The sequence below is a fragment of the Nitrospirillum pindoramense genome, from assembly GCF_007827955.1.
Lineage (GTDB): Bacteria > Pseudomonadota > Alphaproteobacteria > Azospirillales > Azospirillaceae > Nitrospirillum > Nitrospirillum amazonense_B.
Window position 1 is genome coordinate 230,469 of sequence record NZ_VITR01000008.1, and the last position, 57,671, is coordinate 288,139.

The following is a 57,671-nucleotide window of genomic DNA, read 5'->3' on the forward strand; positions in this document are numbered from 1 at the left end:
CCCCGAAATGCTGTCGTCACCCTTGGCTTGACTGGCCTCCAGGGCTGTGAACATGCCGGGGGTGCAGAGGAAGACGCCGGTGTCGAAGGCATTGAAGTCACGGATGACCTTGCCGATGTTCTCGATGCGGCCGTCCACGCACTTCACGCGGGTGACATCCTCGGGATCGTTCAGCGGTCGGTCGATGTTGAAATCGACCGCCAAGGTCACGGTGTCCGTCCCCGCCGGGGCCGCCATCAGGGCCCGGAAAATTCCGGGATCCACCAGATGATCGCACATGGTCAGCAGGAACGGTTCCGTCAGCTGCGCCCGCGCCTTATGCACCGAGATGCCGTTGGCACGGTCCCATTCGTCATTGACGACGTGGGTAACGGTCACGCCCAGGGTGGGGGCGAGCGCATCCAGAGCCGCGCGCAGCTCCTGCCCGCGGTAGCCGCTGACGACCACGAATTCGTCGACGCCGGCGCTGTGGGCGCCCTGGATCACCCGCTCGATCAGCGGGCTGCCCTTGATCGGGATAAGGGGCTTGGACAGCCCCTTATCCCGCAGCCGGGTTCCCTGCCCGGCGGCGACGATCAGGCACTTCATTTGGCGACGGCGAGCTTCAGCGTGTTGCCGCGGATGAAGGTCTCGGTCATCTGGTAGGCATCGTCATCGGTGTACTGCACCGGCGGATGCTTGCAGAAGTAAGCGCTGGGGCCTTCGAGAACGCCGCCGATGCCATTGTCCAGGGCCAGCTTGCAGCAGCGGATCATGTCGATGACCACGCCGGCGGAGTTGGGGGAATCCTCGACCGACAGGCGCAGTTCGATGTCCATGGGGACGTCACCGAACAGATGGCCTTCCATGCGGATGAAGCACAGCTTGTTGTCGTTCTGCCAGGGAACATAATCGCTGGGGCCGACGTGGATGTTCTCATCCTCGATGCGCTTGTGGGCGACGGCCTGCACCGCCTCCGTCTTCGAGGTCTTCTTGGACACCAGGCGGGCCTGGTTCTTCATGTTCAGGAAGTCGGTGTTGCCGCCGGTGTTGAGCTGGTAGGTGCGTAGCAGCTTCACACCGCGCTTGGCGAACAGGTCGGTCAGCACGCGGTGGGTGATGGTGGCGCCCACCTGGGACTTGATGTCGTCGCCGACGATGGGCAGGTTGCGCGCCTTGAATCGGTCGGCGAACGCCTTATCGCTGGCGATGAACACCGGCATGTTGTTGACGAAGGCCAGGCCGGCCTCCAACGCGCACTCGGCGTAGAAGCGGGCGGCCTGTTCGGAACCCACCGGCATGTAGTTCAGCAGGACCTCGGCGCCAGTGCGCTTCAGTTCCGCGACGATCTCAGCCTTGGTCAGCTCGACCGCGTCGGAGCGGACGAAGGTCCGATCCTCGGAATAGTCGGCCATGTGCTCGGAAATGCCGTCCAGCACCTGGCCCATCTTCACGATGACGCCGCTGTCGGGAATGTCGGCCTGGAAAATCTTGGTGCAATTCGGCTTGGCGAAGATGGCGCGGTGCACATCCGTGCCGACCTTGCGGGCATCGACGTCGAAAGCGGCCACCACCTCGATGTCGCACGGCAGGTAACCGCCGATCTCGCGGTGCATGAGACCGACCACACCCTCCCGGCACCGTTCCGGCGTGTAGTAGTGGATGCCTTGGATGAGCGCGCTCGCGCAGTTTCCGATCCCCGCAATGGCGATACGGATTTTGCCCTTTTGCATGACGTAACCTGTGAGTTGCTAGGTTATCGGAACCACGTCTGCCGCATTTTGTTGCGGACAGCCTATCGTTGCAGCGGCGATACCCCGCGCACTTGCATGACGATAATGCGTGAAACAGCTTAGAAACAGCACTGACATATTTCTGCTAAGTCATATCCTGAACACCCGGTCGCTGCGAGAGGCGATGCCAGCACCTTTTCGGGAGGGAGCCTCCACCCGCGCGCATATTGCGTTTTAGCTACTAATTTGCATAGCTGTCAGCAGCCTTTCAGCTAGCCACGGTAGAGCTAGGTTAGAATTCCGACTATGACGTCAGCCACACCCTCCCATCGTCCTGGGCTTCCCGTGCGTTACGCGGATTTCGGCTCCATCGCCGAAGCGCTGGATTACGCGGCACAAGGCCCCACCGGCTTCAACTTTTACTCGGGCAAAGGTGTACTCAGCGAAGCGCTTACTTACGCCAGGCTGCGGGACGAGGCGATCACGCTCGCCCGGCGGCTGCTGGGCGCCGGCTTGCAGCCGGGTGAGCGCGTCGGCCTGATCGCCGAAAGCGACGGCGACTTCGTCCGCGCCTTCTTCGCCTGCCAATATGCCGGCCTGGTGCCAGCCCCCCTGCCCCTGCCCGCCGCCTTCGGTGGCAAGGATACCTACATCGCGCACATCCGGCGCATGCTGGAAAGCTGCGGGGCGACGGCGGCCTTCGGTCCCGCCATGCTGGGCGACTGGCTGGCCCCGGCGGTGGCGGGGCTTGGCCTCAGGATGTCCGGCACCCTGGACCAGCTGGCCACGGTGGCGCCGCATCAGGGGGACCTGCCGCCGCAGGACCCGGATGGCATCAGCTATCTGCAATTCTCATCCGGCAGCACCCGCTTCCCCATGGGGATCGCCGTCACCCACCGCGCCTTTCTCAGCAACGCCGCCCATGTGGGCCGCAGCGGGCTGATGATCGGCGACGGCGACCGGTGCGTGTCCTGGCTGCCGTTTTACCATGACATGGGCCTGGTCGGTTTCCTCCTGATCCCCATGGCCTGCCAGGTGTCGGTGGACACGCTGCCGACGCGGGAGTTCGCGCGCCGGCCGCTGATCTGGCTGGACCTGATCAGCCGCAACCGGGGGACCATCTCCTACAGCCCGTCCTTCGGCTATGAGTTGTGCGCCCGGCGTGCCGAGACTCTGCCGACCGACGGCATCGACCTGTCGAGCTGGCGCAGCGCCGGCATCGGCGGCGACATGATTCGGCCCAAGGTGCTGGCCAACTTCGCCAGCCGCTTCGCCGCCAACGGCTTCAGCGCGGGCGCCTTCGTGCCCAGCTACGGCATGGCGGAGGCCACCCTGGCCCTGAATTTCACACCGAGGGGCCAGGGCGCGCAGGTCGACGTGGTCGACAGCATCGTCCTGGAGAACGAGCACCGGGCCGTGGCACCGGCGAACGACGGGGACCGCAGCCGCACCTTCGTCCTGTGCGGGCGCATCCTGCCCGAGCATGAGATCGAGGTGCGCGACGCGGCCGGCTCACCGCAGCCGCAGCGCCGCATCGGCCGCATTTTCGTCCGCGGGCCCAGCCTGATGACCGGCTATTACGGTGCGCCCGAGGAAACCGCCCGAGTCCTGGATGCCGAGGGATGGCTGGACACCGGCGACCTGGGCTATCTGCTGGACGACCAGATCGTCATCACCGGCCGGGCCAAGGACCTGATCATCGTCAACGGCCGCAACCTGTGGCCTCAGGATCTGGAATGGACAGCCGAGGCGGAGGTCGCCTCCCTGCGCAGCGGCGACGTCGCGGTGTTCTCCGTCGATAACGGCCTGGAAGAGGAAGTGGTGACGCTGGTCCAATGCCGCAGCCCGGATCCTGCGGCACGGGACTCGCTGACCGACGCCATCGCCAATGTCTTCCGCAGTCGGCACGGCGTCCTGTCGCGCATTGTCCTGGTCCCGCCGCACAGCCTGCCCCAGACGACGTCGGGCAAGCTGAGTCGCAGCCGGGCGCGGGCGATGTACCTGGACGGCGCCTTCACCGCCGCCAACGCCGCCCCGGTGGCCAAGAGCGCATGACGGGCGCGCCCCTGGTCGCGGTCACGGGGGCGACGGGTTTTCTCGGCGGACATCTTGTCCAGGTCCTGGCCAAGGCGGGCGCGCGCGTGCGGATCCTGGCCCGCCGGCCTCCGGCCGCAGGGGTAGGTGACGATGTGGAGGTCGTGCCGGGTGATCTGGCCGACGACGGCGCCCTGCGGCGCCTGGCCAAGGACGCCCACGTCCTGATCCATGCCGCCGGGCTGATCAAAGCGCGGGACCGGGAAACCTTCCTGCGCGTCAACCGCGACGGCGCCGCCCAGGCGGCGCGGCTGCTGCGGGAGACGGCGCCCGGCGCGCGACTCGTCGCCATTTCCTCCCTCGCCGCGCGAGAGCCGCACCTGTCCCCCTACGCCGCCAGCAAGCGGGCGGGCGAGGACGCGCTGCGCCTGGTCTACGCCGACACGCCGCGTCACCTCACCATCCTGCGACCGCCCATGATCTATGGCCCCGGGGATCGCGAGACCCTGGCCATCTTCCAGGCGGCACGCTGGCCTTGGGCCGTGCTGGTCGGGACTGGGCGCATCGCGGCGGTCCATGTCACGGACGCCGCCGCCGCCATCGCGGCCGTGGCCATGGGGCCACACGCGGATCTGGCGGCCGGCGGCACCTGGGCCCTGGCCGATGACACCCCGGGCGGTTATCCCATGGCCGAGGTGATGCGCCAGGCCGCCCAGGCGATGGGGCGCTCCGCCCCACCCCGCCTGGTGGACATACCGGGACCGCTGCTGCTGGCGGCCGGACGGCTCTCGTCCCGATGGGGGGCGTTACGGGGCACGGCACCCATCTTCACCGAGGGCAAGGCGCGCGAAATCCTGCATCCGGACTGGACGGTGACGCCGCAAGAACTGCTGCCCGCCGCCCTGCACGCCCCCAGGATCGGCTTGGCCGAAGGTTTCCGCGACACCGTCGCCTGGTACAGGGCCGCCGGCTGGCTGAAATAAGCCAAGCGGCGGCTTGGGTCTCACAGGTCCTTGCCGTAGATGCGGTAGGTCTTGTACGCGACGCCGCCCAGGCTTTCGTTGATGCGGCGCATGGGCATGTTGTCCTCCAGAATCCAGGACAGTTCGATGTGCTGGAACCCCATGGCGGCGGCATCCTTGCGCACCGCGTCGATGAGCAGGAAGGGCAGCAGGCTGCCGATCACGCCTTGTGAAGCCGACTTGCGGATGCCCATCAGCGGCACACGGGCGGTCTTCAGGCCCGCGACCTTCATGCGCCACAACAGCTTGGCCCAACCGAAGGGCAGCAGACGGCCGTTCAGGTCGCGGATCGCCTCGTTCAGGTTCGGCAGGCAGACGATGAAGCCCACCGCCTGTCCGTCCACTTCCACGAAACGGACCAGACGGGGGTCCAGCAAGGGCCGCAACGACTTCGCCAGGTGATCGGTCTCGATCTCCGTCAGGGGCACGAATCCCCAGTTGTCCTGCCACGCATCGTTGAAGATGGAGGTGACGGCCCGGATCTCGTCATCGTACCGCTTGAAATCCATGCGGCGGACGGTCAGGCCCTTGGGCAAGGGCCGGTCGATCAGCCGGCGGGCGCCGGCGGGCAGTGGCTGGGTGATGTCGTAGAGATAGGCGTAGACATCCTTATTCTTGGCCAACCCCTGCTTTTCCAACCGCGGCCCCAGGTAGGGCTTGTCATGCCCCATCAGCAGCATGGGCGGGGTATCGAACCCATCCACCAGCAGGCCGATCTCCTCATTGATGTTGAGGTTGAAGGGCCCCTGCATGCGGGTCATGCCGCGTGAGCGCAGCCAGGCCGCCGCCGTATCCAGCAGCGCCTTCACCACCGCGGCGTCATCCACCGCGGCGATCATGCCGAACTGCCCGGCGGCGCCGGGGTCGCGGGCCCGGGCATGATGGTCGATCTGGGCGCTGATCCGGCCCACGTCGCGGCCGTCCCGCCGCGCCAGCCAGAACTGGACATCGGCATGGCCGAAGAAGGGGTTCTTGCTGGTCAGCGCCTCTTTACGTTCCAGATGCAGCGGCGCGATGTAGTGGGGATCGTCCTTGTGCAGCCCCTCGGGCAGCCGGATGAATCGGTCGAGCAGGGCGGCACCCGCGACCGGAATGATCTCAACCGAACTCACGAGGCGGCACCCCCTGTCTCAGAAGCGGCAAAGGCGGACGGTGGACGGTCCCGCGGCGGCGCGCCGGTCGCCCGCATCACCCAGGGATAGCGCTGCGCCTCGGCCACGTCATAACCTAGATTGAAGACGGTGGCGCTTTTGGGGCAGTCACGCGCGGAAGCGAAATAGGTGCCGAACAACCGGTCCGGCGTGAAGCTGACGATACCCAGGTTGGTATCCTCATTATGGAAATGGTGGATCAGATGATCCCGCTTCAGCTTCAGGATGAACGGGTTCGTGGGCTTGTAATTCAGATGCTGGATGCAGTGGATGAATTCATACACGCAGGTCAGGACCAGGCCCATGGACAGCGCGGCGGCGGCGGCAGGCCAGCCACCGATGGCATAACCGACAGGCACCGTCACGCAGGCGATGGTGGGCAGCGTGTTCAGCGGCGAACCGAACAGGACCTCCAGCAGGTGGGGATCCTGGTGATGGTCGAAATGGATGCGCTTCCAGAGGGTGGCGCTCCACTTCATCTTGTACAGCCAGCGGCCGTGCAGGATGTAGCGGTGGATGAGGTACCAGGCCATCGGGTACACCAGGAAGACGGCCACGACAGCGAGGGCCGGCGGAACGGCACTGTCCGCCGTCACGGCGGCGTAGCCAGCCGCAAGGACGGCCAGGACAGCGTAAACCTGGATCGCGGGATGGGTGAGGTATGCGCCCCACAGGTCCGCCAGGGTCATGCGGCCCAAATCATAACTGCGCCCGTGCCAAGCGCGGCCCCAGGCGAGCTTTTGTGCCATTTTTTCGTCCTCGGGTTTCGGGAAAAACCGCCCATGGGAGCGGTGAAACAAGGAAACGGGTTCCCGTTCTATCGCGGTTGCGCAAATTTGGTAAAGGGCCATTTCCGACCCCGCGCCCTTCACCGGCCGGAGTGCGGCCCCAGGGGCGACCGAACAGCGAGATAGACGGTACTCCACAATTGGGCGGCGTTGGCCTCATCGGCATCGCCGCCGCTGGCGCCAAAAGCGACGGGCTGGTAGCGCCCGTCCTGATAGGACCAGGACCAAAGCTCCGAATTGCGCAACGACCGCGTGGCGTCGATGGCTTGCCAAAGTGCCGCCTGGGCCTGGCGCAAACGCCGCCGGGTGCCGGCAGGCAAATCCGACCGCCGCGCCTGACGGTCCAGGCCAGCCGCCATCATGGCCTGCTGCCAGGACCAGACCACGCTGCCATGGTAGGCGCTGCGGGTGAAGCGGGCCTGCACGTCGGCCGGCGCGAAGGCCGGGTTGGCCACGACCATGCCGGCATCCGTCATCAGGCCCGCGGGAAAGGGACGCAGCAGGCTCGCCGCCACCTGATCCAGCGTGCGGGCATCGGGCCGGCCGAACAGCAGGCCGTAGCCCTCATCGGAATGCATGACCGGCACCGGGTCGCCCGTACGGGTCAGCGACAGCGCATGGAAGCGGACAGCGCCACGGCCCAGGGCGGCGGCCGTGTCCGGGACACCAAGGTCGCGGGCGTAGGCCCCAACCGCCGCCTTGGCACGCCGTTCCGGCACCGTGACGGTGAACAGCGGCGGCGCCTTGGCCCGCCACACCGCCGCCATGCCGGCGGCCCGCGACAGCAGCGGCCGGTCACCCGGGTCGAGGTAGGGGTCGAGCAGTCCGCTTTTCAGCAGGGCGGTACAGGCGTCCAAGGCCGCTGGAACCAGAATGGCGTTGACGTCGTAGGCATAGAGGCCGCCGCCCAGGCCGGCGGCGCTGTCACGCCATTGCCCCACAGGCAGGCCATGCTTCAGACGGATCATGTTGGAATAGCGCGGCTCACGGGCGAAGGCGGCGGCATGCAGCACCACATACCGCAGGTTCTGCACCAGATCGCGGCCCACGGGGCCCACCTGAGCGTCCCGGCCGTCACCGCTGGCGAGGAACGCGCCGGCGCGCGCCCGGCCGCGCGGATCGTCCAGCAGCCACGGCCGCGTCACCACCGACAGCATGAAGTCGCTGTCGATCATCTTGTAATCGTAGACCGGCTCATCAGAGGCGGTGGCCTCGCGCTTCAGATGGTCCAGGATGGCGAATTCGCCCACGTCCTCCTCATGCGCGACCTCCCCGATCAAGGACAGACGGGCGAAAACGGAGCGCAAGCCGGCCTCCACCGCCTCCGCCCGCAGCGCGGGCATCAACAGCATGACCGACATCATGGTGTCGCGACCGAAGTAGGTGTCGAAGCGCCAGGACCCGGCCAGGAGTTTCTCCTGATAGCTGAGGAAGGCCAGGGTATCGCGGGCGGCCGTGTCGGGGGCGGCACGGTCGTTCAACAGGGCCTCAGCCGGCAGGGGGGTCAGCGGCGTTTCCCCGGTCAGGGCGGTGATACGCAGGCCGATGCTGCCGTCGGGGGCGGCCAGCAGCGCCGTGTCCGTCGCCTGGCCGTGCACCACCTCGACGGACAGGCGGTAACCGGGCTTCCCGTCCAGACGGTCGCGGGCCCAGGAAAAGCGGCCACCGTCGCGCAGGAGGTCGGGGCTGATGCTGTCGGGCACGGTGTGCAAGGCATCATAGTCGCGCAGGACGCGGGTGCTGGATAGCACCGCCTGGCGGATGCCAACGCTGCCCGCCGCCAGGCGGGCCTCGAAGGTGATTCCCCGCAAGGGTCGGCCTTGCGCGTCATTTTCCGTCACGGGTGTGGGCGGCGCCGTCAGGGTCCAGTCACCCGACCCCTGGCCCTGCGGCACGTCCAGCCACAGGCCCACGCCGCTGTTGCCTGCTGGAAAGGCCACGATGACGCGGGGATCGGCACCGGCGCGCAGCACCAGATGGGCGGCCACGTCGCCGGCGCGCACGAACTGGTTGATGTTGCGTCCCTCCGCCACGCCGTAGGACAAGCCTGCCGTCTCGGCGGCGGACGCCACCTCCATCGGCGCCATCAGCAGCGACAGGGCGAAAGCGACGGGGGCGAATAGGTGGAGGAAACGCGGCATGGCGGCGGCACCTTCGTGCGGAACGACAGCGGACAAGAAACTAGTCCGCCGCCCGGTTCCGTCGAGCTGGCAAGCCGCCGCCAACGGGCACCAGGGAGAGATACCCCTAGAAGCGAAGGGGCCGCCGCCGTCGGATCAGCCCACCCCCCAGAAGTGGGCCGGGACCATGACCTTTCCCGCTTGATAGATGCCCCGGTCGGCACCGGGTTCCGCCAGGAAATAAGGCCCGTCCAAGTCAACGACATCGCACAGCTGGGCCAGCACGAATCCCGGCGCCGTGGAAAGCACCGAGCCCGCCATATTGCCGACCATGACGCCCAGGCCCAGGCGCCGGGCCTCCGCCACCATGGCCAGCCCCTCGGTCAGGCCGCCGCACTTGTCCAGCTTGATGTTGACGATGTCGAAGCGCCCCTGGTGCCGCCGCAGTTCCGCCAGGTCCAGGATGCTTTCATCCGCCGCGACCGGCAGCGGCGCGTCCCAGCCATCCAGCAGATGCTCGCTGCCCCGCCGGACCGGCTGCTCCAGAAGTGCCACGCCTTGGTCCACCAACAGGGCGGCCAGGGGCTCCAGGTCCGTCGCGCCGAAGCCCTGGTTGGCATCGACGGAAAGCCAGACGTCAGGCCGCCGGGCGCGTACGGCCCGCACCCGTTCTGTGTCCGCCGCCAAATCGCCCTCCAGCTTCAGCTTGATGGCGGTGGCGCCGGTGAAGCCCTCCAACCGGCGCAGGATCTCCGCCGGATCGTCGGCCGGCAGGGTGAAGGTGGTCACCTGGGGCCTGGGTTCCGGAACGCCGGCCAACCGCCAGACCGGTGTGCCGGTTTGGAGGGACTCCAACTCCCACAGGGCGCAATCCAGGGCGTTGCGGGCCCCCCCCGGCGGCAGCAGGGATTGCAGGCCCAGGCGGTCCACACCCGCCTCCAGCGCGGGGCGCACCCGCTCGATCTCCCGCTCCATATGGGGCGGGTCGTCGTTCAGGTAGTAGACGCCGGCGGCCTCGCCATGGCCGAAGTGGGTCCCGTCACCCAGGGTGACGATGACGGCGGGCATGGCGTTCAACAGATAACCGGAGATGCGGAACGGTTCACGCATGCGCATGGCGTCCCGGCGATAGGTAATGGAAAGGCTCACCGACTGACACTCCGAGCGGTTCGGGAGGCATGGAGGAAAAGCAGGGCGGCCGCCCCCGCCAGCGGGGCGATGACCAGCGTCAGCGATTGGCCAATGGCCAAGGGATCGGCGAAGACGTGGTCGGTGACATAGCCGGTGAGCGTGGCGCCGCCGCCCAGGCCCAGCAGGATGTTGCCGAAGGAAATAAAGGACACGGTCAGGCCCCGGGCCCGGTTGGGCACGATCTCCTGCACCGCCGTGATGCCGATGGTGCCGGCGGCGCTGGAAAACAGGGTCCACAGGGTGACCGCGGCCAGCACTTGCGACGGGGACGATGTCAGCGACACCAGAGCGAAAGGAAAGGCCAGGGCGGCGCAGACGGTGGCGACCCAGATGCGGCCGGGGGGACCGTACCGCTTGACCGCGACGTCGCTGATGACACCACCCGCGACCGTCGCCACCACGCCGGCGGCGACGACCAGAGAGCCCAGCGCCAGGCCCACCGCATCCGGCGTCATGGCGTAGCGGCGGCTGAGCAGCGCCGGGGCCCAGGCTATGAGGGCGAAGTCGCCGACGGACATGAAGGCGCAGCAGACGATGACCGGGATCAGCACCGCGCGCACGGCCGCCAGTTGGGCGACAATCTCGCGCAGCGCCGTCGCCTCCTGCCCGCCAGCCGCGCCCGCCGATACTTCACTGCGTCGCGCGGGTTCGCGGATGGGCAGCAGGGCCAGCAACAGCGGCAGGCCGGCGAGGCCCAACAGCACGAGCACCGCGCGCCAGGCCGCCAGCCCGTCCAGGAGGGGAATGCCCTGGAAGCCGCCGGATGCCGCCAATCCCAGCACGGCACCGCCGATGGCGATGGCGACGCCGCCGCCGATGGTCATGCCCATGACAAAGACGCCGGTGGCCAGGCCCCGGCGTTCGGCCGGGAACATGTCGGCGATCATGGACATGGCGGCAGGGGCCAAGGCCGCCTCCCCCACCCCCACGATCAGGCGGCCGGCGAACAGCACCCAGAACGAGGGGGCGTAGCCGCACAGCAGCGTGCCGATGCTCCACAATCCGACGCCAGCCCAGATGACGGCGCGGCGCGGCAGGATGTCGGCCAGGCGACCCAGCGGCAGCCCGGCGATGGAATAGATGAGCGCGAAAGCGACACCCTGCAGCACCCCGATCTGGGTGTCGCTGATGCCAAGGTCGTCCCGTATCGGGTCCACCAGCAGACTCAGGATCTGCCGGTCCGTGTAGGAAAGGATAGCCGCGACGCAGAAAAGGGTCACGACCGACCAGGCCACCACGGGCCGCGGCCATGCCTGGGTGTCCCTGGTGGTTATGCCACTGTTGAGGGGTGCGATCTGCATGATGGGGTCAGCATCACACAGCCCGCCCGCTGTTTCAATATCAGAAACAGCGGTTCAAACCGTTTCCTCATCCGTGGCCGGTGACAGCTTCCATGCCCTGGCCGCGGACTGGGCCAGGCGCTGGATTCCAGGCCCGGCGCAAACGGACAGCACGCGGCACGTCTCCTCGCTCACGCGCACGTAGACATGGCTCATGCCGCTGTCGAAATAGACGGAATCGCCGGCCTCAAGGCGCAAGGGGGCGTAAAGGTCGGTATGCAGTTCCATGGCGCCGGACAGGACGTAGAGGTACTCCTCCCCCGAATGGCGCACCATGCCCCCCATTTCCTCCACGCTGCGGGCCCTTACCTCAATGATGATCGGGACCATCAATTTGCCCAGCAAGTCCGCCGCCGGGTACTGATGGGCGTGCAGGTCGGAGGTGGCGCCGGGGGAACGGCCGGCGCGGGATACGCTGCGGCGGCCGCCCGCCGGCGGGGCCGGCGTCTCAGGACCGGCCCCGCTGACCAGGGTGCCGATGTCCACGCCCAACCCCTGCGCCAAGCGCAGCAGCTTGTCGTAGGTCATTTCCATCTTGCCGTTCTCCAGCTTGGACAGGGTGGAGAACGGCATGCCGATACGGGCCGCCAGCGCCCGTAACGTCAGCCCCTGCTTGACCCGCGCCGCCCGCAAGGCCAGCGCCGGATGGGCCCGGTCCGGGGCAGGTTTGGCCATACGTGCGTCTCCTTCATGCTCAAGCTTTCCAAGGCCCCCAAGTTGCATCAGGGCCTGACGGAAAACCAGCACCACGACGCCCAGCCATTCGCGTTACAGAAACACTGTTGCCAAATCTGAAACACCTGCCATCATACGCGCCAGATAACGATCAGGGAGATCGGGCAAATGCGGGGAACCAGGGCATTCCTCTGCGCTGGCGTGGCGGCGTTGGCCGCCAACACCGGCGCCTGGGCGCAACAGGCACCGGACGCGGCAGGACCGGCGGCCGCATCCGCCGCGTCAGACGTGCTGGACGAAATCATCGTCACGGCGCAGAAGCGGACCGAGCGGCTGATCGACGTTCCCCAGTCCGTTTCCGCCGTCTCGGCCGAAGCCTTGCAGCAGGCCCATGCCGAACGGCTGGACGATTATTTCACCCGCGTGCCCAGCGCCGCGTTGGTGGAGACGCAGGCGGGCCAGGCGCGCCTGATCTTGCGCGGGGTCAATACCGGCGGGGTGGGGGCGACGGTCGCCACCTATGTGGACGAAACGCCTTATGGATCGGCCACGTCGCTGGCCAACGGGGCCATCCTGACCCCCGACCTGGACCCCTCGGATTTGGAACGGGTGGAGGTGCTGCGCGGCCCCCAAGGCACGCTCTACGGCGCCAACTCCCTGGGCGGCCTCATCAAGTATGTGACCGTGGCGCCCAGCACGGACGGCGTTCACACGGCCGCCGAGGTCAGCACCGAGACCGTGGCCCACGGCGATACCGGCTGGTCCGGCCGCGCGTCGGTCAACGTCCCGCTGGCCGACAGCCTGGCCGTGCGGGCCAGCGGCTTCTACCGCCGGGACCCCGGGTTCATCGACGACCAGCGCGGCAAGGACATCAACGACGGCCGCACCTATGGCGGCCGCGTCTCCGCCCTGTTCCGTCCGACGGACGCTCTCACCCTTCGCGGGTCAGTGGTCGTGCAGAACCTGGACAGCAACGGCACCAACCAGGTCGACGTCGACCCCATGACCCTGCGTCCGGCTCTGGGCGATTACCGGCAGGCGCGCGTGGTCGCCCAGCCCAACGACATGCGGTATCGGGTCTACAACCTGACCGGCACCTATGATTTCGGCCCGGTGCAGCTGCTGTCCTCCACCAGCTACAGCACCCTGTTCCAGGATGCGCTGGTGGATGTGAGCGGCCTTTACGGTGATTTGCTGACGGGGGCCTTCGGTGTGCCCCTGGGCGCGTCGCAGGTGCAGCGGGTGCAGCAGCGCCGCTTCACAGAGGAAATGCGCCTGGCGTCCACCGACGGCGGGCGGCTGGACTGGACGGTGGGCGGCTTCTACACGCGGGAGCGGAACGCCATCATGCAGTTGATTAACGGCGTGGATAACCTCAGCGGGGCGCCCATCGCCGACTTCGCCAACCTGGCCGATGCGCGGCTCAACTCCCGCTATGAGGAATATGCCGGCTTCGCCAGCGGTACCCTGCACATCACCGACCAGATCGACCTGACGGTCGGCGGGCGCTACAGCCACAACGAACAGGATGCGGTGCAGTTGGGCAGCGGCCCTTTGGCTGGCGACGCGAACTACACCGCCAGTTCCTCGGACGGGGTCTTCACCTATTCCGTGGCGCCATCGTTCAAGCCGAACGAGGACACCACCCTGTATGTCCGCGTGGCGCGCGGCTACCGCCCCGGCGGCCCCAACGTGCTGCCGCCCACGGCACCAGGCGCCGTGCCCCGGCAATTCGGCGCCGACACCACCACCAACTATGAAATCGGCGTGAAGTCCGAGGCGTGGGGGCGCCGGCTGTCACTGGAACTGACGGGGTTCTACATCGACTGGAACAACATCCAGCTGTTCAGTTCGGTCGACGGCTACGGCGTCAACGTCAATGGCGGTTCCGCCCGCAGCCGGGGCATCGAAGCGTCGGTCACGGTCAAGCCGATGAGCGGCCTGACCGTGTCGCTGAACGGGGCCCTGGTCGATGCCACGCTCACCAGCGACGCGCCCCCGCTGGTCGGCGGCCTCAAGGGCGACCGCCTGCCCTATAGCGCCCGCTATTCCTCCACCCTGGCGGTGGAATATCAGCGGCCGCTGAGTGGAGCGGTCGACGGGTTCGCCGGCGTCAGCTGGCGCTACACCGGGGATCGCCTTTCGGCCTTCGACACCAGCTACGGTCAACACCACCTCAGCGCCTACAGCCAGGTGGACGCCCATGCCGGGATCACCATGGGGCCCTATCGGATCGAGGCATTCGTGCGCAACCTGACCGACAGCCGCGGCATCCTGGATGTCGGTACCGCCGGGTCGGCCCTCGATGGCAACGTCACCGCGGCCATCGTGCGCCCCCGCTCCTTCGGGGCCACGCTTGGCTTCCGCTACTAAAGGCAAGGACAGGACAAGATGTGGAAGGTTCGCCTCTTAGCGCTTCTCATGGCCGCGCTGGCCTCGGTCGCCGCGGCCCAGTCCCCCGCCGACCTTAAGCCCACGCCCCCGGTGCCAACGTCCGCCCCCGAAAGTCCACCGGCGCCCGCGTCCACGCTGACCAAGGCGGACGTGGACACCTGGTTGGACGGCTACATGCCCTACGCCCTGCAGACCGGCGACATCGCCGGCGCGGTGGTGGTGGTGGTGAAGGACGGCCAGGTGCTGACTCAGCGCGGCTTCGGCTATGCCGACGTCAAGGAAAAGAAGCCGGTGGACCCCGCCGGCACCCTGTTCCGTCCCGGCTCCATCTCCAAGCTGTTCACCTGGACGGCGGTGATGCAGCAGGTGCAGGCCGGCAAGCTGGACCTGGACCGGGACGTCAATGACTATCTGGACTACAAGATTCCCCCGGCCTTCGGCAAACCGATCACGCTGCGCCATATCATGACGCACACGCCTGGGTTCGAGGAGACGGCCAAGTACCTGCTGCTGACCGACCCCAAGCTGGCCAAGCCGCTGGGTGAGGCGATGAAGCGCTGGGTGCCGACGCGCATCTACGCCCCGGGACAAATCCCGGCCTATTCCAACTACGGCGCCTCGATGGCGGGCTATATCGTGGAGCGCGTGTCGGGCGAACCCTTCGCCCAATACATCCAGAACCATATCTTCACGCCCCTGGGCATGCAGCATTCCACCTTCGTCCAGCCGCTGCCGGCCAACCTGGCCGGTGGCATGTCCAAGGGTTATCAGCAGGCGTCCAAGGAACCGCAGCCGTTCGAGATCATCGATATGTCGCCGGCGGGCGCCCTGTCCGCCACCGGCGCCGACATGGCGCAGTTCATGATCGCCCACTTGGCGCATGGCGGGCCGCTGCTGGACAAGGCGACGGCGGAGCAGATGTACGCCAACGCCAACACCCCCTATCCCGGCCTGCCCGCCATGGGGCTGGGCTTCTACCATGAGGACCGCAACGGCCGCCGCATCGTGGGCCATGGCGGCGACACCGACGTCTTCCATTCCGACCTGCACCTGTTCATCGACGACGGCGTCGGCCTCTACATGTCCTTCAACAGCGCCGGGCGCGAGGCTGCTGCCCATGTGCTGCGGGAGCATATCTTCGTCGACTTCACGGACCGCTATTTCCCCCAGCCCAAGCCCGAGCTGCCCACGGCCCCCACCGCCAAGGAACACGCCCGGCTCATGGCCGGGCACTATATCAGCAGCCGCGGCTCCGAGACCAACTTCATGCGCCTGTTCAGCCTGCTGGGCGAGGCCCAGATCGTGGCGAACGATGACGACACCATCACCGTCTCCGCCCTGCGGAACGCCGCCCAGGTGCCGAAGCGCTGGCGCGAGGTCGGCCCCTGGCTGTGGCAGGACGCGGAAGGCAAGGAGCGTCTGGCGGCCGTGGTGAAGGACGGCAAGGTGGTCATGTTCTCTATCGGCGCCTACGCCCCCATCATCGAGTTCGTGCCGGCGCCGGGCTCGCTGAACGCCGGCTGGATCACGCCGGTGATGGCGATGGCCCTGGGCGTGCTGGCCCTGACCGCCCTATCCTGGCCCGTCGTCGCCCTGGTGCGCCGCCGCTACCGCTATACCCCCGGCATCACCGGGCGGGCGCTGGTCCTGCATCGCGCCACACGGGCCGCGGCCTGGCTGGTCCTGGTCTTCGTCCTGGGCTGGGGAATTATGCTGTCGGTCATCAACAACGGTGTGGATGCCCTGGATGGCCGGCTGGACATCTGGATGCGCCTGATGCAGCTGGTGTTGCTGGCCACCATTGCCGGCACCGTGGCCGCCATCTGGAACGCCTACGACATCGCTACCCGGGCCGGGCGGCGCCCCTGGAGCATTGTCTGGGCCGTGCTCGTGGCGCTGTCCCTGGTCTTCCTGGTGTGGCTGGCCATCGACGTCAAACTGCTGACACTGACGCTGGACTTTTGACGGAAGGCGGCGCCTTGACCGGGCGCGTCAGGGCGCCGTCCAGACGTCTCCCGGTTCCAGGGCCTTGAACCGGTCGGGGCCCAGACCCTCGCGCGCCAGGGCCTGGGCCAGCTCTTCCGGGGGGGCCAGGCGTTCCTCGTCCGACAGGGGAAAGGTGCCCCAATGCACGGCCAGGCCCTGGCGGGCGCCGCAGTCGGCCAGGATGCGCACGGCCTCCGCCGGGTCGCAGTGCTGCTGCTTCATGAACCAGCGCGGGGCATAAGCGCCGATGGGCAGGATGGCGACGGTGGGCGCGCCATGGTGCCGCCGGACATCGCGAAAGATGGCGCCGTCGCCATAGCCGGTGTCGCCCGCTATGTAGACCGGCCCATGGGGCGTGCGCAGCACGAAGCCGCACCACAGCGCCATGCGCCGGTCACCCAGGCGTCGCGCCGACCAGTGATAGGCCGGGTGGAAACAGGCGGTGATGGCGGGGCCGAGCGCGATCGTCTGGCCCCAATCTCCCGTTTCCACCGGCAGGGGCCCCACCTCGCGCGCCACAACGCGGTCATTGCCCAGAGGCGCCAGGATGCGGGGTCGGTGGGCGGCCCAGAGCCGCCGCAGCGTGCCCACATCCAGATGGTCGTAATGGTTGTGGGTCAGCAGCACCACGTCGATGGGCGGCAGGTCATCGAAGGCGACGCCCGGCCGGTTGACACGGCGCGGCCCGATCCACTGGAAGGGACTGGCCCGTTCCGACCACACCGGGTCCACCAGCAGGTTCAGGCCGGCCACCTGGATCAGCACGCTGGCGTGACCGATCATGGTGATGGCCAGGCCGTCCACCCGCTCCCGGGGACGGACCTGGCGCCCGGGAGCGGCCTCAGGCCAAATCGGCCGGGTTCCGCCCCAGCGCCAGCGCAATATTTCCGAGAGGCTTCGGTCTGTAGGGGCCTGCCCGGGGTTGAAAAAGCGGACGCCATCAAAATGATCCGTCACCGGACCATTGTAATACGGATTAGCAGGCATTCGGGGGCCGCACCATGCGTGGCTGAAACCGTTCCCTTTTATCGGGATGGGTGGGGGGCGTTTCAAGGGCAACGCCGCCGCATTATTGTGCCATGTCAACGACATTCCCGGCAGCGGCCGCCCACAGTCGACTGGTTTTCCACCCGCCGCCGCACAGCCTGTTTCGCGCAGCCTTGGGGCAGCCTTGGGGATGATCCCGTGAGCCTAGACCCAACCGACCCTCCCCCCCTGTCGCCCGTGCTGCTGGCCGGGCTGGCGGCGCGCCTGATGCCGCCCCTGCCGCTGCTGGGCCGGCCCCTGACGGGGCCCGTTGCCGCGCGCCTGGCACAGGCGGCGTTCGACCGCTTGCGCCGTCGGCACCAGGGGGTGTTCGACCGGCTGGCGGTGTTGGGGGAGCGGGCATTCCTGGTCGATCCCAGCGACCTGCCGGTGCGCTTCCTGCTGCGGCCGGCGGGGGCTCGGCCGGGCCTCTGGCCCATCGCCGAGGGTAACGCCGCCCCGGCAGCGGCAGCCACCTTGCGGGCGCCGCTGGGTGCGCTGCTGGCCCTGCTGGAAGGGCGGGTGGACGGGGACTCCCTGTTCTTCAGCCGGCAATTGATGATCGAGGGCGATATGGAGGCGGTGCTGATCCTGCGCAACGCCGTGGATGGCGCGGACGTCACGCTGGAGCGCGACCTGGCAGACCGGCTGCCCCCGCGCCTGCTGTCCCTGGGGCGGCGCTGGTATGGCGAGATCGACAGCCTGCTGCACCTGGCGGCACGCGCGGCGATACAGCCCGCCAGCCAGCCGGTAACGGAGATCCGGCCATGAGCGCGCCATCCCTGTCCCTGGTCTGCCCCGCCGGAACCCCGGCCGCCCTGGACGCGGCGCTGGAGGCCGGCGCCGATGCCGTCTATTGCGGCTTCGCCGACGCGACCAACGCGCGCAACTTCCCCGGCCTGAATTTCAGCCAGGCGGAGATGCGCGCCGCCGCGACCCGCACCCATAAGGCTGGACGGTCGCTCTACATCGCCATCAACACCTTCCCCAAGGCGGGGGATGAAGCCACCTGGCACCGCGCGGTGGACAATGCGGCCGAGGCCGGCGCGGACGCCGTCATCCTGGCCGACCTGGGCCTGCTGGCCTATGCCCAGGCCCATCACCCGGGCTTGCGCCTGCATCTGTCGGTCCAGGCCGCCGCCTCCACCCCCGAGGCCATCCGCTATCTGGCCCAGACCTTCGGCGTGCAGCGGGTGGTCCTGCCCCGCGTGCTGACCCTGGCGGAGGTGACGGACCTGACGGCGGCGGTGGCGCCGGTGGAAACGGAAGTCTTCGCCTTCGGCGGCATGTGCGTGATGGCGGAGGGGCGCTGTCAGCTGTCCAGCTATGTCACGGGCCAGTCGCCCAACACGCACGGCGTCTGCTCCCCCGCCGGGGCCGTCCAGTTCCGGCGCGAGGCCGGCGGCGATGTCACCTCCCGGCTGGGCGATGTCACCATCGACCGCCACCCGGCGGGCGCGCCGGCCGGCTATCCCACCCTGTGCAAGGGACGGTTCCAGGCCAACGGCACCACCGGATACCTGTTCGAGGAGCCGACCTCCCTGAACGCCGCCGACCACATCCCCGGCCTGATCAAGGCGGGGGTCCGTGCCCTGAAGATCGAGGGCCGCCAGCGGGGCCGCGCCTATGTCACCCGCGTGGTGGGGGAATTCCGCCGCGCCATCGACGCCGCCCTGTCGGGCGGCTTCACCGTGCCCGACCTGGCCCGGGGGCTGGCCAGCGAGATGGAAGGCGGCCGCGCCACCGCCGGCGCCTATGACCGGCGCTGGCGCTGAAAGGGAGGATGATCATGAGCCTCGACCGTCCCAAGCTGACCCTGGGCCCGCTGCACTTCCACTGGCCGGCGGCCCGGCGCCGCGACTTCTACGCCCGCATCGCGGATGAGGCGCCGGTCGACACCGTCGTGCTGGGAGAGGTGGTGTGTTCCAAGCGGGCACCCTTCTTCGACGGCGACATCCCCGAGGTGGCGGAACGGCTGCGCCGCGCCGGCAAGGAGGTGGTGCTGGGCAGCCTGGCCCTGGTCATGCAGGCGCGCGAACGCCAAGGCGTGATGGACCTGGCGGCCAGCGACGACTTCCTGGTGGAGGCCAACGACTTGACCGCGGTGGCCGCCTGCGCCGGCCGCCCGCACGCCATCGGCCCCCTGGTCGCCGTGTACAACCCCAGCACCCTGGAACTGATGGCGCGCCAGGGCGCCACGCGGGTGTGCCTGCCGGGCGAGTTGACAGCCGACGCCATTGCAGCGTTGGCGGGGGCCGCCTTGGCCACGGGCACGCAGCTTGAGGTGCAGGCCTTCGGCCGGCTGCCGCTGGCCATCTCCGCCCGCTGCTACCATGCCCGCGCACATGGCCTGCATAAGGACGGCTGTCGCTATGTCTGTGAAAAGCATCCCGACGGCATGGACCTGGACACCTTGGACGGCGCCCCCTTCCTGGCAGTGAACGGGGTACAAACCCTGTCGGGCAGCTACCTGGACCTGCTGTGCGACCTGGACCGCCTACGCTCGCTGGGGGTGGCCCGCTTCCGCCTGTCGCCGCAGGATTGCGACATGGTGGCGGTGACGGAAACCTTCCGCGCCGTGCTGGACGGCAGCGTGCCAGTAGCCCCGGCCCGCGACCGCCTGCGCGACCTGTGCCCCGGCCGGCGCTTCAGCAACGGCTTCCTGCACGGGGTGGAGGGCATGACCTACCGCGCGGCGGCGGGGAGCTTTTAGGGACGGGGTATCTGCACAAAAATTGCGCGAAAGATGCATCCACACCACGCCAGCGCCGAATTGCAAATGCCGGCGAGACCGCTATCCTCAAGCGTATTAATCTTTGGGGGTAGCCGATGCGGTATATGTGGGCGTGGATTGTATTGTCCTTTGCTTGGGGCATCCAGCCGGGCGAGGCCAAGGCCACCGACGCGCCTCTGCGGGGACCCGCCGCTGCTTGGGTAAAGCAACCCGCCCTCCCCTCGAAGATAGGCCCGAAGGGCGAGGCCGCCATTCAACTGTTGCTGCAAGATGAGCAACTGAATTTCACGCCGAACGGCACGGAATTCTTCCTTGAGACGGCGACCCGAATTCAGACACCGCAGGGCCTGGCCGCCGTCGGGACGTTGACCCTGCCGTGGAAGCCATCCACCGACACCCTGATCATACATAAACTCAACATCATCCGTGATGGTGAGGTCATCGATGTGCTGGCCAGGCAGTCCTTCACTGTCCTCCGCCGTGAACAAAACCTTGAGTATGCGGCGCTTGACGGCGTGCTGACCGCCGCGTTGCAACCCGAGGACCTGCGCGTGGGCGACATCTTGAACCTCGCCTACACCTTGAAACGCAACGACCCCGTGCTGAAAGGGGCGGCCGACTGGACGCTGACCGCCCTCGCGGACCTGCCCACCGGCCATCTGTCGTTGCGTGCCCTGTGGCCCCGGAAGCAATCACCCCACTGGAAAGCCAGCGAGGCGCTGCCCGGCGCCAAGGAAAGCCGGGACGGCGAAACGGTGGAGCTGACGCTGGCGCAGGATGACACACAGGCGCTGATACAACCGGCAGGAGCGCCGACGCGCTTCGTGCAGCGTCGCGAGATCCAGGTCAGCGACTTTGCCTCATGGGCGGCCGTCTCCAGCCTTATGCACCCGTTGTTCGCTCACGCGGCCACCTTGACCGAGCAATCGCCGCTGAAGGCTGAAGTGGCGCGGCTGCGGGCCCTGTCGCCCGACCCCAAGGTTCAGGCGGCAGCGGCGCTGACCCTGGTGCAGGATCAAGTCCGCTACGTCTTCCTGGGGCTGAATGACGGGGCGCTGGTGCCAGCGACGGCGGACGAAACCTGGAGCCGCAGGTTCGGCGACTGCAAGGCCAAGACAGCGTTGCTGCTTGCCTTGCTGCACGAACTGGGCATCACCGCCAGCGCGGTGTTGGTCAACACCGTGGACGGTGACGGGATGGAGGCGCGCCTGCCGGCCTTGCAGCACTTCAATCACGTCCTGGTCCGTGCCACGGTGGGCGGCAAGGATTATTGGCTGGACGGGACACGGATGGAGGACCGCACCTTGGATCGCCTGCCCACTCCGAGTTTTCATTGGGGATTACCGCTGGCCGAGAAGGGGGCAACGCTGATCCCCATCATGCCCGGCCCTCTGGACCGCCCCACCGTCAGCACCACGGTACGCGTCGACGCGTCCGCTGGGATACATCCCCCCGCACCGATACATGTCGAAAGCGTTTTCACCGGCATCGCAGCCATAGGCCTGAAACAACAGCTGGCCAATCTCATGCCCGCCGATCTGCAGCGCGGCCTGAACGAATATTGGCGCAAGCAATATGACTTCGTCGACGTGACCTCGGTGTCCGCCACCTATGACGACACGGCGGAGACGGAAACGCTGATCATGGACGGCGTGGCCCGCATGGACTGGCAATACAACCGATATGAAATCGACGGGGTTGGCATGGGGTACAAAGCCGACCTGAAACGTACCCCCGGCCCCCACGAAGACGCGCCCTACGCCGTGGCTTTCCCGACCTATACGCGGAATGTGGAAACCATCTTGCTGCCCTACGATGGCGGTGGATTCCATGTCAGCGACGGCGCCAATGTCGACCGTACCATCGGAGCCACGCAGTATCACCGCGTAGCGACGCTGGCAGGCAGAACCTTAACCGTCGAGGCGACCCGGCGCAGCATCGCCCCCGAGTTCCCGGCCAAGGATGCCCCAGCGGTGCAACAAGCGCTGCGGGAGCTCAACAACAGCACCGTTTACGTCTACATGCCGCGTGATTATGCGGCAACGCCCAAGGACATCGAAACCCTCCTAGGCCGGCAACTCACGACCGCCGACGAATACACCGATCGTGGCTACAACCTGATGCGGGCGAAGAGATACAAAGAGGCCATCGCGGACTTCAACAAGGCGGAAGCGTTGAATCCCAAAATGGCAACCGCAATCGCTGACCGGGGCCTTGCCCATTACTGGTTGGGTGAACTGGATCAAGCGGATCAGGATTTCGATAAGGCGAGCGCCATCGATCCCCGCAATGCGTATGTGTTTCAAGGAAGGGGCTTGGTGGCCGCACAGCGCGGCCAATTGAAGGAGGCCGTGGCGGCCCTGTCGACCTCACTGGAAATCGACGCCAATAACGAATTCACGCTGACGCACCGGGCCCAGGCCTATATCCGGATGAAGGATTATGACCGCGCCCTGGACGACCTCGCCGCCGTATTGCACCAGCACCCCGAATGGCTGGACGGCTATAGCTATCGCGCACAGATTTTTTTCACCATGGGCATGCCGGATAAGGCGCTGGCGGAAGGGCAGCGCGTCGTTGACGCCAACCCGAACACAACAGCGGCGTATATTGCCGCAGCCAATATTTACGCCTGGCTCAAGCGCAACGCTGACGCCGTGCGTGTGTTGACCCAGTCACTGGAAATCCAGCCAACGCCGGCGGCCTACACAATGCGGGCGGCCGTTCGCCCCGATACCGACAGGGCGGCAAAGCAGGCCGATCTGGACGCTGCCGTGAAACTGGACCCGAGCTATATAGCGGCCCGGCAGATGCAGGGAAGGCTAGCGATGGACGCTGGCAACCTGGAAGCGGCGGTGGCCGCTTACACAGCGGCGATGGAAATCAACGCAAAAGACTCCAATAACCTGCTCATGCGGGGCATCGCCTATTCCCGGCAACAAAAGGCTGATCTGGCGGCGAAGGATTTCGCGGCCGCCAGGGCGCTGGTCACCAATCCCTGGTCCCTGAACAACATGTGCTGGACGAAGGCCTTGGCCAACGTCGATCTTGAGGGGGCCTTGGCCGATTGCGACGCGGCACTGGCCCAGAAACAGGCTGAGGAGCCCACCTCCGCAACTCTGGATAGTCGCGGCTTCGTGCTGCTGCGGCTCGGCCGGTACGACGACTCCATCGCCAGCTATGACGGGGCTCTGAAGCTGCGGCCCAACAGTTCCATGTCGCTCTTCGGACGGGGCATCGCGCACCTGCGCAAAGGAGAGACGGAGGCGGGCGCCGACGACATCGCCCAGGCGAAAGCGCAATACGCGGACGTCGCCACGGAATTCGCCAAATATGGCATCCAACCCTGACGCCATCCGGCCGCTGGTGAATCAGCGGCCACCCTCCGCCGCGCCCGTCCCCGCATGCGCCGTCCCGTTCTGCCAGCTGTCGGTGTGGGGGCTAGAGACGGTTTCGGGGCTGGGGTGGCGCACGTCGGTGGGGTAGCCGTCCGGCAGGGTGCGACGGTGGGCGCCCAGCGCCTTGCGCATATTGGCCACGTCGTCCACCTCCACAACGGCGCAGATGGCGGACCAGTACACCTCTGCCAGCCTCATGCGGCTTTGGTAGCCTCGGGGACTTCGAAGCGGGGCCCAAGCCCCTGCATGTATCCGGGCATGGCCATACGCCCCATCCAATTGACGGTCGATGAACAGGGGCACCGCGGTCTTGAAATAGATATAGCCAGCGCATCGGCCGACCGGCAGCGGGGCGTCGACAGCCCCTCCTACAGGGCTTGTCGCCGGATATCCGGGCTGGCTGAGTTCCGGGGCCTTTTCAGGTTGGCTGGGCTCATTCGTCATGCGCCTCTCCGCGCGCTATGGGCCTCACGCCCCGCTGGGCAGACTTCAGGCCGTTCAACACCGGGGGAGCAATACCCCAAGCCGAGCCCCAAGCCGGGCGTGGTTCCGTCCTAATTGCCGGGATGGGGGAACAGCGCCGGCGCCCCGGCGGTTTTCACCATCACGGCAGGATAGGCCCCATCGCGGGATCCGCCCGCCGCAAGACACATTGAATGGAGGAAGGCCATGGCCTCTTACGCGCCGCCCAGCGAACCGCCCCTGTCTCCGCCGCGCCCCCGCCCCCGAACCAAGCTCGAGCAATTGGCGGAGGGCGCCTATCACGGCACGGGCGAGGCCCCCCCGCCACGCCGACAGGCAGAAAGCGGCCTGGGGACCAAGCTGACCGATATCCTGACCAGCGCCCCGGTGGCCTACACCGCCTTCGGCGTTGTCCTCGGCTTCATTTTCGGCCGGCGGAGCTGAATGCGTACGACAAAGGCCCGCGGGGGCGTTCCCCGCGGGCCTTCGCCTTTGCCAAGATGGCTATGCTCAGCTCTTGGCGTAATGGAAGGCCGGCTGCTTCATCAGCACGTCCTTGTTGCCGCCGGGCAATTCCACCCTGTCGTCAGTGACCTGCAGGGCGCTGTAGGGGACCGCCACCAGGCGATCACCGACGCCCAGGAAGCCGCCCACCGACAGGATGGCATACGGCACGCTGTCCTTCTGCGAGATGATCAGGTCATCGACAGTGCCGACGGTGTCGTTCTGGTCGTTCACGACCTTGGCGCCGACGATCTTGGATGACCGATGGCCCGTGGCCACGTTGGCCACGTCAACCTTGGTGGTCGCGATGCGTTGCGTGGTGCCCTGCGCCAACGACGGCGCGGCGGGCAGGACCAAAGCGCCACCCAGGGCGGACATGCCGAGCGCGGCGGCCAGATACAGGTTCGCGCGTTTCATGGTAACTCCTCCGATTGTGCGGGCCTTGCCCGAGGCGCCCGTCGAGCTGCTCGAGAGGCTCCGCCAGGTTGTTGGAAGGCGGCTGCTAACCGCCTGAACAACCACCGGAAGCGGCCATGGTTCCACTCTGGCGCCGTATTGGCGCCACCGCCTCGCAATCGCCCCCCACAATCGCCCAAGACATTAACGCGCGATCACTCGCCTGACCGGCATCAATGCCGGGTCCATTGCGTGGTGGAGGTCGCGTCGGCCCCGGCCGGCAGGCTGGTGCCGCTCAACGGGACAACCCGGTTGGGCAGGCCCATGAGGCCGGCCAGCTTGGTGCGCGCCCGGTTCACCCGGCTCTTGATGGTGCCCAGGGCGCAGCCGCAGATCTCCGCCGCCTCTTCATAGCTGACGCCAGCGCCGCCCACCAGGATCAGGGCTTCACGTTGGTCTTCCGGCAAGGATGCCAGGGCGGCCTTGAGCTCCCGGCCGGCGATGCCCCATTCCTGCGCGGGCTCCATCATGAGCCGCGCGGTATGGAAACCATCGGGGTCGGCCACCTCGCGCTGGCGGCGCTTGGCGATGGAATAGTGGCGATTGCGCAGGATGGTGAACAACCAGGCGCGCAGGTTGGTGCCGGGGGTGAACTGGTCCGCGTGCGACCAAGCCCGGACAACGCAATCCTGCACCAGGTCGTCGGTATCGGCGGCGTTGCTGGTCAGTGAGCGGGCGAAGGCCCGCAGGGCCGGCAACAGGCGCAAAACTTCGTCGCGGAATTCCGGAGCGTGCGGGCCCGCTGCCGGGCTCGCCGACAATAAATCAGATGGCATATTATGCCCCCTATCGGGATTCTCCCAAGAAAACCAAATTTCTCAGGAATCGGATAGATGAGGTCGTCAGGACGATTAGGTGTATCGCCCCACGTTCTGTGACGTGCAGGGCAACAATAGACCTTTAAGACTGGGGCGTCTCTGGCTTTTCCGGGAGGGGACCGGACGCCTCTATTTTTCCACCTTTGCGTATTTGTCTTAGGCGAAAGCGCCTATACCAAACGAATTCACTATGGCGTGCGCCGTATCAGGCGCGCCGGGGAAAGTTCCGGCCCGAGGAAACTTTCCCCGCCATCGCCGGGTTGGGACGTCGACAGCTGGCCATCGCGATCAACACGCCGTCGAAGACCAACATAAACAGGAGAGACGCCGGTCATGCCCCCGCATCGCATCCCCCCCACCGCTTCCATGCCCACCGCTCCGAAACCCACTGCTGCCGTTCCGACCGAGACCGCGGCGGAAATGATCTCGTCCCAACTTCCCTACCTGCGCCGCTACGCCCGCGCCCTAACCGGCAGCGGCGCCAGCGGCGACGCCTATGTCCGCATGGTGCTGGAGACGCTGGTGCAGGATGGCGTGGCGATCCTGGGGCCGGATGTGGACCGCGTGGCCCTGTTCCGTCTGTTCCACCGCATCTACGCCGGGGGCCATCTGGAACTGGGCGACGAGGCCCCCGAGGCGCAGACCTTGGCGCCCGGCGGGTTGCTGCGCGCCTTGCCCTGTGAACGGCGCGAGGCCCTGCTGCTGACGGCGGTGGAGGGCTTCCTGACGGCAGAGGCGGCCTGGATCCTGGGGCTGTCGCAGGAAGCGGTGGACCGCGAAATCGACCTGGCCCGCGAGGCCTTCCGCGATAGCCTGCGGTCGGGTGTGCTGAGGCTGGAGGATGACATGACCATGAGGCTTCCCGATGCCGTCGTCGCGGCCTCCCCGCTGGCCGGGGGCAGTGGAATGGCCGCCAACGTGCATTAAGGCCCAACGTGGATTAAAGTAGCGCATGGGCGCCGGGCGGCGACTCCAGGCATGGACACCGCCGCCGGCCCCCGCTGGCATCGCTTGGCTGCCATGGGGCGGAGGGCGCACCAGCCAACAAGGCCGCCAAGCAGGGGGCCACGACTGAAGGGGTCCCTCATGACCAAGCCGCCCAAGCCCCCCCATGGCGCGCCGCAAGGCAAACGTCCGCTGCTGACCGCCGGTACCCGGCCAATGCCACCTGGGCCGCACGACGCGTTGGAGCGGTCGTTGCGTGAGATGTTCGAGGACGAGGCGGGCGAGCCCGTCCCCCAACACCTTCTGGACCTGGTCGACCGGCTGGACACGCACAAGAAGCGCAAACACTGAAGCCGGGCGGGGCGGTCCCGCAAAGCGGCCCTCAAGCTGGCACCAGCCTGACATCACGCTGGGGAAAGCGATGACGGCGTAACGCCTCCACGAACAGCGTCAGCATTTCCTCAAGCGCTTCCCCGGTGATGACACCTTGTTCCTTCACCAGCGTCGGCAAGTGGGCGGCGGCGAGCACGCCCTCGCCCGCGTCGATGGCGGCGATGGGCTTGCCGTGCAGGAAGGCTTCATTGATGAAATGGCGGGTGTGGCCCATCTCCCCCATGGCGCTGGCCAGCCCCCCACCCAGGACGATGACGCCGTCATAAAGGACGGAAGCGGCGTTGGGTGCCGCCCGGGTGACCGGCACGGGGTTGCCATCGCCGCCGGTGATGGTGCCGGCGACTGGGGCCACAACCTCCACAATCGCCTCCTCATCCATCAGGGTTTCCTGGATGATGCTGAGCTGTTCCGCCTCCACGCCAGCGTCGACCAGCACGGCCACCTTGCGACCGCGGATGTCCTCGGCCCGACGATCCTGGCTGAGCGCGGGGGAGCGTCCAACGTCGGGCACGGATGGCGGATGCGGCTTGGCGCCGGCCAGGGATAAGCCTGTACGGGCGGAAACCGCCTGGGCGAGATCCGGGGCGATATTGCCCAGGATGTCGTCCATCACCCGCTGGCGCACCAGGGAATCGGTGCACTGGTTCAATTCAAAGGAAAAGGCGGCGGCGATGTGATCCTGCTCCCAGGTCGACATGCTGTTCCAGAACAGGGCGGCCTGGCTGAAATGGTCGCCGAAACTGGCGCTGCGGACGCGGACCTTGGCACCATCCACCTTCTCCGCATAGCTGCGGAAGGCGTCGGCGGCCTCGGGCGACTGCATGGGGCAGCCATGGGCCAGGCTGTTGGGGAAGTAAGCAACCCGGCCCTTGTCGATCTGACGGCGGCCCATGCCGTCACGCTGGTTGTTGTCCACCGGCTGCAAGGGCCGGTTGATCGGCAGTTCCGCGAAGTTGGGGCCCACCCGCCGCAATTGGGTGTCGAGGTAAGAGAACAGGCGCCCCTGCAGCAGCGGATCGTTGGTGAAGTCGATGCCCGGGACGACATGGCCGACATGGAAGGCGACCTGTTCCGTCTCGGCGAAGAAGTTTCCCGGGTTGGCCGTCAGGGTCATGAGGCCGACGCGCCGAACCGGCACCACCTCTTCCGGGATGATCTTGGTGGGGTCCAGGATGTCGACGCCATACTCGAACTCATCCTCCTCCTCGATCACCTGCAGGCCAAGCTCCCATTGGGGAAAGTCACCGCGCTCAATGGCGTCGAACAGGTCGCGGCGGTGGAAGTCGGGGTCTTTGCCGGCCGTCTTCTGCGCCTCGTCCCACACCAGGCTGAAGACGCCCTTCAGCGGCTTCCAATGGAACTTGACGAAGCGCGCCCTCCCCTCGGCATTGACCAGGCGGAAGGTGTGGACGCCGAAGCCTTCCATGGTGGCGTAGCTGCGGGGAATGGCGCGGTCGCTCATCAGCCACATCAGCATGTGGGCCGATTCCGGGGTGAGGGACACGAAGTCCCAGAAGGTGTCGTGGGCGGACTGGGCCTGCGGTATCTCGTTATGCGGTTCCGGTTTCACCGCGTGGATGAGGTCGGGGAACTTGATGGCGTCCTGGATGAAGAAGACCGGCATGTTGTTGCCCACCAGGTCCCACACCCCTTCCTCGGTATAGAACTTCACGGCGAAGCCCCGGACGTCCCGCACCGTGTCGGCCGACCCGCGCGAACCGGCCACGGTGGAAAAGCGCACGAACACCGGCGTTTCCTTGGCCGAGTCCTGGAACGGCGCCGCGGTCGTGAGGTCGGTCAGGGGCTCGTAGACCTGGAACACCCCATGGGCGCCAGCGCCACGGGCGTGCACCACCCTCTCGGGAATGCGCTCATGGTCGAAATGGGTGATCTTTTCCCGCAGGTGAAAGTCTTCCATCAGCGTCGGTCCGCGCGGCCCGGCGCGCAGGGAGTTCTGGTCGTCGCTGACCTTGAGGCCCTGGTTGGTGGTCAGGGCAACGCCGGCCTCATGGGTATCCGCCGCCAAGTCCCGCTGTTTGGCGGTGTCGCCGCCAACGAAGGGCACGCCGGGCATCGCGGGTTTGCCGGCCGCCGGCTGAAAGGGGGCGTCCGGCGTGGGGCTGGGCGTGGGCGGCAAGGGACGCACGGGCATGTCATCGAAGCGGGTGTCGGACATGGGGTGTCTTCTCCAGGGCGAAGCGGGAAGCGGGACGGGGAAAGTGGCGCGGGCCGGATCGACGGGCGGGACGACGCTGGCCCCCAACCCCCTGGCAACGCTCAGGTTCCCATCTCCCGCGTCTTTTCCGCCCGGCGCAGCACCGTGAGCACCGCGCCCTCGGCCGGCGACAGTCCGGGCGGCCCGTCCCGCCGCAGACGCAGATGGAAGCGGCCCGCCAGGTAATCGTCCATGATCACGGGGTGGACATAGCATTGGCGGCAGATGGCCACCGTATTGCCCAGCCGCGCGGCCACCCGCTTCAAGGCCGCAGTCACCATGCGGCGGCCATGGGTGGGACTGGTGGGTGGCGGGCTGTCGCTCAGCGCCAGCGCCATCATCACCGTGCCCGCCCAGGTGCGGAAGTCCTTGGCCGTGATGCCGCCCTCTGCGCGGGCCCCCTTTGCGTGGCCAGATGACGCGCCCGACGGCCCGGACGTCGCATCGCGAAGGTAGTCGTTCACGTCGGCGGAACTGACCTCCCGCCGGTGGCCGTCGCCATCCAGGTACTGGAACAGGGCCTGCCCCGGCAATTCCTGGCAGGCCTTGACGATGCGCGCCACCCGCCGGTCGGTCACCTTCAGGCGCCATATCTTGCCGCTTTTGCCCTTGAAGTCGAACCGCAGGGCCGATTTCTCGACACTGACATGGGCGGCGTGCAGGGTGGTCAGGCCATAGCTCTGGTTGGTGCGGGCATAGTCGGCGTTGCCCACACGGATCAAGGTGGTGCCCAACAGGTGGACGATGGTGGCCAGAACCTTGTCACGGGGCAGGCCGGGCAGCGTCAAATCCGCCGCGACGCGTTCGCGGATGCGCGGCAACTGCCGGGCGAAGTCGATGAGGTGATGGAATTTGGCGCCATCCCGGGCTTGGCGGAAGGCGGGATGGTACATGTACTGCTTGCGCCCCTTGGCATCCCGGCCCGTGGCCTGGAGGTGGCCATAAGGATCGGGGCAGATCCACACGTCGGTCCAGGCGGGCGGGATCACCAGCGCCTTGATGCGGGCGCGCAACGCCGGGTCCCGCACCGTGCCGCCATCCGGCAGGCGATAGCGAAAGCCCGTGCCGCATTTCACGCGGCGGATGCCAGGTTCGCTGTCGCCGACATAGACCAGGCCCGCCCCGTCGCTCATTCAGCGGCCTCGGGCCGTTTCCCGGACCGTTCGATCCCGCGGCGTTGAAGAAGGTAAAGCCCCTGTCCCACGATGGCGGTGGCCAGGATCACGGCATTGGTGGTGACGAACACCCAGTTGCCCAACGCCCATGAATAGACGACGAAGCCGATGGAGGTGGCGATCTGCCCGGCGAACAGCCACGGCGACACACCCTTGGTGGAGCGTTCCCGCCACTGCGTCCGGATCTGGCCGGCCAGGGTCAGGAACAGCACAACGGCCGCCGCCCAGCCGATCATGTCCACCGCCTCAGGCATGCCTTTTGCCCTCCGCCGGCCGGCGCGCGGGCACAAGGCGGCCGCCCGCGGCGCGCCATCCGCGCACCAGCTCCTCCACATAGGGCAGGAACTCCACCATGAAGGCGGCGCCGAGTATGGTGGCGACATAGCCCACGGGCAGATCGCCCAGCGTCCACCTCAGGGCGAACCGCGCCGGTTCCGGGCCCAGCCCCACCAAGGCCAGCGCCTGCTGCCAGTGCAAGGTGCCCACCAAGATCAAGGCCATCAGCGGCACCAGTTCCAGGAAACTGTGCACATGCTGCTCGATGGGTGAGACGTGCCGCCGGGTGACGGCATAGCTGACGTCCCATAGCGCCGTCGCCTCATGCGCCAGGAAGCCCACGACCATGAGGGCGATGACCAGGGCGTTGATTTCCAGGAACAGGCACGCCAGCAGAGGCACCGCCACCTCGCTGAACATCAGCAGATGCAACAGCGATTCCTTGGCGCCGGTGGTGTGCTGGATGTCGGTGGCGCGATGGCACAGCCAGTCGGCCAGGCCCGCCATGAACCACAAGGGGACGATGCCGTACATCAGCACGGCCAGGGTGACCGCTTCATGGCTCATGAGCTGTAGGCCCCCGCCCCCACCTTCACGCCCAGCACGCGACAGGCACCAGCTCCCAGATCCTGCCGCATCTCGAAATATCGGGCCCAGGGATCGGGCCGGCGCATCAGGGCCGGGGCGTCGGCCGTGGTGTAGATGTCGGCCCGTTCCGCCGCCGCCAATTCCTCCCACGTCACGGGGCAGGCGATGGGAGTACCGCCACCCGCCCGCGCCGGCTTGGCCCGGGGGGAATAGGGTGCTACAGCGGAGGCTCCGCGCGCGTTGCGAAAATGATCGATGAAGATTCGACCCTGACGGCGCGCCTTGCTCATGGTGGCGACGTAGGCGTCGGGCCGCGCCTCAACCAGCTGTTCGGCCACCGCCTTGGCGAAGGCGGACACCACCGGCCACTGCCGCCGCCCGCCCCCGGCACCCGGCCCCAGCGGGGCGACGACGTGGACGCCCTTGCCCCCCGTCAGCAGGGGGAAGCTGGCGAGGTCCAGGGCGGCCAAGACGTCCCGCACGGCCACCGCCGCGGCCTTGACCTCGCTGAAGGGCAGGTCGGGATCGGGATCCAGGTCGAACACCAGGCGGTCCGGGGACTCCAGCTTACGCGCCTGGCTGCCCCAGAGGTGCAGTTCCAGCACGCCGATCTGGGCCGCCGCAACCAGTCCGTCGACATCGGTCAGGTAGACATAGTTGATGGCCCGCCCGTCCTTCTCCTTCACCAGCTTGCGGCGCCATTGCACCGGCGTGCCGACGGTGGCATGGCGCTGGAAGAAGCAGGCCTGCGCCGTTCCTTCGGGACAGCGCAGCAGGCTGAGAAGGCGGCCGGCAACCAAGGGCAACATGCGGGCCGACACCGCCCTCATGTAAGTGGCCAAGCCCTGCTTGGTAAGGTGGGACACCGGGTCCAACACACGGTCGGCGTGCGTCAGCGTTACCGGCGAACGCGCCTCAGCCGGCACCGTGTCCTTGACGGGGTCGTCATGGTTCATGCGTCCCTCCCCTCACTGCTCCCGGCGCCTGGCTTCAGGCGATCAACAAGGGCCCGGGCATCGTCGGGGGCCCGCAACTTGTCGGTGTTGTCGAAATAGAGGAAGACGTCGCGGGGAGACGGGTGGGCGTCCGCCGGGGGCTCGACATAATCGCGCGGCCCATAATCGCCCGGCGCCAGCGGCCGGCCCGCCGTCCAGGCCTTGACCCGCCGCGCCCATCGGTCCAGCTCATCCTCCCCATAACCGCTGCGATAAAGCTCGCTGGACCCGTGCAGGCGGCAATAGACGAAGTCGGCGGTCAGGTCCATCAGGCGCGGCCATTCGACCGTGTCGGCGCACACCAATGCCACGCCGTGGCGACGCAACAGATCCGTGAACGCCGGATCGCGGAAGCTGTCATGGCGGATTTCGACCGCATGGCGCAGTCGGCGATGGGGGCCGGGCCGCATCCAGGCGCGGGCCTTCAGGTTGGCATCATGGCGCTGGGCCAAATCCGCGGCGTGCTCGGTGTCGCGGGGCAGCAGCGCCAGGAAATCATCCAGCAAGGCGGCATCAAACCGGAAGCTGGGCGGGAACTGCCATAGGATGGGCCCCAGCTTGTCCTCCAGCCGAAGCAGCCCGGAGGCGAGGAAATTGGCCAGCGGCGCCAGGGGTTCCCTCAAGCGGCGGATGTGCGTGATGTAGCGGGGCGCCTTGACGGCGAAAACGAAGCCCGACGGCGTTTCAGCCGCCCATCGGGCGAAGACGTCCGGCTTTTGCAGGCCATAGAAGGTGCCGTTGATCTCTATGCTGCGAAAGACGCCACTGGCGTATTCCAGCGCGCGCCGTTGCGGCAGGTCCGGCGGATAAAAGGCCCCGCGCCACGGGGCATAGGTCCAGCCAGAAATACCGATGCGAATATCCGTCGGGATCGCCATGATGCCGCACGCCCTCGCCGCCCCCCTACCACCACTTCCCCAGCCACCAGGCCAGGACGAAAGCGATGATCACCAAGGCCAGGCTGGTCAGCAGCACGGCCAAGACCGGCCGTCCCAGCGTCGCCCCCCGCGCCTCACGGGCGGACAGGACGACATGATCTTTCTTGCGTTCCATTGGGGGAATCCTCCATGGCGGCCCGCGGCGGGACCCAGGTCACGGATACAGCAACCCCGGGACTGCGCGGTGGGTTCCTCGCGGGAATGGCCGCGTGAAGGCGACCAACCTCCACCCAAGAGAATAGGCCGACCACCGGCGCCCCCGGCCGGAGGTTTACCTTTGATAGCCGGTCGCTGTATTGAAATCCCGGCACCGGGCGTTATGTGACTTTTGGTGTTTGAACAGTGAAAGGGACGCCTGTGACGGAATTCAGAGAGGTGCTGCGCGCCGGCACGGCGGCGTGCCACGCCGCCCTGGATCAGCAGTTCGCCGGCCTGGATATCCGCCACCTGCCGGACTACACCCTGCTGCTGAAGGCCCAGCATCCCGCCTTGCGTGCCGTGGAACTGAGCCTTGAAGCCGCAGGTGTGGACGCCATCCTGCCCGACTGGCCCGAACGGCGCCGCCGGCACGCCCTTGTGGCGGATCTGGCGGCGCTGGAAGCATGGGGCGATCCGCCGGCCATCCTGGTGGAGACACCCACAATCCGCTGCCGGGCCGAAGCCCTGGGGCACCTGTACGTGCTGGAAGGATCGCGGTTGGGGGGTGAGGTGCTGTTGCGCCGGGCCCTGGCTGGCGGCGACCCACGCATACCGCTTGCCACCCGCTTTCTGGCCCACGGCCGGGGACGGCCGTATTGGCGCGACTTCCTGGCGCTGTTGAACGCGGAGCCGTCGGACCCAACCCGTCAGGCGCAGGCCGTGGAGGCCGCGATCCTGTCCTTCGGTTTATTCCAGAAGGCGGGCGAGCAGGCCCTGTACCATTATGAGGCTAGCCATGACCGCCGTCGGGTGTCAGAAAACTGAGCCGCGTCCGGCAATTGACTTAAATACTCGCAGTGCGTGCGGTCAGTGGCCGTGCGGACAGATGGGATAACCCGTGGTCACGTCACACAATCCAGGACAGGGCGAAAACGGCAGGGCGGTGGATTCCCCGTCCCCGTCCGTGCCTCTGGTTCCCCAGGAATTGCTGGACCAGTGCGCCCGGGAACCCATCCGCATCCCCGGCGGCATCCAGCCGCATGGCGCGGTGGCCGTGTTTCGGCCGGCCGACCTGGTCCTGGTGCAGGCCAGCGCCAACCTCGGCGCCATCCTCGACCGTCCCGTCGCCCTTGACGGCAGCCAGACGCTGGGTGACCTGGTGGGCCCGGGATCAGCATTGGAAGGGGATGTCGGCCGCTGGCTCGCCGGCGCGGAAACCGGCTTCCTTGAGCAATACCAGATCGACGGCCGGACCTTCCATGTCACCGGCCAGCAGGTCGCGCAAGGTGTGATCCTGGAGTTCGAGGCCTTCGATGAGGCGGAGCGGGCCCGCAACGCCAGCCTGAACCAACTGCTGCGCAATTTCCTGGACAGGTCCGACGGGCTGACCACGGTGGCGGACATCTGCGCCGGCGTGGCAGCGGAGGTGCGGGCCCTCACCGGCTTCAACCGGGTCATGGTCTACCGTTTCGACGAGGACTGGAACGGCACGGTCATCGCGGAGAATGGCGACGGCACCCTGCCCTCCTACCTCGACCTGCGCTTTCCGGCGTCCGACATACCGGCCCAGGCGCGCGAGCTGTACCGGCTGAACCGGCTCCGCCTCATTCCCACGGCAACATATGCGCCCATTCCGTTGGTGCCAGCCTTGTGCCCGGCGGACGGCGCGCCGTTGGACATGAGTTTCGTGGCGTTGCGCAGCGTGTCGCCCGTGCATCTGGAATACATGCGCAACATGGGCACCGCGGCCTCGCTGTCCATATCCATCGTCATCGATGGCCGACTGTGGGGCTTGATCTCCTGCCACCATGCCCAGCCCCGCTACATCGGCCCGCCCATCCGCGCCGCCTGCGACTTCCTTGGGCGCATCGTGGCGCAGCAGATCGCGGCGCGGGAACGGGCGGCGGAAATCGACGAGCGGCTGAGGCTGAAATCCATAGAAACGGAATTGGTGGCCCATCTGGCGCGGGCACCGGCCTTCCAGGCGGGCCTGGTGGATTGCGCGCCCCAGTGGCTGGCCTTGACCAACAGCGCCGGCGCGGCCGTGGTTACCGACGGCATCGTGCTGTCCACCGGCAAGGCGCCCCCCATCCAGAGCATCCTCGCCCTGGCCGACTGGCTGCGGACCCGAAACATCGAGCAACTCTATTCCACCAGCAGCCTGGCGGCGGACTGGCCGCCGGGCGCGGAGATCGCGGACGTGGCCAGCGGCGTCATCGCCGTGCCCATCTCCCGCATCCATGCCAGCTTCATCTTCTGGTTCCGGCCCGAGGTGGTGGAGACGGTGCGCTGGGGCGGCGACCCCCGCGCCAGCAAGACCGTGGATGTCGCCGGGCGGCTGCATCCCCGCCTGTCGTTCGAGGCGTGGAAGCAAGAGGTGCGGCAACGGGCCCAGCCCTGGCGCCCGGCCGAGCTGTTGAGCGCCGCCGACTTCCGGGGCGCCATCGTCAACTTCGTGCTGCAGCGGGCGGAGGAACGCGCCCAACTGACGGAGGAGCTGCAGCGGTCCAACAAGGAGCTGGAGGCATTCTCCTACTCCATCTCCCATGACCTGCGGGCCCCGTTCCGCCATATCGCCGGCTATGCCGAGCTGTTGGGGGAGGAGGAGCCGGCGCTAAAGGCGCTGTCCCGCCATTACCTGGACGGCATCATCGCCGCCGCCCTGTCGGCGGGCCAGTTGGTGGACGACCTGCTGCACTTCTCGCAACTGGGCCGCACCAGCCTGAAGATGACGCGCATCGACATGGCGAAGGTGGTGACCGAAATCCGCCGCAGCCTGGACATCGACGAACGGCAGCGCCAGGTGGAATGGAGCATCGGCGCCCTGCCCACCGCCTGGGGGGATCCCACGCTGGTGCGCCAGGCCTTGTTCAATCTGGTGGAGAACGCCGCGAAATACAGTCGCGGCGCCAACCCGCCCCGCATCAAGATATGGGGACAAGAGCGGGCCGCCGATGTCCTGTACTGCGTGGAGGACAACGGCGTGGGATTCGACATGAACTATGCCGGCAAACTGTTCCAGGTTTTCCAGCGATTGCACAGGCAGGAGGATTTCGAGGGGACGGGCATCGGCCTGGCGCTGACCAAGCGCATCATCGACCGGCACGGCGGCACGCTGGAAGCCAAAGGCGCGGTCGGCCAAGGCGCCACCTTCAGCTTCACCCTGCCGAAACGCCAGACAGGAGGAAACCGTGGCATCGCTTAGACCCATCCTTCTGGTCGAGGACAATCCCGCCGACGTGGAACTGACCCTCGCCGCCCTCAGGAAAACGCAGCTGGCCAATGAAATCATCGTGGCCCGCGATGGGGTGGAGGCGCTGGAGTACATCTTCAGCGAAGGCCAGTACGCGGACCGTGAGCCGGGCGCGCCCGCCGTGGTCCTACTCGACCTCAAACTGCCCAAGGTCGATGGGCTGGAGGTGCTGGAGAAGGTGAAATCCCACCCCAAGCACCGGGCCACCCCCATCGTGATGCTGACCTCCTCCCGCGAGGAAAGCGATGTCGTCCGCAGCTATCATTACGGCGTGAATTCGTTCGTGGTGAAGCCGGTCGACTTCAAGGCCTTTTTCGAAGCGATCCGCGACCTAGGTATCTTCTGGGCGGTGCTGAACGAGCCCGTGCCTGGAGATTTTTAGTGTCGGAACCCGCGGAAAAGCCTGTGTCCCTGCTGTTGGTGGAAGACAGCGACATCGATGCGGAACTGATCGCCCACCAGTTCCGCAAAATCGACCAGCCCATTGCCATGGCGCGCGCGGCAGTGCGTCCGGAGTACGAGGCAGCCCTGGCCTCCGGCAGTTTCGACATCATCCTGTCGGATTATTCCCTGCCGGGCTTCAACGGGCTGGCGGCCCTGGAATTGGCCCGGGCCCGGGACCCGTCGGTGCCTTTCATCTTCATCTCGGGCGTCATCGGCGAGGAGTTCGCGACCGAGGCCCTGCGCGCCGGCGCCACCGACTATGTGACGAAGCGCAATCTGGCCCGCATTCCCATGGTGGTGACCCGCGCCCTGCGCGAGGCGGAGGACAGGCGCCAGGCCCGGCAGTCCGCTCAGGCGTTGCGGGAAAGCGAGCACCGCTTCCGCCTGATGGCGGACAGCGCGCCCGCCCTGATCTGGTCGGTGGACACTACCGGACGCATCGTCTTCGCCAACCGCCGCTTCGAGACGGAGTTCGGCGTGCCGCCGGCCCGGGTAGAAAAGGAAGGATGGGCCGCGCTGATCCATGAGGAGGATTGGCGCGCGTTCCGGGCCACGCGCGATGCGCTGTTCCGAGACCGGGCGCTGTTCCTGGACGATATCCGCGTGCGCAAGCCCACCGGCGAGGTGCGCTGGCTGCGCTGTGAGAGCAGCCCACGCTTCGACGACGCCGGAACCTTCCTGGGCTATGTCGGCTGCGCCATCGACATCACCGAGACCAAGCTGGCGCGCGACGCGCTGGAGGCGGAGGTGGTGGCGCGGACGGAGGAATTGCGCATCAAGGAAGAGGCGCTGCGCCAATCCCACAAGATGGAAGCCATCGGCCAACTGACCGGCGGCATTGCCCATGACTTCAACAACATGCTGGCCGGCATCGTCGGCGCCGCCGACCTGATCCAGAAGCGGGTGCGTGACGGCCGTTTCGACAGCATCAGCCGCTACGTCGACAGCATCCTGTCATCCGCGCACCGTGCGGCGGGCCTGACCCACCGCCTGCTGGCCTTCGCCCGGCGCCAGACGCTGGACCTTAAGACCGCGAACATCAACCAACTGGTCGGGTCGCTGGACGACCTGCTGCGGCGCACGCTGGGCCAGGCCATCGAGCTGGAGATCGCCCTGGCACCCGATCTGTGGCCGGCCATCACCGACGCCAACCAGTTCGAAAGCGCCCTGCTGAACCTGGCCATCAACGCCCGGGACGCCATGTCGGGGGGCGGCCGCCTGACCATCCAGACCAGCAACGTCACCATCACCGCAGGCGACGAGCGCGCCTCCGCCGATCTGCAGCCGGGTGACTATGTCCTGACCTGCGTCACCGATACGGGCATCGGCATGCCGCCGGACGTACTGGAGAAGGCGTTCGATCCCTTCTTCACCACCAAGCCCATCGGTCAGGGCACCGGCCTGGGCCTGTCCATGATCTATGGCTTCGCCCGCCAAGTCGGCGGCCATGTCACCCTGTCGTCCACGCCGGGCGAGGGCACGACCATCTGCCTCTACATGCCCCGCGACGTCACCGCCAAAGACGGCCTGGAGAATCCCGGTGCGCGGTCGGCGGAAAATCCGCACCGGGGCCGGGGGACCGTGCTGGTTGTGGAGGATGAGCTGGTGGTGCGCATGGTGGTGGTCGACATCCTGGAGGAGCATGGATACGGCGTGATCGAGGCCGAGACGGCCGCCGACGCCCTGCCCCATCTTCAGGGCCCTGGCAGCATCGACCTGCTGCTGACCGACGTCGGTCTGCCTGGCATGAACGGCCGTGACCTGGCCGCCGAGGCGCGGCGCCTGCGCCCCGGGCTGAAGATTCTGTTCGCCACCGGCTACGCGGAGGGGGCCAGCCAGCGCTCCGCCTTCGTCGGCGCGGGGATGGATTACATCGCCAAGCCCTTTGACCTGGACGAACTGGGCCGGAAGATCCAGGCGCTGACGAAGCCGTAACGCCCCTGCGCGGCAACCTGTGCTTAGGGTCTTAGCGCCGCGGCGCGGGACCAGCGAACTTGGGCACTTGGCCACGGTATCCGGGGCGACCAGCGGCGGGCATGCGATGGCGCTTGCCTTTGCCAGCGGGCGCCCTTTCTTCTTGCGGGCGTCAACCTCGGAAAGAATCCCACGCATGCTCACCCTATACCGCCTGGACAAGGGCGCCCTGACGCGACGAGAGGCGGGCGCCGACTGCCTGGCCGACGACCTTTGGATCGACATGATCGCCCCGACCAAGGAGGAAGAGGCGGCGGTCGAGGCGGCGCTGGGTGTGGAGATCCCCACCCGGGAAGAGATGCGGGAGATCGAGACCAGCAGCCAGGTTTACAAATCCGGCGACGCGCTGGTCATGACGGTGCGGGTGTTGACCCGGCAGACACCCCTGGGCCCGGCGCTGGCCGACGCCACCTTTATCCTGAGGCCGGACCATCTGGTGACGGTGCGCTATCTGGACAGCACGCCCTTCCGCACCTTCGCCGGGCGGGTGGCCCAGGGTACCGACGTGCCCACCGATCCCGAGGCCATCCTGCTGGGCATCCTGACCGCCATCGTCGGCCGGGTGGCCGACGTGCTGGAGGAGGTGAAGGACGGGCTAGACACCCTGTCACGTTCCGTCTTCAGCCAGGGGGGGGAACAGTCGCCCAGCATCATCGACGCCGATTTGCAGAACGCGCTGAAGCGCATCGGGCGCAGCGGCGACCTGGCGTCCCGCGTGCGGGAGAGCCTGCACAGCCTGGCCCGCACCGTGTCCTTCCTCAAGGCGGCGGAGAAGGCCACGCCCATCGCGCCGGAAACCAAGCTGATCCTCAATACCCTGAACGGCGACATCCAATCACTGCTGGACTACAACCTGTACCTGGCCCAGACGACGCAGTTCCTGTTGGATTCGACCCTGGGCCTGATCAACATCCAGCAGAACGCCATCATCAAGATTTTCAGCGTCGCGGCCGTCATCTTCCTGCCGCCGACGCTGATCGCCTCGATCTACGGCATGAACTTCAAGCACATGCCGGAGTTGGATCTGATCTTCGGCTATCCGGGCGCGCTGTGCCTGATGGTCGTCTCCGCCATTCTGCCCTACTGGTATTTCCGCCGCCGGGGCTGGTTGTAGCGCCCGGCTAGCCAAGCGGTCCGCCTCCAGCCGGCTCAGCCCGCGCCCCGCGTGGAACGCGCCGGCGTCTCCGGCACAGGCGTCAGCACCGGCCGTCCCTCGGCCCAGGCCAGCAGGTTGTCCACCACCAGTTGGCCCATGGCCTGACGGGTGTGGAGGGTGGCGGAACCGACATGGGGCAGCAGCACCGCGTTATCCAGGTCCAGAAGGGCCTGGGGCACGGTTGGTTCCTGGGCGAACACGTCCAAGCCGGCGCCCAGGATGGTGCCGTCCCGCAAGGCGGCGATCAGCGCATCCTCATCCACCACCGTGCCGCGGGCGATGTTGATGAGGACGCCATCGCTCCCCAAGGCCTCCAGCACCGCGCCATTCACCAGCCCGCGCGTTTCCGGTCCACCCGGCGTCACCACCACCAGCACGTCGACCGCCCGCGCCAGATCGAGGGGCGTGGCGTGATAGGGCAACGCCACATCCGCCTGGCGCTGGCGGCCATGATAATGGACGGCAACGCCGAAGGCGGCCAGGCGCTGGGCGATGGCCTTGCCGATTCGGCCCAGCCCCAGGATGCCTGCCGTGCGCCCCCGCAACGTGGGGGACAAGGGGAAGGCCTTCTCCAGCCACCGGCCGGCGCGCAGGTAACGCTCCGCCTGGGGCAGGCGCCGCACGGTCATCAGGATCAGGGCCAAGGCCGTGTCCGCCACCTCCTCCGTCAGCACGTCGGGGGTGTTGGTGACCGTGATGCCGTGGGCACCCGCCCACGCGGCATCGATGGCGTCATAGCCCACGCCAAAACCAGCGACACATTCCAGCCGGGGCAGACGCGCCATGAGGTCGGCGGTGACAGCGGCGGACCCGCCGGCGGCGATGGCGCGGATGCGGGGCGCCACCCCCGCCAGCAAGGCCTCGCGGTCTGCGGCCAGCCACAGCTTGCACACGCGGAAGGCCTGATCCAACCGCTCCATGACGAAGGGCATCATGGGGGCGGGCATCAGCAGGTCGATATCGAAGCGGGGTGCCATTCTGCCGGGTCCTTCTGTCATGCCCCTTGCCATCCGGCGGAAGAACCCCCAGTTCAATCCCAACGGTGACAGCCAGGTGCGGTGCCGCGCCACAATAGGACGGCGGCGGGCGGTTGTCGTCCTCGGCCGTTGGCATCCCGCGCGTGCCGGCCCTGACGGATTGGTGCCCCTCCGGCATAGCTCTGCGGCCGCCATGGCGGAGTCGGGGTCCATGGGTATAGGATGGATGGAGCTGGGGTCCGGGGACGGACTGATCGCCGCGGTCGGCTGTGATGCCGGCCTTTGCTAATAGCCTCAACATGGGCTATGATTTGAGAATGATTTGCATCTACGGCGCTTGGCTGCCTCCGGGACGGGGCGGAAGCCGCCGGGGGACATGATGATGTCGTTGATGGATGCCATTGGCGGGACGATGGACCAGGCGCCGGAATTCGGGCCGGGGGAGCATTTGCTCGTCTGGGCCCTGCGCCGCATGGTGAAGGGCAAGGACTATGGTCCCTTGGTGGGGCGGGAGTTCGCCGATACCTGTGGCGAGGATGGACGTGAGGTGCTGGCCACCTTGCACACCTTCCTGCTTGCCTTGATCCATACCTGCCGGCGGGAGTTGTCCATCGGCCACCCCGGCTGCCCCAGCCTCACCGCGGACGAACGCCAGGTTCTGCTGCTGGTCGCGGCAGCGCAAAACGGCAAGGACGCGCAGTTCGATGCTCAACTGCGCTGGCTGGCCGCCGAGGAGGACCGGGCCGCGCTGGCCATGACCGCGCGGGCCCTGGCCTTCGCGCTGAGGCACAACCAGTTGACTTTGACCCCTCCCGCCTCCCAGCTGCCCACGACGTGCGAGCGTGAAGCGCTGAGCGCCTGAGGACCCTCGGGCCGCTCCCTGCCCCGGCGGCACAGGCGTGGATTTCAAACGGCGAGGGTGGCAGGATCGCGCCGCCATCGTCGATGCGGGAACTATCGGCGCTCATGGGATTGGGTGGCTTGGGAGCGCAGGGTCCGTATGGGTGTTTTGATCAAGGCGGCCTATGCCGCGCCGGCTGCCGGTTTGGCCGCCCTGGGCCTGCCGCTGCTGATATATCTGCCCGACTATTACGCGACGGTGGTGGGCCTGCCCCTGGGCCTGGTGGGTATGGCCTTCCTGGTGGCCCGCCTGGCCGACATCGCCATCGACCCGTTGGCTGGGATTTTGATTGACCGCACCCGGTCGCGGCATGGCCGATTCAGGCTGTGGTTGGCTGTGGGTACGCCCTTGCTCATGCTGTCGGTCCATGGCCTGTTCATGCCGCCAGCGGGTGCCAGCTTTTCCTATCTGGCGGTGTGCCTTGCCGGCACCTACGCCGCGTGGTCATTATGTTTCGTTGCCCATCTGGGGTGGGGCGGCACGTTGTCCCGCGACTATGGCGGGCGCAATGCCATCTTCGCCTGGTGCCAGGTGCTGTTCCTGGTCGGTGGCCTCGCGGTCACCGCCCTGCCCTTGCTTCCCCCCTTGCGCACGGCGCCACAGGCGACGCTGCCCGCCATGGGGTGGTTTGTGCTCATCAGCTTTCCCCTGGGCGTGGCTGCCGCCCTGCTGCTGGTGCCGGAACGCAACGGGGGCCAACGGCCCATGCCACGGTGGCGCGACTATGGGCGCTTGCTCGGGCAAGGCGCCACCGCGCGCCTGCTGGCCGCCGACTTCCTGTCCAGCACCGCCGTCTATGCCGCCGGGGGCGTTTTCTTCTTTTACTACGCCACCTTCCACGACCTCGACCGTATGCAGGCGGCGGCCCTGCTGTTCGCGGTGAAGGCGGGCGCCATGGCCGGCGCGCCTCTGTGGGGCTGGTTGGGCAACCGGGTGGAGAAGCACCGGGCCATGACGCTGGGCTTCTCCGGGATGGTCCTGATGTGCCTGGTCGTACATCTGTTCCCCTGGTCCGGCCTAACGGCCGGCCTCGCCATCCTGGGGGTTTTCGGCACCCTCCTGTCCGCCGACCCGGTGCTGGTGCGCTCGATGATGGCCGACGTGGGGGACGAGCATCGGCTGATCACCGGCATCGACCAAATGGGCACGCTGGCCGCCCTGCTGTCCGTCTCCGACAAGCTGGCCGCGGCTATCGGCCCGGCGCTGGCGCTGACGGCGCTCAGCATGGCGGGATTCGACGCACACGCCCAAGCCACACAGCAAGGCGCTCCCGCCCTCCTGACGCTCGCCGCCGCCGCCGTATGGATACCCGCCGCCCTGCACGGGATGGCGGCCATACTGGTTTACATGCACCCCCTGTCCGCTGACCGCCTTCGGGCGATTCAGGCAAGCTTGGCCGTTGTGCCGGGAAACGGATGATGAATCCGGCACAAAACTCGCCGGTTGTGTCGGATCGCGGCAAAAGCCATAACAATGTTAACGCTGGGACCGTGGATAAGCGGTGACATCGGGTGGTTCTTCGGGCATCCGCTCTTCCGAAGATGATTTTGAGGCATTTGATGGTTGATCCTGGTTCTGACGTGTCCGGCGTTCCCGACTCACTCTCCGTCGGCGGTCTCGAGGCCATGATTAACGGCTCCGACCAGGCTTATCGTGACGCAGCAGGGATCAAGCAGGTCAGTCAGTTGGCGCCGAGGGGCAGTTATTCACGCCGGCCCATGGCGCTGATGGACACCTTTCACATCATCCCGCAGTTGGTGGAAAACTTTAAATATAACGCGTCCATATCGGAGCAATTTTATTCAGAGATAAACGCCACGGTATTGGCCGATGCTTATGTCTCCGGCCAAGGAACCGTAGTGACGCGCAATGGCCTGCTGGTTCAAGAAAGCGCGCTTGAATACCTGGCGCACAATCAGGTGCCGGATGGCTTTCGGCGTGAGCAGACTGGACAAGGATTCACTTTCGCAATCCAACCCGACACCATAATAGAAGAAGCTTGTATTCTGGTGAAGCGGCCTTGGTATCGGAATTACGGCCATTGGCTGGTTGATGGCGCGACTATCCTGGCCCACTTTGCGGAACAGATTATCACCACCCCCTTAACCGTCGTCATCGGCGCCAACGAGAGCCCGCTTCAGCGGAATATCGTCCGGGAAACGACCGATAAAATCTGCCCAGGCGCCCGCGTCATTGAAATGCCGGACACGGCCACCTGGCGGTTCGCCAATCTGCTCTATGTCACGCCCCTGCACCGCCCCCCCATGGTCAAATGGCCGCCAGCGATGGCGAAGCTGAAGGCCGCCTTCGTAGAAGAGGGCACACAGGCGGTCCAAGGCCAGCGACTGTACCTGTCGCGAGCGGATGCCGATACACGCAGACTCGCCAACGAAGCCGAACTGAGCGGGCTGTTGGACCAACATGGCTTTAAAACGGTCTTCACCAACGGCATGTCCCTGGCCGATCAGGCCCGCCTGTTCAGTTCCGCCGAAGTCGTCATGGGGGTCAAAGGGGCGGCGTTGACCAACCTCCTCTTCTGCGCCCCTGAAGCCACCGCGATCTGCCTATCCCCTGGCGACTTCGTTGATCCATTCTTCTGGGATATAGCCGGACAAATGGGGATGGCATACGCCGAAGTCTTCGGCAGGAGCGTCACCAACAACTCTATCGGGCGTAATGATTTTCTAATTGAAGCCGAGCGCCTGGAGAGGGTACTTGCCACATTACTGACGTAACATTAAGCTTACCATGGCACAGAATCATTCAATCGGCAAAATTGCCGCTTCCTGCTACTGCTTCGCTCCGAAATCCGCACAATATCCTCTAAGTATCATATGAGAAATACTTACACTCATGCCGAAGATTGTCATCAAGGTACTTTCGCTCATCAGACGAGATGCCATCATACCACGCTGACAGCCGACCCAAATCTGCGTTCATAGAAATAAAGTCTAAATCGCTCTCAATTTTAAGGAATTCTAGAATTTTCCGAGAATACAGCTTCGATCTCTTCACTATCTTCTCATGCTTAAGCTGCAGAATTTCCCCACCCGCCCGAGTAAAAGCCGCTCGCTCAGTCTGATACGCTTTTACATAATTCTTTACCCAATTGATTCTAGCATCTAGAGTACGGGGAGCCCAAGGCATACGTGAAAGTGAGCAAACTACAGCGCGCGGATCACGCATGACATGAATAAACTTCGAACCCGGAAATACTTCAGAAAGAAAACGAACATGGAGCAAGCAATGCGGAGTTTTCTCAAGGCAATAGAATTGAAGGTCACCTTTCTTTTCTGGCAAATCCGCATACTTATAAATATGATTAATAAGTTCACGGCAGGCAACAGCAACTTCCGAACAGGCCATAGGGGCAACCTGTCCGTGATGCTGCATTTTATTTTTGAATAGATTTAAACCATCCATTAAATGGGCATGCCCCACATATCGATTTAGTGGAATTTGGCCATATGCATCAGTGAAACAAATAGCTTTATATAAAGCTTCGAAATCCTCCAAAAAACCGTTCGCTCTATCCGGGGCATAACATGCTGTTATTACTCTATAAATTTCGATAAGACCAGATTTAGAGGTAATAAATTTCAGCTCCAAATTGGGAAACCCCAAAATCTCCCTATTTTCAAGCAAACAAGTGGCCAATAAACTAGTCCCGCTCCGGCCGCTACCCCCAATAAAAAGCATCTGATGTTCGTTAGATAACATAGTGCGTACGACTTCCTTATCGCCTCTTAATAATAGAGGTCCTTCGAGCAAAAGTGATGTATTCAATACGACTGGCGTAAGCCCTAATAAAAGGATCCTTGCTCCCCTTGAGATTAAGAACCCTATCACCCACCATATAGTCGCAAATATTTTTCAAATATTGAGCAGCGGATATATCGCTTAAACCTCGATAATCTGCTTCGTAAGCACCATAGCTTGTATCAATATCCTCAAGAATATAGATACCACCTAAATTGAGCCAAGGGAATAATTGCTGTAAGGTAAGAATCTGGTGATCCCAAATGTGGGATCCGTCGTCAATAATTAGGTCAAAAGGGCCGTATTTGCGACATATCGATAACAAGCACTCCATATTTGATTGATCAGATATCTCTATTTGTATACCATCATCTGCAAATGTGGCGGCGGCTGGGTTAATATCAACTCCAACAACGCGTCCGTTCGGGAAATATTCTCGCCACATCTTTACAGATGCCCCGTCATAAACACCTATTTCAATTATATTGACGGGCTCTAAACGACGAGTCGCAAGCACCCTCTCATAAAGATTCAAAAAATCGTGGAAATTTGACGCCTTGTCAGTAGCGTATTTTAGACCAATTTCATCGAGGGATGCACCGCTGTTCATTGTCTCTCCAGGGGTTAGATCTTACCTAGATGCGGCAGCCAAAAGAGCCTGCGCAATTCGATGGGGCTCAGCAAGCCTTAAGGTCAGGGAAAAACTATGGGAGCCGCTGACCTTATAAATTCTACCTTCAGGAAAAAAGTAGGATACGGAATTACAAGACACCTTGTCAAGAAGCAGGAAATTGCTATTAATTGCATTGAGCCATCCATAGCCAATAACTCTTAGCTTTTTTCCCGATAAGGCCGTTGTGTGCAGGGCAGAACCAATAGAACCGATAACAACACGTTCGGACTGGTATAAAGCCAACTGCTCAGCGAAACCCATTTGTTCAGGACAAACAACCTGTACGCCATTTGACTCAAACCAATTTACCATTTCGAATTCGTTTTCTATAAAACTCACCCCGCTAGTGAGTTTATGCTTAGACAAATACAACGGAGAAGAACTAATCTCTAATGCGTTGCTCCGCAAAACCGTTTTTCTGATTTCGCCGTATAGTTCTCCCATAACCGAATGAACATAAGATTGCTCCTCAAATGCTGGCAATGGCACCACTAATCGCCTAATCAGTGTTGGAGATGTAAAACATTCCATGTTCTGTAATTCAACTCCCAAAGCGCTAAAAATATCTACGGCATAATTTTGGTTTAACCAATCAGATGTTCCGAAAGAAGAATGAATAAGTATTGGCAACTGGCTTTTCTTCAAGTAATTATATGGCCAGAAGCGAGCCAAAGTGCTTGTAAGAAAATGCCCGAAATGCCAATGAAGCGGGCCGCCGTAAAAATAAATGTCCTTCGGAGCTTCATTTATATTTTGGAAATTGACTGGGTCGATGCAATCAGATTGGCCAACTAGCTTACGGTCTACCCCACGCCTGTAAGAGCAAGCATCCAGAAGCTTGCCATTACAGTCATAAACACCCCAGGCCTGGTCCGTTTCAAAGGCCGGCACACCGCGCCTTTTGGGCATATAAATTACGTTCTTGAATTCACGAATCCCGGGGGGGGGACCGGATATAAATTGCTCCCCGCCCCAGGCTTCCGTACATTCTTTGAGGATCAACTCACTTGACATGCAGACTCAGCTTTCTAAAGCTTGGAAAAAGGGTTAAGGCTAGTTCCATGCCGCGCAGCTCTTCGCATTTCAACGGAAATGCCCTCTCCTGTGATTGTTTGCCCCCAAAACCACGGGGGCGCAGAATGACTCAATTTATTATCCTCATAGAGCCTCTTATAAACGGACCAAAGTTTCAATATATCTGTACCTTCTTCAGCAAACAACCTTAACTCTCTATCCGCCCAAGCAAAATCATGCCCAAATCCCGAAAAATGATAAAATACCATCGGCTCACCATTAACCGTCCATGTCCCATTAACATCCTGGTGGACTTTCCGATTAGTCATATTCCATGTAGCGACGTTAAAAGTCCGATCCTTTATAATATATATTCCGTCGAATATGTACGGGGCTATATTACACCATTTTTGGTCGGTAAATAAGCCCGATTGAAAATCTATATGGCTATATGACAAAAGACGGTCAGCCCACCATCTTAAAAAAGTTCTCCCTTGAGGTCGATTATAGAAGGCAAAAAAACCAAGGTTAAACGTGCCGTGCTTGAGTGCGGCAATTTCATGCGACTCAATGGCTTCAATGCTTTCTTCTGCATCCGTTATATGGGGTGTCAATGCGGCCGAAGCTTCTCCGCTTTGCAAAATTTCCACTACAGAATTCAGACGGCTAGTAACCAAAACGTCTGGATCGAGATAAACAACCAGATCGTATCCGTAAACATCGAACAAAAATTCTGTCATCACACCTTTTGTTGCTGTGCAGAATTCCACAACTGAATAGTCAAAGGCCCAGCGCTCCCACCCGCCCTTAACTTTCAACCAATCCGCAAAAACTACTCCGGTAAAAGGTTCATCTTCCCATCGAATTTCGTCGGGAGTCCTATCATTAAATAACGCATACATATCCCATTCCGGGTGAACAGCGGCGACAGATTTAGCTAAAATCCGCGCATTAGGGATATAAGCGCCTGTGAAAGACGTAAAGGCTGCGACTTTCATTTCAAGATCTCCATATATTTTAGTTTTGTTATATTTTCACGCCTGATTTCTCTAACAAGAAAATAAATCCAGCGTATTCATCCATTACGTTGCCCAAGAATTTATTAGACTCATATCGCTTAATCTCGGATGCAATCTTATTAGCGATAGCCTGCAGAGCGACTCTATATATTGGTTTATTTGGCGCATTAAGCCCATATTTATCGACAATCCCGGACATAACATTAAATTGGTCGCGTAAGCTGGATATATTCAATGACGTAGACTGGGTAGATCCTGAGTCAATTCTATATTTCCTGTACAAATAGCTGAGATGTGACAGAATGCCTATTCTATCTGCGGTTAGATAGACATCATAAACGAAGGAATTATCTTCGAAATTCCCCTGCTCGGGGAACTTAATGTTGTTTCTTACAAGGAAATCTTTCCTGTATATTTTGGCGCATGGGCCAAAATCAGAAAAAACAGTTTCCCATCGCTTCGTAGAAAGGTGATCCAAGCCGCGATCCAGCATCCAATACTGGCCACTATTCCCGTATGGAATAGCTTGACTCGCCTGATATTCATCAAACATTACTAGTGAAGACATAACGCAATCTACGCCCCCTAGGACATCCGCAGCCGCAAATAATTGACTAACGGCATCAACAGTCAAAACATCGTCAGCGTCCAAAAACATGACGAATTCGCCAGTAGCTACTTCTAATCCCATGTTGCGGGCAGCGCCTGCACCTTGGACCTGTTGCTCTAGGACTTTTACGTTTTGATAGAGACGGGCAAATCTCTGCAATATAGCCATAGAATTGTCGGTGCTATTGTTATCAACAACAATAATCTCCGTCGGCACATGCGCAGCATTTTGCATTATGACTGACGATAAACAGTTGGATAACCATTTCTCAGCGTTGTACACTGGAATTATGATAGACAACCGTCGCGGAACAAAACTAGGCCAACAGTAGTGATACGGCAGAGGTTTAACTCGGATGGTAGAGTAACCTGCATTCTCGGTCACATACGTAAAACATCTTTCGATAACGTGAGCTAAGGTGCCATCGTCCGCAATAGGCTCCTTCGGGAAGTCATTAAATGTGATGCCTGCGTCAAAAATAGCTTTTAAAGCTTGCGGACGGAACCAAAACATTGAGCCAGCCGGAAATTCTATTCGATCCATCTCCAAAATAGACTTATTCAGGCCAAAAATATCTAATACGCTAGCGGCGAGCGTTCTATTATTCCCCCAAACCATAAAAGGTCTAACGTTTTCAAGAGGGACAGGCACTATTGCGCCGCATTTCTCATCTTGTTCGAAGACATTCAGTATATTTTTGCAATAGGCTCTATTGAATGCTAAATTCCGCTCAAGTTCCTTGAACCATATAGCGCCTTCAGATAGCTTCTCCACAGACTTTTTTGTGTGTATGTGAAGCGCCAAATCGCAGCTTTGCAATTCGGACCTGAATTCAACAATCATCGGAGCTATATCTCTGCCCCTATTAGGGGTTACAGCAATCCTCTCGACTTCTAAGCCAAAATCCTTAGCATAGCCCTTCACTTCAAACGCCATTTGCTTATTTGGAACTGAGATAAATACTCTGCGGCGGGCAGGGACGCGGGCTGCCCAAGTAAGAAGGGGCTTAATAAGATCACGGTAATAACAATGTATATGGATACCTACAGTTATTTCGGAATCCCGCAAAGCCGCTTGCCGCCCAATATTGGCGACGGGCAGCGCCAACGTTTCTCTAACATCATGCGGATCCAACGCAAGAGAAAACTGCTCTTGTAGAGTGGGAAGCGGCCGTCGATTTTCGAAACGACCATAGAGCACGTAATGGAGGAGGGGATTAATTTCCGCCTTACTGATGTCAGGATTCGTGCGGATGTAGTAATCCGTTGAAAAACGCCGGGAAGGATTTCTTCCCTCTTTCCAGCCATAACAGATATAATGACCAAGAAGATCACGGACCTTCATTGCCACATCAGGGTAGGTTTCTCGGTAAAATCTTTTGTCGAAATGAGACTTCAATGCGCCCCGGATAGCTGGCGCCACCTCGAACTCGATAACGTCTTCTTCCTCTTCAGCCTTCTCACCCGCCAGAAATTCTGGATCACGGCTTAAATCTGGAGACTTGAATGCAGACCCTGCTTCTATTTGAATTTGCGAAGGATAGATTGGACGTTTTTCAAGATGACCCCAAAGATTGTAATGAACTAGGGGGTTAATTCCAGATTCTCTTACGTCGCCATTGCGCTCAAGATAAAGAGATACAGAAAAGCTCGCCGATGGATCCCGCCCGTTCCTCCAGCCAGAATTCAAGAAATGCGCCAAGGGCGAAATAAGGTCGAAATCAACCTCCTGGTTTGTTAATTTATAGAATGCTTCATCAAATCCAAAAACTTCAATTTTCGGTCCATCAATTGACAGAGCGGCTTTTACATAGGCCTCTTCTTCAAGATTCTTTTTGGGTTCTTTATGATTAACTTTGTGCATTTTGACTCCATGAGGCCAGTGGGGTGATAATTGACAGAATAAGCTGCTCGCACTTCGGATTCTTTTGTATAAAATGTCACCAGCTATCAAATTAGGGCTGTTGGGGTATTAACCCAAGTCGCGGATTGGCGGCTTATAGCAATTTTAGGCGGATTTGTCACGAAATTAGGGACGAGTTTCTAGGAATCGCCCCTCGTACCAGCGCATCAACAGCGGGCACGTCATGTCCCTGGCGGCAACAGCCCTGTTGACGAAAACAATTGATCCCCAGCCCCACTCGGCACACCATCGGCGGCGCAACCGTGCCTCGACTGCCTGCCGCGACCCGGTATAATAGTGAAGCCGATTCAAGGCCGGAGCCTCCCCCGCGACCGTGCGCGGTGAGCATTGGCTCCGCCGACGATCATTTATCAGGACTGTTGGTGAACGCCACTCGCTTTGGGGCCCCGGGGCTCCGGCCGGGGAGGCTGTCAGAGCCAAAACAGCAAGCCAGGAGACCTGCCATCGCGAAGATTCACATCCGATCCGCCGGGGATGCCGGAAGCGGGAATATCGCCATGGCCTGTTCGTCAGCGTTCTGTCTTCTCGCCATCTGTTCCCCGACTCTCCATCGCACAAAATCTCTTCTTCCGTCTTGGTCCGCCCCGGTTGGCCCCGCGCCCATTGGGCGTATCCACGCCAATGGCGATCAACGCACACGCTCCGTTGTCTCTATGAGAGTACCTTCCCATGCCCCCCACCGCCAAAATCCCCGCCACCGTCATCACCGGCTTCCTCGGCGCCGGCAAAACCACGCTGATCCGCGGCCTGCTGCGAAACCCGGGCGGCCGCAAGCTGGCGTTGATCATCAACGAGTTCGGCGATGTCGGGGTGGATGGTGCGGTGCTCAAAGGCTGCGGCGACGCGGCCTGCCCGGAGGATCGGGTGATCGAATTGGCCAACGGCTGCCTGTGCTGCACCGTGGCGGACGATTTCGTGCCGGCGCTTGAGTCATTGCTGAACCGGAATGACCCGCCGGACCACATCCTGATTGAGACCAGCGGCCTGGCCCTGCCCAAGCCGCTGGTGCGCGCCTTCACCTGGCCCGCCGTGCGCTCGCGCGTCACGGTGGACGGCGTGGTGGCGGTGGTGGCGGCCGATGCCGTGGCGGAGGGCCGCTTCGCGCCCGATGCCGTGGCCCTGGCCCGGCAGAAGGCGGCCATGGAGGCCGGCGACGCCACGGTGGAACACGAGACCCCGGTGCAGGAGGTGTTCGAGGACCAGGTGCTGTGCGCCGACCTGATCCTGGTCAGCAAGACCGACCTGGTGGATGAGGTGGGCCAGGCCGCCGTGGCAGATACAGTGAAAGCCTTGCGGCCCGGCGCCCCGCCCCTGGTGCGCGTGGCCCATGGCGATATCGACCCCAATGTGCTGCTGGGCCTGTCGGCCGCGGCCGAGGCCGACCTGGACGCCCGAATCAGCCACCATGATGATGAGGAAGACCACGACCACGACGACTTCACCAGCTTCGTCGCCGACCTCCCCGCGCAGGCCGATCCGGAGGCCCTAGTTCGTCGGCTGGGCGAGGTCGCCCGGCGCTTCGGCATCCTGCGTCTCAAGGGTTTCGTCAACGTGCCGGGCAAGCCCATGCGCCTGCTGGTCCAGGGCGTGGGTACCCGCATCCAGACCAGCTATGACCGGCTGTGGGCGCCGGACGAGGCACGGCACAGCCGGTTGGTGGTGATCGGCGAAACCGGCCTGGACAGGACGGCCATCGAGGCGGCGCTGGCCAACTGATGGGCTGATGGGCGACGCGGTTGGGCATGGACGCAAAGCTGTGCCCTGGTCCAATCCACCTCTTGACCCAATCCGCCTGTTGAATGGACGGCGTATAGAGGTTAGAGCGGCATAACGCTCGCTTTTCGACTCTTAGAGTCGTCACACAGGGTCCCGCCCTTCCCATGCACCTGCTGCCCACCCAGGCCGAGGATCTGCTGGCATCCCCCCAGGCGGAAGATTTGGGGCAGACGCCGGCGGACTGCGTGCTGCTGTCCTTTTCCGACAGTGACCTGTCGGCGATGGCGGCCGCCTACCATGGCTTGGGTGGTGTTCCTTGGCGGCCCACCCTGCGCCTGGCCAACCTGTCACGCCTGGGGCATCCGCTGTCCGTCGACCTGTATGTCGAGAGCGTGGTATCGCGGGCGCGCTTAGTCATCCTGCGCCTGAACGGCGGTGCCGCCTATTGGCGCTATGGTCTGGAGCAGGTGGCGGAGACATGCCGCGCCCAAGGCATTCCCCTGGCCGTCCTGCCCGGCGAGGCCAAGGCCGATCCCGGCCTGGACGCCGCCTGCACCGTGGACGTGGACACCGCCCGCCGGCTGTGGCGCTGCTTCGTCGAAGGCGGGCCACGGAACATGGCCCGCCTGCTGGCCCTGGCTGCCCATCTGGTGGCAGGGTCAGCACCGGCCGACCTGGTGACGGGGGAGCCCGAGCCCCTGCCCCGGTTCGGCCGGTATCAAGGATGGACTCCGAAGGCCTCCCGCGAGGGACCGCCCACGCAGCAGCCAAGCGTCGCCCTGGTTTTTTATCGATCCTACCTACAGGCCGGCAATCTCGCGGCCCTGCATGCCGTGGCCGACGCGCTTACCCGGCGCGGCCTGGCGCCCCACCTCTATTACGCGGCCAGCCTGAAGGAAGCGGACGCCGCCCGCTGGCTGGCGGCCGAACTCGCGGCGCTGCGGCCTGCCGTGGTGCTGAACGCCACCGTCTTTTCCGCCCGCGCCACCACGCCAGAACAGGGCCCCGACGACGCCTCCCCCCTGGATGCGGCCGGCGTGCCGGTGGTGCAGGTCACCCTGTCGACGGGATCGGAGACGCTGTGGGAAAAGGCCCGTGCCGGACTGGGCCCCGCCGACCTGGCCATGAACGTGGTGCTGCCGGAGATGGACGGGCGCCTGGCCGGCCCAGCCATCGCCTTCAAGGCGGCGGCGGACTGGGACCCCGCGCTGGAATACGCCCCCATGGTCAGCCGCCCCCGCGCCGACCGGGTGGAGGCGCTGGCCGACAAGGCGGCCGCCTGGGCCCGCCTGGCGACCACCCCGCCGGCTGGGCGCCGCGTGGCCCTGGTGCTGTCCGACTATCCCGCACGCGGCGGCATCGGCCTAGCCCTGGGGCTGGACACGCCGGCCAGCACCCTGGCCATGCTGGCGGCCCTGGCCGATGCCGGTTATGGGGTGCGCGATATGCCCACCGATGGCGCCGCCCTGATGGCGAGCCTGCAGCGGCCGGTGGACACCCAGGCGTCGGGTTTGAGCCTGGCGGACTATGCCCGGCTGATGGATGCAGCGGCGCTGGCCGCCATCACTGACCGCTGGGGCCCGCCCGCAGCCGACCCGCTGGCACACGATGGCGCCTTGCGCTTCCGCGTCCTGCGGTGTGGCAACCTGCTGGTGGCGGTGCAGCCCAGCCGGGGCCATGGTGCTATCGACAGCGCCGCCCATCACGACCCCGACACCCCGCCCAGCCATGGCTACGCCGCCTTTCACCTGTGGTTGCGTCATGTCGCGGACGTGCATGCCCTGGTCCAGGTGGGGGCCCATGGCACGCTGGAGTGGCTGCCGGGTAAGGCCGTGGCCTTGTCCGCCGACTGCTGGCCGGAGCGGCTGGCCGGCCCCCTGCCCATCCTCTATCCCTATATCGCCACCAACCCGGGGGAGGGCGTGCAGGCCCGCCGTCGCCTGGGCGCCGTGCTGGTAGGTCACCTGCCGCCGCCGCCGGTGCCGGCGGGACTCTATGGCGACCTGGCGGAGTTGGAGCAGGCGCTGGACGAATATGCCCAGGCGCAAAGCCTGGATCCGCGCCGCCTCCCCACGCTGCGGACCCGCATCCGGGATCTGGCGTGGCAAGCCGGCGTCGCCCGCGACCTGAACTTGGCCCAGGACCCCACCACGGGCGACCTGCCCGACGACGCCTTGGCCCGGCTGGACGCCCATCTCTGCGATATCAAGGAAATGCAGATCCGTGACGGCCTGCATATCTTCGGGACCGCACCGGACGACGATGCCCAGGCCAGCTTCCTGGCTGCCATTGCCCGTTTCCCCCGCCGGGGCCAGCCGGCGCTGACCGAGACGCTGGCCCGCGACCTGGGCTTGGCCGGCACCTTGGAGGATTTGTTCGGCGGGGAAGCCGCAGCCCCCTGGCCCCATCCCCTGCCCCCTGTGTTGGCGGCGCGCACCGGGGCGCTTCCCACCGCCGGCCGCGTGCGGGCCGCCCTGGATGGTTTGGTGCGGGATCTGGTGACCGGCAAGATCATTCCGGATACGGAATGGCCTAAGACCCACTTGGGCCTGTCCGCCCTGCATGCCGAGGTAACGCCCGCCCTGGCTGTCAGCGGTCCGGCGGAAATGACGGCCCTGCTGGCGGGGTTGGACGGCCGCTTTGTCGCCCCCGGCCCCGGCGGATCACCGGCACGCGGGCGGGCCGACGTGCTGCCCACCGGCCGCAACCTGTACGCCGTCGATCCCCGCGCCGTGCCCACACCCACCGCCTGGGCCCTGGGCTGGAAGGGGGCGGATGCCGTACTGACCCGCCACCTGCAGGACCAGGGCGATTGGCCCCGCCAATTGGTGGTGGATTGCTGGGGCAGCCCCACCCTGCGCACCGGCGGGGAGGAGCTGGCCCAGGCACTGGCCCTGATGGGCGTGCGCCCCCTGTGGGAGGCCGGCAGCGGCCGGGTGACGGGAATCGAGGTGCTGCCGGCCACAGTCCTGGGCCGGCCACGGGTGGACGTGACCTTGCGCATTTCCGGCCTGTTCCGCGACATGTTCCCGGCGCAGCTGGCGCTGTTCGACCAGGCGGCGCGCAAGGTGGCGGGGCTGGATGAGCCGGACGCGGTGAACCCCCTGGCCGCAGCGGTGCGGGCGGACCACGGCGCCCTGCTGGCCAGCGGCCTGGACGCCGCCACCGCCGAACGCCACGCCACCGCCCGCATCTATGGCGCCGCCCCCGGCGGCTATGGCACCGGTCTGGCGCAACCGCTGGCCACTGGCGATTGGCAGGCGCGCGATGAGCTGGGCACCGCCTATCTCGATACCGGCTGTCATGCCTATGGCCTGGGCCTCGACGGCGTGCCCCTGCCCTCCCTGTTCCGCCGCCGCGTGGGCCTGGCCGACGCCCTGGTCCATATCCAGGACCAGCGGGAGACCGACGTGCTGGACAATGACGGTATGACCCAGTTCGAGGGCGGCTTCGCCGCCGCCGCCGGCCTGCTGGGCGGCGCACCGATCCTCTATCACGTCGACAGCACGGAGCCGGAGCGCATCACGCCCCGCACCCTGGCGGAGGAGGCGGCCCGGGTGGTGCGCGGCCGCGCCGCCAACCCACGCTGGATCGACGGACAACGCCGTCACGGCCACAGTGGCGCCGCCAACCTGGCGCGCACGGTAGATGGCGCCGTGGCCCTGGCCGCCCTGGCGGGCGCCGTGCGGTCGTACCAGGTCGACAGCCTGTTCGACGCCTATGTGGCGGATGAGGAAACCTGGGCCTTCCTGGCCGACAGCAACCCGGACGCCGCCCGCCAGATCCTGGACCGGTTCGAGGAAGCCTTGCGCCGGAATTTATGGCATCCCCGGCGCAACTCGACGCCCGAAGATCTGGCCCGGCTGCGCAAGGAATTGGCATGACGCCCGCCATCATCAACCCGCCGCGGGTGCGCGGCGCCTGCCCAGGGGCTCTGGTGCCTATGGAGGTTGCCGACGGTCTGCTGGTGCGCCTGCGCATCCCAGGCGGCAGGCTAACCGGACCCATGACGGCCGCGATCTGCGATTTGGCCGAGCGCCACGGCAACGGCCTGGTGGACTTGAGCCAGCGCGCCAACCTGCAACTGCGCGGCGTCCGCCCCGAAACGCTGTCCCCCCTGACCGACGCCTTGCGCGCGTTGGGCCTGGTCAACGGCGATCCGACGGCGGAGCGGGTGCGCAATGTGCTGTGCAGCCCCACCTGTGGCCTGGACCCGGCCTGCGCGCCGGTGCGCCCTCTGGCCGTGGCGCTGGACACGGCCCTGAGTAACAGCCCCGATCTGTGGACCGCCCTTCCCGCCAAGTTCAGCTTTGTCCTGAACGGTGGCGGTCAAGCACCCCTGGCCGATGCCGTGGGCGACATCCGTTTCGACGCCCTGCCCGACACCGCCCTGTTCCGGGTGGCGGTGGGGGGTGACCAGGCGAGCGCAACACCCCTGGGCGTCTGCGCCGCCGATGTGGTGGTGGACACAGCGCTCGCCTTGTCCCGCGCCTACCTTCGCCTCTCCGCCAGCCGCTACCGGCGCTTGGCCGCCCTGGTGGCGGCGGAGGGGGCGGCCGGCTTGGCCGCGCACCTGTCCCTGGCACCGCTGTCGGTAGACGCCTCTCTGCCGAGTCTGCACCTGAACCAGGTGCTGGGCGCTCAGGCGGGTTGGGTGGGGCTCGCCTTCCCCTTCGGCGGGCTGAGCGTTCAACGGCTGGCGCAGATCGCCCATATGACACCAGTCCTGCGCCTGACGCCCTGGCGTGCCCTGCTGCTGGAAGGGAATTTCAGCGGCG

General features: G+C 64.8%; 47 protein-coding genes and 1 riboswitch (2 of these 48 cut by a window edge). Of the genes, 22 read left to right on the plus strand and 25 right to left on the minus strand.

Going from position 1 to position 57,671, the window contains the following annotated elements; translation table 11 throughout:
• Together FBZ90_RS15360 and FBZ90_RS15365 are read right to left on the minus strand one after the other, a co-directional pair.
• On the minus strand, positions 1-588 hold the 5' portion of the coding sequence (locus FBZ90_RS15360) for a phosphocholine cytidylyltransferase family protein (protein ID WP_145733534.1). 129 nt of this gene lie to the left of the window's left edge; the window shows 588 of its 717 coding nt (coding positions 1-588); it begins with the start codon at positions 586-588; its stop codon lies beyond the left edge, outside the window.
• Positions 585-1,712 carry an inositol-3-phosphate synthase gene (locus tag FBZ90_RS15365; RefSeq protein ID WP_145733536.1) on the minus strand — a complete coding sequence of 376 codons (1,128 nt, stop codon included), beginning with the start codon at positions 1,710-1,712 and terminating at the stop codon, positions 585-587. The genes FBZ90_RS15360 and FBZ90_RS15365 overlap by 4 nt, the downstream gene beginning before the upstream one ends.
• 345 nt (positions 1,713-2,057) lie before the next feature.
• On the opposite strand from FBZ90_RS15365, the gene FBZ90_RS15370 reads away from it, so the two are divergent.
• Positions 2,058-3,767 (plus strand): fatty acyl-AMP ligase, encoded by a 1,710-nt coding sequence (locus FBZ90_RS15370; protein WP_420872604.1) that lies wholly within the window; start codon positions 2,058-2,060, stop codon positions 3,765-3,767.
• Positions 3,764-4,729 (plus strand): NAD-dependent epimerase/dehydratase family protein, encoded by a 966-nt coding sequence (locus FBZ90_RS15375; protein ID WP_145733540.1) that lies wholly within the window; start codon positions 3,764-3,766, stop codon positions 4,727-4,729. The genes FBZ90_RS15370 and FBZ90_RS15375 overlap by 4 nt, the downstream gene beginning before the upstream one ends.
• Before the next feature lie 20 nt (positions 4,730-4,749).
• Here FBZ90_RS15375 and FBZ90_RS15380 read toward each other — a convergent pair whose 3' ends face one another.
• From FBZ90_RS15380 to FBZ90_RS15405, 6 genes are all read right to left on the minus strand, one after another.
• Complete coding sequence (locus FBZ90_RS15380) at positions 4,750-5,880, minus strand: GNAT family N-acetyltransferase (protein ID WP_145733542.1); 1,131 nt, start codon at positions 5,878-5,880, stop codon at positions 4,750-4,752.
• Complete coding sequence (locus FBZ90_RS15385; protein ID WP_246130433.1) at positions 5,877-6,668, minus strand: sterol desaturase family protein; 792 nt, start codon at positions 6,666-6,668, stop codon at positions 5,877-5,879. The genes FBZ90_RS15380 and FBZ90_RS15385 overlap by 4 nt, the downstream gene beginning before the upstream one ends.
• Positions 6,669-6,787: 119 nt before the next feature.
• Positions 6,788-8,848 (minus strand): hypothetical protein, encoded by a 2,061-nt coding sequence (locus FBZ90_RS15390; protein ID WP_145733544.1) that lies wholly within the window; start codon positions 8,846-8,848, stop codon positions 6,788-6,790.
• 135 nt (positions 8,849-8,983) lie between these two features.
• Entirely contained in the window at positions 8,984-9,976 is a 993-nt protein-coding gene (locus FBZ90_RS15395) for a dipeptide epimerase (protein ID WP_186455825.1), read from the minus strand.
• A complete protein-coding gene (locus tag FBZ90_RS15400) occupies positions 9,973-11,319 on the minus strand; it encodes an MFS transporter (RefSeq protein WP_145733546.1) in 1,347 nt (448 codons plus the stop codon). The genes FBZ90_RS15395 and FBZ90_RS15400 overlap by 4 nt, the downstream gene beginning before the upstream one ends.
• 54 nt (positions 11,320-11,373) lie before the next feature.
• Positions 11,374-12,033 (minus strand): helix-turn-helix domain-containing protein, encoded by a 660-nt coding sequence (locus FBZ90_RS15405; protein WP_145733548.1) that lies wholly within the window; start codon positions 12,031-12,033, stop codon positions 11,374-11,376.
• Between the two features lie 168 nt (positions 12,034-12,201).
• Here FBZ90_RS15405 and FBZ90_RS15410 point away from each other — a divergent pair, with 168 nt between their 5' ends.
• Together FBZ90_RS15410 and FBZ90_RS15415 are read left to right on the plus strand one after the other, a co-directional pair.
• Positions 12,202-14,406, plus strand: coding sequence for a TonB-dependent receptor (locus FBZ90_RS15410; protein ID WP_145733550.1), 2,205 nt, complete (start codon positions 12,202-12,204; stop codon positions 14,404-14,406).
• A gap of 18 nt (positions 14,407-14,424) precedes the next feature.
• On the plus strand, positions 14,425-16,392 hold the full coding sequence (locus FBZ90_RS15415) for a serine hydrolase domain-containing protein (protein ID WP_246130434.1): 1,968 nt from the start codon (positions 14,425-14,427) through the stop codon (positions 16,390-16,392).
• 27 nt (positions 16,393-16,419) lie between these two features.
• Here FBZ90_RS15415 and FBZ90_RS15420 read toward each other — a convergent pair whose 3' ends face one another.
• Positions 16,420-17,217 carry an MBL fold metallo-hydrolase gene (locus FBZ90_RS15420; RefSeq protein WP_246130435.1) on the minus strand — a complete coding sequence of 266 codons (798 nt, stop codon included), beginning with the start codon at positions 17,215-17,217 and terminating at the stop codon, positions 16,420-16,422.
• A gap of 381 nt (positions 17,218-17,598) precedes the next feature.
• Between FBZ90_RS15420 and ubiT the strand changes: the two genes are divergently transcribed.
• The 4 genes from ubiT (at position 17,599) to FBZ90_RS15440 (ending at position 23,523) form a co-directional block, all read left to right on the plus strand.
• Positions 17,599-18,210, plus strand: a complete 612-nt coding sequence (gene ubiT / locus FBZ90_RS28665; protein WP_145733554.1) for a ubiquinone anaerobic biosynthesis accessory factor UbiT — start codon at positions 17,599-17,601, stop codon at positions 18,208-18,210.
• The gene (ubiU, locus tag FBZ90_RS15430; protein ID WP_145733556.1) at positions 18,207-19,214 is read left to right on the plus strand and encodes a ubiquinone anaerobic biosynthesis protein UbiU; all 1,008 of its coding nucleotides are present in this window, start codon (positions 18,207-18,209) and stop codon (positions 19,212-19,214) included. The genes ubiT and ubiU overlap by 4 nt, the downstream gene beginning before the upstream one ends.
• Positions 19,215-19,228: 14 nt before the next feature.
• Positions 19,229-20,152, plus strand: coding sequence for a ubiquinone anaerobic biosynthesis protein UbiV (gene ubiV / locus FBZ90_RS15435; RefSeq protein ID WP_145733558.1), 924 nt, complete (start codon positions 19,229-19,231; stop codon positions 20,150-20,152).
• Between the two features lie 116 nt (positions 20,153-20,268).
• The gene (locus tag FBZ90_RS15440; protein WP_145733560.1) at positions 20,269-23,523 is read left to right on the plus strand and encodes a DUF3857 domain-containing protein; all 3,255 of its coding nucleotides are present in this window, start codon (positions 20,269-20,271) and stop codon (positions 23,521-23,523) included.
• A gap of 21 nt (positions 23,524-23,544) precedes the next feature.
• On the opposite strand, the gene FBZ90_RS15445 is transcribed toward FBZ90_RS15440, so the two are convergent.
• The gene (locus FBZ90_RS15445; protein WP_186455826.1) at positions 23,545-23,769 is read right to left on the minus strand and encodes a hypothetical protein; all 225 of its coding nucleotides are present in this window, start codon (positions 23,767-23,769) and stop codon (positions 23,545-23,547) included.
• A 471-nt stretch (positions 23,770-24,240) separates the two neighbouring features.
• On the opposite strand from FBZ90_RS15445, the gene FBZ90_RS15450 reads away from it, so the two are divergent.
• A complete protein-coding gene (locus FBZ90_RS15450) occupies positions 24,241-24,477 on the plus strand; it encodes a hypothetical protein (protein WP_145733562.1) in 237 nt (78 codons plus the stop codon).
• A 66-nt stretch (positions 24,478-24,543) separates the two neighbouring features.
• Here the strand turns inward: FBZ90_RS15450 and FBZ90_RS15455 are convergent, their stop codons facing one another.
• Together FBZ90_RS15455 and FBZ90_RS15460 are read right to left on the minus strand one after the other, a co-directional pair.
• Positions 24,544-24,954, minus strand: coding sequence for a PRC-barrel domain-containing protein (locus tag FBZ90_RS15455; protein WP_211102065.1), 411 nt, complete (start codon positions 24,952-24,954; stop codon positions 24,544-24,546).
• A gap of 212 nt (positions 24,955-25,166) precedes the next feature.
• Positions 25,167-25,769, minus strand: a complete 603-nt coding sequence (locus FBZ90_RS15460) for a sigma-70 family RNA polymerase sigma factor (protein ID WP_145733564.1) — start codon at positions 25,767-25,769, stop codon at positions 25,167-25,169.
• Between the two features lie 375 nt (positions 25,770-26,144).
• Between FBZ90_RS15460 and FBZ90_RS15465 the strand changes: the two genes are divergently transcribed.
• On the plus strand, positions 26,145-26,738 hold the full coding sequence (locus FBZ90_RS15465; RefSeq protein ID WP_186455827.1) for a sigma factor-like helix-turn-helix DNA-binding protein: 594 nt from the start codon (positions 26,145-26,147) through the stop codon (positions 26,736-26,738).
• Between the two features lie 159 nt (positions 26,739-26,897).
• Entirely contained in the window at positions 26,898-27,107 is a 210-nt protein-coding gene (locus tag FBZ90_RS15470; RefSeq protein WP_145733567.1) for a NepR family anti-sigma factor, read from the plus strand.
• Between the two features lie 31 nt (positions 27,108-27,138).
• Here the strand turns inward: FBZ90_RS15470 and FBZ90_RS15475 are convergent, their stop codons facing one another.
• The 7 genes from FBZ90_RS15475 to FBZ90_RS27850 form a co-directional block, all read right to left on the minus strand.
• Positions 27,139-29,325: a catalase gene (locus FBZ90_RS15475; RefSeq protein WP_246130436.1), complete on the minus strand. Its 2,187-nt coding sequence runs from the start codon at positions 29,323-29,325 to the stop codon at positions 27,139-27,141.
• Between the two features lie 101 nt (positions 29,326-29,426).
• Entirely contained in the window at positions 29,427-30,497 is a 1,071-nt protein-coding gene (locus FBZ90_RS15480) for a DNA topoisomerase IB (RefSeq protein ID WP_145733569.1), read from the minus strand.
• Positions 30,494-30,793 (minus strand): PQ-loop repeat-containing protein, encoded by a 300-nt coding sequence (locus tag FBZ90_RS15485; RefSeq protein WP_145733570.1) that lies wholly within the window; start codon positions 30,791-30,793, stop codon positions 30,494-30,496. The genes FBZ90_RS15480 and FBZ90_RS15485 overlap by 4 nt, the downstream gene beginning before the upstream one ends.
• Positions 30,786-31,382 carry a diguanylate cyclase gene (locus FBZ90_RS15490; protein ID WP_145733571.1) on the minus strand — a complete coding sequence of 199 codons (597 nt, stop codon included), beginning with the start codon at positions 31,380-31,382 and terminating at the stop codon, positions 30,786-30,788. The genes FBZ90_RS15485 and FBZ90_RS15490 overlap by 8 nt, the downstream gene beginning before the upstream one ends.
• Positions 31,379-32,359, minus strand: coding sequence for a non-homologous end-joining DNA ligase (gene ligD, locus FBZ90_RS15495; RefSeq protein ID WP_186455828.1), 981 nt, complete (start codon positions 32,357-32,359; stop codon positions 31,379-31,381). The genes FBZ90_RS15490 and ligD overlap by 4 nt, the downstream gene beginning before the upstream one ends.
• Positions 32,356-33,276, minus strand: coding sequence for a DUF72 domain-containing protein (locus tag FBZ90_RS15500; protein ID WP_145733572.1), 921 nt, complete (start codon positions 33,274-33,276; stop codon positions 32,356-32,358). Before FBZ90_RS15500 ends, ligD begins: the two co-directional genes overlap by 4 nt.
• A gap of 25 nt (positions 33,277-33,301) precedes the next feature.
• Positions 33,302-33,451, minus strand: a complete 150-nt coding sequence (locus FBZ90_RS27850) for a hypothetical protein (RefSeq protein ID WP_186455829.1) — start codon at positions 33,449-33,451, stop codon at positions 33,302-33,304.
• 242 nt (positions 33,452-33,693) lie between these two features.
• On the opposite strand from FBZ90_RS27850, the gene FBZ90_RS15505 reads away from it, so the two are divergent.
• The 5 genes from FBZ90_RS15505 (at position 33,694) to FBZ90_RS15525 (ending at position 40,259) form a co-directional block, all read left to right on the plus strand.
• Positions 33,694-34,299 (plus strand): biliverdin-producing heme oxygenase, encoded by a 606-nt coding sequence (locus FBZ90_RS15505; RefSeq protein WP_186455830.1) that lies wholly within the window; start codon positions 33,694-33,696, stop codon positions 34,297-34,299.
• Between the two features lie 139 nt (positions 34,300-34,438).
• Positions 34,439-36,679 carry an ATP-binding protein gene (locus FBZ90_RS15510; protein WP_145733639.1) on the plus strand — a complete coding sequence of 747 codons (2,241 nt, stop codon included), beginning with the start codon at positions 34,439-34,441 and terminating at the stop codon, positions 36,677-36,679.
• Positions 36,666-37,109, plus strand: coding sequence for a response regulator (locus FBZ90_RS15515; RefSeq protein ID WP_145733574.1), 444 nt, complete (start codon positions 36,666-36,668; stop codon positions 37,107-37,109). Before FBZ90_RS15510 ends, FBZ90_RS15515 begins: the two co-directional genes overlap by 14 nt.
• 23 nt (positions 37,110-37,132) lie before the next feature.
• A complete protein-coding gene (locus FBZ90_RS15520) occupies positions 37,133-39,106 on the plus strand; it encodes a hybrid sensor histidine kinase/response regulator (RefSeq protein ID WP_145733575.1) in 1,974 nt (657 codons plus the stop codon).
• 175 nt (positions 39,107-39,281) lie between these two features.
• Complete coding sequence (locus FBZ90_RS15525) at positions 39,282-40,259, plus strand: magnesium transporter CorA family protein (RefSeq protein WP_145733576.1); 978 nt, start codon at positions 39,282-39,284, stop codon at positions 40,257-40,259.
• 35 nt (positions 40,260-40,294) lie between these two features.
• On the opposite strand, the gene FBZ90_RS15530 is transcribed toward FBZ90_RS15525, so the two are convergent.
• Positions 40,295-41,278 (minus strand): 2-hydroxyacid dehydrogenase, encoded by a 984-nt coding sequence (locus tag FBZ90_RS15530; protein WP_211102067.1) that lies wholly within the window; start codon positions 41,276-41,278, stop codon positions 40,295-40,297.
• Between the two features lie 376 nt (positions 41,279-41,654).
• On the opposite strand from FBZ90_RS15530, the gene FBZ90_RS15535 reads away from it, so the two are divergent.
• The 3 genes from FBZ90_RS15535 (at position 41,655) to FBZ90_RS15545 (ending at position 44,914) form a co-directional block, all read left to right on the plus strand.
• A complete protein-coding gene (locus FBZ90_RS15535) occupies positions 41,655-42,140 on the plus strand; it encodes a hypothetical protein (RefSeq protein WP_145733577.1) in 486 nt (161 codons plus the stop codon).
• 138 nt (positions 42,141-42,278) lie between these two features.
• Positions 42,279-43,598, plus strand: a complete 1,320-nt coding sequence (locus FBZ90_RS15540; protein WP_145733578.1) for an MFS transporter — start codon at positions 42,279-42,281, stop codon at positions 43,596-43,598.
• 140 nt (positions 43,599-43,738) lie between these two features.
• Entirely contained in the window at positions 43,739-44,914 is a 1,176-nt protein-coding gene (locus tag FBZ90_RS15545) for a glycosyltransferase family 61 protein (RefSeq protein ID WP_186455831.1), read from the plus strand.
• Positions 44,915-45,002: 88 nt separating this feature from the next.
• On the opposite strand, the gene FBZ90_RS15550 is transcribed toward FBZ90_RS15545, so the two are convergent.
• Genes FBZ90_RS15550 through FBZ90_RS15570 form a run of 5 tightly spaced genes read right to left on the minus strand, consistent with a single transcriptional unit; the run spans position 45,003 to position 51,117 of the window.
• Positions 45,003-45,899, minus strand: coding sequence for a sulfotransferase family protein (locus FBZ90_RS15550; RefSeq protein ID WP_145733580.1), 897 nt, complete (start codon positions 45,897-45,899; stop codon positions 45,003-45,005).
• 16 nt (positions 45,900-45,915) lie between these two features.
• Positions 45,916-46,548 (minus strand): class I SAM-dependent methyltransferase, encoded by a 633-nt coding sequence (locus FBZ90_RS15555; protein WP_145733581.1) that lies wholly within the window; start codon positions 46,546-46,548, stop codon positions 45,916-45,918.
• A 21-nt stretch (positions 46,549-46,569) separates the two neighbouring features.
• On the minus strand, positions 46,570-47,625 hold the full coding sequence (locus FBZ90_RS15560) for a glycosyltransferase family 61 protein (RefSeq protein ID WP_145733582.1): 1,056 nt from the start codon (positions 47,623-47,625) through the stop codon (positions 46,570-46,572).
• A gap of 14 nt (positions 47,626-47,639) precedes the next feature.
• A complete protein-coding gene (locus FBZ90_RS15565) occupies positions 47,640-48,623 on the minus strand; it encodes a hypothetical protein (protein WP_145733583.1) in 984 nt (327 codons plus the stop codon).
• Between the two features lie 28 nt (positions 48,624-48,651).
• Positions 48,652-51,117, minus strand: coding sequence for a rhamnan synthesis F family protein (locus FBZ90_RS15570; protein ID WP_145733584.1), 2,466 nt, complete (start codon positions 51,115-51,117; stop codon positions 48,652-48,654).
• Between the two features lie 283 nt (positions 51,118-51,400).
• A riboswitch (cobalamin riboswitch) is annotated at positions 51,401-51,637 on the plus strand.
• Positions 51,638-51,846: 209 nt separating this feature from the next.
• Between FBZ90_RS15570 and cobW the strand changes: the two genes are divergently transcribed.
• The 3 genes from cobW to cobG form a co-directional block, all read left to right on the plus strand.
• Positions 51,847-52,893 carry a cobalamin biosynthesis protein CobW gene (cobW, locus tag FBZ90_RS15575; RefSeq protein ID WP_145733585.1) on the plus strand — a complete coding sequence of 349 codons (1,047 nt, stop codon included), beginning with the start codon at positions 51,847-51,849 and terminating at the stop codon, positions 52,891-52,893.
• Between the two features lie 164 nt (positions 52,894-53,057).
• Positions 53,058-56,777, plus strand: a complete 3,720-nt coding sequence (gene cobN / locus FBZ90_RS15580) for a cobaltochelatase subunit CobN (protein WP_145733586.1) — start codon at positions 53,058-53,060, stop codon at positions 56,775-56,777.
• On the plus strand, positions 56,774-57,671 hold the 5' portion of the coding sequence (gene cobG / locus FBZ90_RS15585; RefSeq protein WP_145733587.1) for a precorrin-3B synthase. It continues 464 nt past the right edge of the window; 898 of the gene's 1,362 nt are visible here — the first part of the coding sequence; it begins with the start codon at positions 56,774-56,776; its stop codon lies off the right edge, out of view. The genes cobN and cobG overlap by 4 nt, the downstream gene beginning before the upstream one ends.

Coding starts and splice junctions, on each gene's coding strand:
- FBZ90_RS15570 (WP_145733584.1), bottom strand. CDS start 51,117: ATGCACAAAGTTAATCATAAAGAACCCAAAAAGAATCTTGAAGAAGAG.
- FBZ90_RS15555 (WP_145733581.1), bottom strand. CDS start 46,548: ATGAACAGCGGTGCATCCCTCGATGAAATTGGTCTAAAATACGCTACT.
- FBZ90_RS15460 (WP_145733564.1), bottom strand. CDS start 25,769: ATGCCATCTGATTTATTGTCGGCGAGCCCGGCAGCGGGCCCGCACGCT.
- FBZ90_RS27850 (WP_186455829.1), bottom strand. CDS start 33,451: ATGGAACGCAAGAAAGATCATGTCGTCCTGTCCGCCCGTGAGGCGCGG.
- FBZ90_RS15530 (WP_211102067.1), bottom strand. CDS start 41,278: ATGGCACCCCGCTTCGATATCGACCTGCTGATGCCCGCCCCCATGATG.
- FBZ90_RS15365 (WP_145733536.1), bottom strand. CDS start 1,712: ATGCAAAAGGGCAAAATCCGTATCGCCATTGCGGGGATCGGAAACTGC.
- FBZ90_RS15450 (WP_145733562.1), top strand. CDS start 24,241: ATGGCCTCTTACGCGCCGCCCAGCGAACCGCCCCTGTCTCCGCCGCGC.
- FBZ90_RS15405 (WP_145733548.1), bottom strand. CDS start 12,033: ATGGCCAAACCTGCCCCGGACCGGGCCCATCCGGCGCTGGCCTTGCGG.
- ligD (WP_186455828.1), bottom strand. CDS start 32,359: ATGAACCATGACGACCCCGTCAAGGACACGGTGCCGGCTGAGGCGCGT.
- FBZ90_RS15455 (WP_211102065.1), bottom strand. CDS start 24,954: ATGAAACGCGCGAACCTGTATCTGGCCGCCGCGCTCGGCATGTCCGCC.
- cobN (WP_145733586.1), top strand. CDS start 53,058: ATGCACCTGCTGCCCACCCAGGCCGAGGATCTGCTGGCATCCCCCCAG.
- FBZ90_RS15480 (WP_145733569.1), bottom strand. CDS start 30,497: ATGAGCGACGGGGCGGGCCTGGTCTATGTCGGCGACAGCGAACCTGGC.
- FBZ90_RS15560 (WP_145733582.1), bottom strand. CDS start 47,625: ATGTCAAGTGAGTTGATCCTCAAAGAATGTACGGAAGCCTGGGGCGGG.
- FBZ90_RS15390 (WP_145733544.1), bottom strand. CDS start 8,848: ATGCCGCGTTTCCTCCACCTATTCGCCCCCGTCGCTTTCGCCCTGTCG.
- FBZ90_RS15410 (WP_145733550.1), top strand. CDS start 12,202: ATGCGGGGAACCAGGGCATTCCTCTGCGCTGGCGTGGCGGCGTTGGCC.
- FBZ90_RS15540 (WP_145733578.1), top strand. CDS start 42,279: ATGGGTGTTTTGATCAAGGCGGCCTATGCCGCGCCGGCTGCCGGTTTG.
- FBZ90_RS15465 (WP_186455827.1), top strand. CDS start 26,145: ATGCCCCCGCATCGCATCCCCCCCACCGCTTCCATGCCCACCGCTCCG.
- FBZ90_RS15415 (WP_246130434.1), top strand. CDS start 14,425: ATGTGGAAGGTTCGCCTCTTAGCGCTTCTCATGGCCGCGCTGGCCTCG.
- FBZ90_RS15470 (WP_145733567.1), top strand. CDS start 26,898: ATGACCAAGCCGCCCAAGCCCCCCCATGGCGCGCCGCAAGGCAAACGT.
- FBZ90_RS15490 (WP_145733571.1), bottom strand. CDS start 31,382: ATGAGCCATGAAGCGGTCACCCTGGCCGTGCTGATGTACGGCATCGTC.
- FBZ90_RS15400 (WP_145733546.1), bottom strand. CDS start 11,319: ATGCAGATCGCACCCCTCAACAGTGGCATAACCACCAGGGACACCCAG.
- FBZ90_RS15440 (WP_145733560.1), top strand. CDS start 20,269: ATGCGGTATATGTGGGCGTGGATTGTATTGTCCTTTGCTTGGGGCATC.
- FBZ90_RS15375 (WP_145733540.1), top strand. CDS start 3,764: ATGACGGGCGCGCCCCTGGTCGCGGTCACGGGGGCGACGGGTTTTCTC.
- FBZ90_RS15535 (WP_145733577.1), top strand. CDS start 41,655: ATGATGATGTCGTTGATGGATGCCATTGGCGGGACGATGGACCAGGCG.
- cobW (WP_145733585.1), top strand. CDS start 51,847: ATGCCCCCCACCGCCAAAATCCCCGCCACCGTCATCACCGGCTTCCTC.
- FBZ90_RS15525 (WP_145733576.1), top strand. CDS start 39,282: ATGCTCACCCTATACCGCCTGGACAAGGGCGCCCTGACGCGACGAGAG.
- FBZ90_RS15485 (WP_145733570.1), bottom strand. CDS start 30,793: ATGCCTGAGGCGGTGGACATGATCGGCTGGGCGGCGGCCGTTGTGCTG.
- FBZ90_RS15565 (WP_145733583.1), bottom strand. CDS start 48,623: ATGAAAGTCGCAGCCTTTACGTCTTTCACAGGCGCTTATATCCCTAAT.
- ubiU (WP_145733556.1), top strand. CDS start 18,207: ATGAGCGCGCCATCCCTGTCCCTGGTCTGCCCCGCCGGAACCCCGGCC.
- FBZ90_RS15385 (WP_246130433.1), bottom strand. CDS start 6,668: ATGGCACAAAAGCTCGCCTGGGGCCGCGCTTGGCACGGGCGCAGTTAT.
- FBZ90_RS15445 (WP_186455826.1), bottom strand. CDS start 23,769: ATGAGGCTGGCAGAGGTGTACTGGTCCGCCATCTGCGCCGTTGTGGAG.
- FBZ90_RS15545 (WP_186455831.1), top strand. CDS start 43,739: ATGGTTGATCCTGGTTCTGACGTGTCCGGCGTTCCCGACTCACTCTCC.
- FBZ90_RS15500 (WP_145733572.1), bottom strand. CDS start 33,276: ATGGCGATCCCGACGGATATTCGCATCGGTATTTCTGGCTGGACCTAT.
- FBZ90_RS15550 (WP_145733580.1), bottom strand. CDS start 45,899: ATGTTATCTAACGAACATCAGATGCTTTTTATTGGGGGTAGCGGCCGG.
- FBZ90_RS15475 (WP_246130436.1), bottom strand. CDS start 29,325: ATGTCCGACACCCGCTTCGATGACATGCCCGTGCGTCCCTTGCCGCCC.
- ubiV (WP_145733558.1), top strand. CDS start 19,229: ATGAGCCTCGACCGTCCCAAGCTGACCCTGGGCCCGCTGCACTTCCAC.